50 protein-coding genes, 3 tRNA genes and 1 pseudogene (2 of these 54 only partly in view) are annotated in these 56,460 nt (G+C 73.7%); 20 read left to right on the forward strand and 34 right to left on the reverse strand.

Annotated features, from left to right (window positions below):
- The 13 genes from ACFZCF_RS03150 to ACFZCF_RS03210 all read right to left on the reverse strand — a co-directional run.
- A protein-coding gene (locus ACFZCF_RS03150; protein WP_391284254.1) for an AMP-binding protein crosses the window boundary here: on the reverse strand, positions 1-64 show its beginning. 1,634 nt of this gene lie to the left of the window's left edge; 64 of the gene's 1,698 nt are visible here — the first part of the coding sequence; the start codon lies at positions 62-64; the stop codon falls past the left edge of the window.
- 1 nt (position 65) lies between these two features.
- Positions 66-356 (reverse strand): phosphopantetheine-binding protein, encoded by a 291-nt coding sequence (locus ACFZCF_RS03155; RefSeq protein ID WP_388440525.1) that lies wholly within the window; start codon positions 354-356, stop codon positions 66-68.
- Positions 353-1,258 carry an alpha/beta fold hydrolase gene (locus ACFZCF_RS03160; protein WP_388440528.1) on the reverse strand — a complete coding sequence of 302 codons (906 nt, stop codon included), beginning with the start codon at positions 1,256-1,258 and terminating at the stop codon, positions 353-355. The genes ACFZCF_RS03155 and ACFZCF_RS03160 overlap by 4 nt, the downstream gene beginning before the upstream one ends.
- Positions 1,259-1,260: 2 nt before the next feature.
- Positions 1,261-2,367 (reverse strand): SDR family oxidoreductase, encoded by a 1,107-nt coding sequence (locus ACFZCF_RS03165; RefSeq protein WP_391284256.1) that lies wholly within the window; start codon positions 2,365-2,367, stop codon positions 1,261-1,263.
- Entirely contained in the window at positions 2,364-3,203 is an 840-nt protein-coding gene (locus ACFZCF_RS03170) for an aminoacyl--tRNA ligase-related protein (RefSeq protein ID WP_391284258.1), read from the reverse strand. The genes ACFZCF_RS03165 and ACFZCF_RS03170 overlap by 4 nt, the downstream gene beginning before the upstream one ends.
- Complete coding sequence (locus ACFZCF_RS03175) at positions 3,200-4,378, reverse strand: acyl-CoA dehydrogenase family protein (RefSeq protein ID WP_391284261.1); 1,179 nt, start codon at positions 4,376-4,378, stop codon at positions 3,200-3,202. Before ACFZCF_RS03175 ends, ACFZCF_RS03170 begins: the two co-directional genes overlap by 4 nt.
- On the reverse strand, positions 4,375-4,653 hold the full coding sequence (locus ACFZCF_RS03180; RefSeq protein ID WP_391284263.1) for a phosphopantetheine-binding protein: 279 nt from the start codon (positions 4,651-4,653) through the stop codon (positions 4,375-4,377). The genes ACFZCF_RS03175 and ACFZCF_RS03180 overlap by 4 nt, the downstream gene beginning before the upstream one ends.
- Before the next feature lie 10 nt (positions 4,654-4,663).
- The gene (locus tag ACFZCF_RS03185) at positions 4,664-5,593 is read right to left on the reverse strand and encodes a BtrH N-terminal domain-containing protein (RefSeq protein WP_391284265.1); all 930 of its coding nucleotides are present in this window, start codon (positions 5,591-5,593) and stop codon (positions 4,664-4,666) included.
- Positions 5,590-6,699: a DUF3419 family protein gene (locus tag ACFZCF_RS03190; protein ID WP_388440546.1), complete on the reverse strand. Its 1,110-nt coding sequence runs from the start codon at positions 6,697-6,699 to the stop codon at positions 5,590-5,592. Before ACFZCF_RS03190 ends, ACFZCF_RS03185 begins: the two co-directional genes overlap by 4 nt.
- A 145-nt stretch (positions 6,700-6,844) precedes the next feature.
- The gene (locus ACFZCF_RS03195) at positions 6,845-8,134 is read right to left on the reverse strand and encodes an ATP-grasp domain-containing protein (protein WP_391284267.1); all 1,290 of its coding nucleotides are present in this window, start codon (positions 8,132-8,134) and stop codon (positions 6,845-6,847) included.
- 10 nt (positions 8,135-8,144) lie between these two features.
- Complete coding sequence (locus ACFZCF_RS03200) at positions 8,145-9,443, reverse strand: MFS transporter (protein ID WP_388440553.1); 1,299 nt, start codon at positions 9,441-9,443, stop codon at positions 8,145-8,147.
- On the reverse strand, positions 9,421-10,713 hold the full coding sequence (locus ACFZCF_RS03205) for a hypothetical protein (RefSeq protein WP_391284270.1): 1,293 nt from the start codon (positions 10,711-10,713) through the stop codon (positions 9,421-9,423). Before ACFZCF_RS03205 ends, ACFZCF_RS03200 begins: the two co-directional genes overlap by 23 nt.
- Positions 10,710-11,504, reverse strand: coding sequence for a methyltransferase domain-containing protein (locus tag ACFZCF_RS03210; protein WP_391284272.1), 795 nt, complete (start codon positions 11,502-11,504; stop codon positions 10,710-10,712). The genes ACFZCF_RS03205 and ACFZCF_RS03210 overlap by 4 nt, the downstream gene beginning before the upstream one ends.
- A gap of 280 nt (positions 11,505-11,784) precedes the next feature.
- On the opposite strand from ACFZCF_RS03210, the gene ACFZCF_RS03215 reads away from it, so the two are divergent.
- Positions 11,785-12,570 (forward strand): SAM-dependent methyltransferase, encoded by a 786-nt coding sequence (locus ACFZCF_RS03215; protein ID WP_391284274.1) that lies wholly within the window; start codon positions 11,785-11,787, stop codon positions 12,568-12,570.
- A 165-nt stretch (positions 12,571-12,735) separates the two neighbouring features.
- On the opposite strand, the gene ACFZCF_RS03220 is transcribed toward ACFZCF_RS03215, so the two are convergent.
- The 3 genes from ACFZCF_RS03220 to ACFZCF_RS03230 form a co-directional block, all read right to left on the reverse strand.
- A tRNA-Ile gene (locus tag ACFZCF_RS03220) sits at positions 12,736-12,809 on the reverse strand.
- Between the two features lie 176 nt (positions 12,810-12,985).
- Positions 12,986-13,058, reverse strand: a tRNA-Asn gene (locus tag ACFZCF_RS03225).
- Between the two features lie 5 nt (positions 13,059-13,063).
- Positions 13,064-13,136 (reverse strand) — tRNA-Asn (locus ACFZCF_RS03230).
- A 146-nt stretch (positions 13,137-13,282) separates the two neighbouring features.
- On the opposite strand from ACFZCF_RS03230, the gene ACFZCF_RS03235 reads away from it, so the two are divergent.
- Genes ACFZCF_RS03235 through ACFZCF_RS03250 form a run of 4 tightly spaced genes read left to right on the forward strand, consistent with a single transcriptional unit; the run spans position 13,283 to position 18,785 of the window.
- Positions 13,283-13,597 (forward strand): YtxH domain-containing protein, encoded by a 315-nt coding sequence (locus ACFZCF_RS03235; RefSeq protein ID WP_388440575.1) that lies wholly within the window; start codon positions 13,283-13,285, stop codon positions 13,595-13,597.
- A 35-nt stretch (positions 13,598-13,632) separates the two neighbouring features.
- A complete protein-coding gene (locus ACFZCF_RS03240; protein ID WP_391284277.1) occupies positions 13,633-15,081 on the forward strand; it encodes an FGGY family carbohydrate kinase in 1,449 nt (482 codons plus the stop codon).
- Between the two features lie 42 nt (positions 15,082-15,123).
- Complete coding sequence (locus ACFZCF_RS03245; RefSeq protein WP_388440581.1) at positions 15,124-16,857, forward strand: ABC transporter ATP-binding protein; 1,734 nt, start codon at positions 15,124-15,126, stop codon at positions 16,855-16,857.
- Positions 16,857-18,785, forward strand: a complete 1,929-nt coding sequence (locus ACFZCF_RS03250; protein WP_388440584.1) for an ABC transporter ATP-binding protein — start codon at positions 16,857-16,859, stop codon at positions 18,783-18,785. Before ACFZCF_RS03245 ends, ACFZCF_RS03250 begins: the two co-directional genes overlap by 1 nt.
- Before the next feature lie 62 nt (positions 18,786-18,847).
- Here ACFZCF_RS03250 and ACFZCF_RS03255 read toward each other — a convergent pair.
- From ACFZCF_RS03255 to ACFZCF_RS03280, 6 genes and pseudogenes are all read right to left on the reverse strand, one after another.
- Positions 18,848-19,816: pseudogene (locus ACFZCF_RS03255) on the reverse strand (RNA polymerase sigma factor); the annotation flags it as partial.
- A gap of 161 nt (positions 19,817-19,977) precedes the next feature.
- On the reverse strand, positions 19,978-21,888 hold the full coding sequence (gene dnaG / locus ACFZCF_RS03260) for a DNA primase (protein WP_388440587.1): 1,911 nt from the start codon (positions 21,886-21,888) through the stop codon (positions 19,978-19,980).
- A 29-nt stretch (positions 21,889-21,917) separates the two neighbouring features.
- Complete coding sequence (locus tag ACFZCF_RS03265) at positions 21,918-23,177, reverse strand: NAD(P)/FAD-dependent oxidoreductase (RefSeq protein ID WP_388440590.1); 1,260 nt, start codon at positions 23,175-23,177, stop codon at positions 21,918-21,920.
- 128 nt (positions 23,178-23,305) lie between these two features.
- Positions 23,306-24,631: a deoxyguanosinetriphosphate triphosphohydrolase gene (locus ACFZCF_RS03270; protein WP_388440593.1), complete on the reverse strand. Its 1,326-nt coding sequence runs from the start codon at positions 24,629-24,631 to the stop codon at positions 23,306-23,308.
- A 35-nt stretch (positions 24,632-24,666) separates the two neighbouring features.
- Positions 24,667-25,473, reverse strand: a complete 807-nt coding sequence (locus ACFZCF_RS03275) for a CbiX/SirB N-terminal domain-containing protein (protein ID WP_391284282.1) — start codon at positions 25,471-25,473, stop codon at positions 24,667-24,669.
- 248 nt (positions 25,474-25,721) lie between these two features.
- Positions 25,722-26,498, reverse strand: a complete 777-nt coding sequence (locus ACFZCF_RS03280; RefSeq protein ID WP_391284284.1) for a hypothetical protein — start codon at positions 26,496-26,498, stop codon at positions 25,722-25,724.
- A gap of 81 nt (positions 26,499-26,579) precedes the next feature.
- Between ACFZCF_RS03280 and ACFZCF_RS03285 the strand changes: the two genes are divergently transcribed.
- The 3 genes from ACFZCF_RS03285 (at position 26,580) to ACFZCF_RS03295 (ending at position 30,162) form a co-directional block, all read left to right on the forward strand.
- The gene (locus ACFZCF_RS03285; protein WP_388441784.1) at positions 26,580-27,296 is read left to right on the forward strand and encodes an aquaporin; all 717 of its coding nucleotides are present in this window, start codon (positions 26,580-26,582) and stop codon (positions 27,294-27,296) included.
- A gap of 33 nt (positions 27,297-27,329) precedes the next feature.
- Positions 27,330-28,007, forward strand: coding sequence for a vancomycin high temperature exclusion protein (locus ACFZCF_RS03290; RefSeq protein WP_388440602.1), 678 nt, complete (start codon positions 27,330-27,332; stop codon positions 28,005-28,007).
- 73 nt (positions 28,008-28,080) lie between these two features.
- Positions 28,081-30,162, forward strand: a complete 2,082-nt coding sequence (locus tag ACFZCF_RS03295) for a molybdopterin oxidoreductase family protein (protein WP_388440605.1) — start codon at positions 28,081-28,083, stop codon at positions 30,160-30,162.
- On the opposite strand, the gene ACFZCF_RS03300 is transcribed toward ACFZCF_RS03295, so the two are convergent.
- Genes ACFZCF_RS03300 through ACFZCF_RS03320 form a run of 5 tightly spaced genes read right to left on the reverse strand, consistent with a single transcriptional unit; the run spans position 30,128 to position 35,111 of the window.
- Positions 30,128-30,553: a gamma-glutamylcyclotransferase gene (locus ACFZCF_RS03300; RefSeq protein ID WP_391284288.1), complete on the reverse strand. Its 426-nt coding sequence runs from the start codon at positions 30,551-30,553 to the stop codon at positions 30,128-30,130. The two genes, ACFZCF_RS03295 and ACFZCF_RS03300, sit on opposite strands and share 35 nt — an antisense overlap.
- A complete protein-coding gene (gene cutA / locus ACFZCF_RS03305) occupies positions 30,523-30,867 on the reverse strand; it encodes a divalent cation tolerance protein CutA (RefSeq protein ID WP_391284290.1) in 345 nt (114 codons plus the stop codon). Before cutA ends, ACFZCF_RS03300 begins: the two co-directional genes overlap by 31 nt.
- Before the next feature lie 21 nt (positions 30,868-30,888).
- Complete coding sequence (locus ACFZCF_RS03310; protein ID WP_391284292.1) at positions 30,889-32,751, reverse strand: ABC transporter transmembrane domain-containing protein; 1,863 nt, start codon at positions 32,749-32,751, stop codon at positions 30,889-30,891.
- The gene (locus ACFZCF_RS03315; RefSeq protein WP_391284774.1) at positions 32,748-34,484 is read right to left on the reverse strand and encodes an ABC transporter transmembrane domain-containing protein; all 1,737 of its coding nucleotides are present in this window, start codon (positions 34,482-34,484) and stop codon (positions 32,748-32,750) included. The genes ACFZCF_RS03310 and ACFZCF_RS03315 overlap by 4 nt, the downstream gene beginning before the upstream one ends.
- Before the next feature lie 12 nt (positions 34,485-34,496).
- On the reverse strand, positions 34,497-35,111 hold the full coding sequence (locus tag ACFZCF_RS03320; protein WP_388440617.1) for an NADPH-dependent FMN reductase: 615 nt from the start codon (positions 35,109-35,111) through the stop codon (positions 34,497-34,499).
- 90 nt (positions 35,112-35,201) lie between these two features.
- Here ACFZCF_RS03320 and ACFZCF_RS03325 point away from each other — a divergent pair, with 90 nt between their 5' ends.
- From ACFZCF_RS03325 to ACFZCF_RS03340, 4 genes are all read left to right on the forward strand, one after another.
- Entirely contained in the window at positions 35,202-36,014 is an 813-nt protein-coding gene (locus tag ACFZCF_RS03325; protein WP_391284295.1) for an aminotransferase class IV, read from the forward strand.
- 9 nt (positions 36,015-36,023) lie between these two features.
- A complete protein-coding gene (locus tag ACFZCF_RS03330) occupies positions 36,024-36,851 on the forward strand; it encodes a sporulation protein (protein ID WP_391284297.1) in 828 nt (275 codons plus the stop codon).
- A gap of 243 nt (positions 36,852-37,094) precedes the next feature.
- Positions 37,095-37,607, forward strand: a complete 513-nt coding sequence (locus ACFZCF_RS03335; protein ID WP_388440627.1) for a hypothetical protein — start codon at positions 37,095-37,097, stop codon at positions 37,605-37,607.
- 131 nt (positions 37,608-37,738) lie between these two features.
- Complete coding sequence (locus tag ACFZCF_RS03340; protein ID WP_388440629.1) at positions 37,739-38,359, forward strand: class F sortase; 621 nt, start codon at positions 37,739-37,741, stop codon at positions 38,357-38,359.
- Between the two features lie 9 nt (positions 38,360-38,368).
- Here ACFZCF_RS03340 and ACFZCF_RS03345 read toward each other — a convergent pair whose 3' ends face one another.
- On the reverse strand, positions 38,369-39,154 hold the full coding sequence (locus ACFZCF_RS03345; protein ID WP_391284300.1) for a TSUP family transporter: 786 nt from the start codon (positions 39,152-39,154) through the stop codon (positions 38,369-38,371).
- A 181-nt stretch (positions 39,155-39,335) separates the two neighbouring features.
- On the opposite strand from ACFZCF_RS03345, the gene ACFZCF_RS03350 reads away from it, so the two are divergent.
- From ACFZCF_RS03350 to ACFZCF_RS03375, 6 genes are all read left to right on the forward strand, one after another.
- The gene (locus ACFZCF_RS03350) at positions 39,336-40,526 is read left to right on the forward strand and encodes an FAD-dependent oxidoreductase (RefSeq protein WP_391284302.1); all 1,191 of its coding nucleotides are present in this window, start codon (positions 39,336-39,338) and stop codon (positions 40,524-40,526) included.
- Positions 40,523-43,054: a nitrite reductase large subunit NirB gene (gene nirB / locus ACFZCF_RS03355; RefSeq protein WP_388440638.1), complete on the forward strand. Its 2,532-nt coding sequence runs from the start codon at positions 40,523-40,525 to the stop codon at positions 43,052-43,054. Before ACFZCF_RS03350 ends, nirB begins: the two co-directional genes overlap by 4 nt.
- On the forward strand, positions 43,051-43,386 hold the full coding sequence (gene nirD, locus ACFZCF_RS03360) for a nitrite reductase small subunit NirD (RefSeq protein ID WP_388440641.1): 336 nt from the start codon (positions 43,051-43,053) through the stop codon (positions 43,384-43,386). The genes nirB and nirD overlap by 4 nt, the downstream gene beginning before the upstream one ends.
- Positions 43,387-43,444: 58 nt before the next feature.
- Positions 43,445-44,029: a TetR family transcriptional regulator gene (locus ACFZCF_RS03365; RefSeq protein WP_391284305.1), complete on the forward strand. Its 585-nt coding sequence runs from the start codon at positions 43,445-43,447 to the stop codon at positions 44,027-44,029.
- A 92-nt stretch (positions 44,030-44,121) separates the two neighbouring features.
- Positions 44,122-45,480: an MFS transporter gene (locus ACFZCF_RS03370; protein ID WP_391284307.1), complete on the forward strand. Its 1,359-nt coding sequence runs from the start codon at positions 44,122-44,124 to the stop codon at positions 45,478-45,480.
- 23 nt (positions 45,481-45,503) lie between these two features.
- A complete protein-coding gene (locus tag ACFZCF_RS03375) occupies positions 45,504-46,271 on the forward strand; it encodes an SDR family oxidoreductase (RefSeq protein ID WP_391284309.1) in 768 nt (255 codons plus the stop codon).
- Positions 46,272-46,288: 17 nt separating this feature from the next.
- Here ACFZCF_RS03375 and ACFZCF_RS03380 read toward each other — a convergent pair whose 3' ends face one another.
- Together ACFZCF_RS03380 and ACFZCF_RS03385 are read right to left on the reverse strand one after the other, a co-directional pair.
- The gene (locus tag ACFZCF_RS03380; protein WP_388440653.1) at positions 46,289-46,702 is read right to left on the reverse strand and encodes a VOC family protein; all 414 of its coding nucleotides are present in this window, start codon (positions 46,700-46,702) and stop codon (positions 46,289-46,291) included.
- Between the two features lie 132 nt (positions 46,703-46,834).
- The gene (locus ACFZCF_RS03385; protein WP_388440656.1) at positions 46,835-47,302 is read right to left on the reverse strand and encodes a group III truncated hemoglobin; all 468 of its coding nucleotides are present in this window, start codon (positions 47,300-47,302) and stop codon (positions 46,835-46,837) included.
- A 296-nt stretch (positions 47,303-47,598) separates the two neighbouring features.
- Here ACFZCF_RS03385 and ACFZCF_RS03390 point away from each other — a divergent pair, with 296 nt between their 5' ends.
- Positions 47,599-48,759, forward strand: a complete 1,161-nt coding sequence (locus ACFZCF_RS03390; protein ID WP_388440659.1) for a PhoX family protein — start codon at positions 47,599-47,601, stop codon at positions 48,757-48,759.
- Here the strand turns inward: ACFZCF_RS03390 and ACFZCF_RS03395 are convergent.
- The 4 genes from ACFZCF_RS03395 to ACFZCF_RS03410 form a co-directional block, all read right to left on the reverse strand.
- Positions 48,729-49,757 carry an ArsR/SmtB family transcription factor gene (locus ACFZCF_RS03395; RefSeq protein ID WP_388440662.1) on the reverse strand — a complete coding sequence of 343 codons (1,029 nt, stop codon included), beginning with the start codon at positions 49,755-49,757 and terminating at the stop codon, positions 48,729-48,731. The genes ACFZCF_RS03390 and ACFZCF_RS03395 overlap by 31 nt on opposite strands.
- A gap of 495 nt (positions 49,758-50,252) precedes the next feature.
- The gene (gene ppdK, locus ACFZCF_RS03400) at positions 50,253-52,964 is read right to left on the reverse strand and encodes a pyruvate, phosphate dikinase (RefSeq protein WP_388440665.1); all 2,712 of its coding nucleotides are present in this window, start codon (positions 52,962-52,964) and stop codon (positions 50,253-50,255) included.
- 358 nt (positions 52,965-53,322) lie between these two features.
- Positions 53,323-54,459 carry a tRNA dihydrouridine synthase DusB gene (gene dusB / locus ACFZCF_RS03405; protein ID WP_388440668.1) on the reverse strand — a complete coding sequence of 379 codons (1,137 nt, stop codon included), beginning with the start codon at positions 54,457-54,459 and terminating at the stop codon, positions 53,323-53,325.
- A gap of 91 nt (positions 54,460-54,550) precedes the next feature.
- Entirely contained in the window at positions 54,551-55,435 is an 885-nt protein-coding gene (locus ACFZCF_RS03410; protein WP_391284314.1) for a helix-turn-helix domain-containing protein, read from the reverse strand.
- Between the two features lie 100 nt (positions 55,436-55,535).
- On the opposite strand from ACFZCF_RS03410, the gene ACFZCF_RS03415 reads away from it, so the two are divergent.
- Positions 55,536-56,460, forward strand: the 5' portion of a protein-coding gene (locus ACFZCF_RS03415) for an MFS transporter (protein WP_388440674.1). The gene runs 518 nt beyond the window's last position; only the first 925 of its 1,443 coding nucleotides appear in the window; its start codon is at positions 55,536-55,538; the stop codon falls past the right edge of the window.

Consider the following 56,460-nt stretch of genomic DNA (forward strand, 5'->3'; position numbering starts at 1 on the left):
AGCGGGTCGGGGCGTAGTCCGTGAGGAACTTCGGCAGCGTGCGCTCGGAGGACGTCGAGGTCATGTCAGTCTCGATTCATGGGGGCCGGGGCGACGCCGGCGGCGCTGATGTGGGCGGCCATCGCGTCGAGGGAGCCGATGACCGACTCCTCCACGTCGTCGTCCCAGACATGGCCGAGCTCGTCCTCGATCGCGACGAGGAACTCGAGCAGCTTGACGGAGGTGAGACCGAGCCGGCGCAGCGAACCCGGCCCGGTGTCGGTGACGGGCCCCTCCAGCACGTCGGCGGCGACGTGCTCCAGGAGCGCCACGAGGCGTTCGAGGACGATCTCCTCGTCCGTGAGCCGGGTGTTCATCGGTTCTTCCCTCCGGTCGCGGGGGCGGTCCACGGGGCGGGGAACGTCCCCTCCTCCACCGAGGCGACGAAGCGCGCGACCGCGTCCTGGAACGCCTCGGGCTGCTCGAAGTACGGCAGGTGGCCGCACTCCCGGATGATCTCCACCGCAGCGTTCCGCATGATCTCCGCGGTGGCGTCGAGCGTGGACTCGGTGGTGGAGAAGTCGTCGTCGCCGGAGAGCAGCAGCGTGGGCGCCTCGATGCCGGTGAGCCGCTCCACCTGGTCGCCGGCGGCGAGCGCCTCGCGCAGGTTGGCGCGCAGCTGGGCCGCCGAGTTGATGGCGAGGAATCGTTCCCTCAGCGCGAGATAGGCGCCCGACCCGCCCTCGGCGATCGCCTTGTCGCCGAAGACCAGGGGGTAGATCAGGTCGAACAGGGCGCGCGGGCCGCCCGCGTCCAGCGCCGCCAGCCAGGACTTGGCGATGCGCCGGCGGCGCGAGGAGCCGCGGGGGCTGAACGGCGGGCCGACCAGGACCAGGCCGGCCACCCGCTCCGGGTGGGCGTTGGCGAAGTCCCGGCAGATCAGCGTGGAGATGGAGGTGCCGACGAGGTAGGTGCGCTCGATGCCGAGGTCGTCGAGGAGCGACTTCAGGTCCTCGGTGTGCTGCGCGAACTCCGCCGGCCGCCCCTCGGACGCGCCCTGGTTGCGCAGGTCGTAGGTGAGCAGCCGGTGGTCGCCGACGAGGTTCCCGGTGAAGTTCCGCCAGGCGGTGCTCACCACGTAGATCGTCGAGACCAGCGTGACGACCGGCCCCTCGGCGCCGCGCAGCTCGTAGTAGAGCTCGCTGCCGTCCTCGGTGCGGTGCAGCGCCTGCCGGCCGTCGTAGGCGAGGTCCCACGACTCGATGCCCTTGACGTGCATGGTCAGTCTCCTCTCAGCCCGCGGCGGTCCAGGTACCAGCCCATGAAGTCCGCGAGTCGCTCCGGGGGCAGGGGGTGGTCGAGGACGTCCTCGCCGACGAGCTTGTGGACGTTCGCCAGGTCGAAGTCCTTCGAGCCGTGGATGTACGAGCGGTAGAACTCCAGGCGTTCGTCGACGCGTTCGTCGATGAGCGTGAACTCCTCCGCGTCGGTCACGTACACGGGCTTGCGGATGGCGAGGAGCTCGCACAGCACGGAGAGCGACTCGCCGACGGTGGGCTGGCGGGAGTTGGCCAGGTGGTAGACGTGGGAGTCGCCGTCGGCGAGGCTCACGCCGACCGCCGCCGCCACGACTCGGTCCACCGGGATGAAGTTGATCCGCGCGTCGGCGGCGGCACGGATCCGCAGCGCCCGGAAGACCAGCATGTCGCCGAGGTGCCGGCGCACTTCGGCGCGCGCGGCGGACAGCCCGTTCACGAAGCCGTACATGCCGGTGAAGCTGGTCGCGGCGAGGGTGCGGCTGTGTCCGATGACGATGCTGGGGCGGAGGATCCGGGTGCGCTCGAAACCGGCGGCGAGCACCACCGCCTCCGCCTGGATCTTGCTGTGCTCGTACGCGTTGTTGCTGGCGGTGTCCGCCGGCACGGGCCGGGCGGGGATCCAGCCGGTCCGCTCACCCGCCACGTACGCGGTGCTCACGTAGTTGAAGCGGGGGGCCGCCAGGGCCCGGGCGAGGGCCACGACGTGCCGGGTGCCGTCGAGGTTGTCGCGCAGGATCTCGTCCTTGCGGCGCTCCTCGAAGTCCAGCGAGGCCGCGGCGTGCCAGACCTCGTCGACCCCGGGCAGCCCGGCGGGGTCCACGCCGCAGCGCTCCTCGGTCACGTCGCCGGCGACCGCCCGGCAGCGGGTGGCGAAGAGCGGGATCAGGTCCTGCTCGCCGTAGGCCTCGGCGGCCGCGGTCAGCGCGGCGTCGAGGCGCTGCCGTGCGGAGCGGCCGGGCCGTTCCCGCACGACGCACGTGAGGTCGGCGTCGGTCCGGCGTAAGAGCTCCAGGACCAGGGCGGCGCCGACGAAGCCGGTCGCGCCGGTCACCAGGTGGTGGGCGTTCATATCGCCTCCTCCGTGAGGGTCGGCCAGTTCGCCCGGTCGTCGCCGTGGGCGTGCAGGAGGGCGAGGACGACGCGCTCCAGGCCGAAGGCGGTGCACGCGCTGTGGGCCGTGCCCCGGTCCGCGTAGGTGATGCCGAAGCGGGCGCCGAGGTGGTCCTTGTGGTAGTTGGCCGAGGCGATGGCCGTGCCCTCGTCGTCGGCGGCGACCGGGGCGACGAACTCGTACTTCAGGGACTGCTCCAGCTGGCTGGCGCGCATGAACCGTCCGCCGGGGCCGAAGAACGGGTCGGTCGCCGACTGCACGGTGACCTTGAGGCCGAGCCGCGAGAACAGCGCCTCGCCGCGGGCGATCCACTCGTCCCGCCAGTCGAGGGTGGCGTCGGCGTCGCCGACCATGACGAACTCGCGCATCCGGAAGGAGCGGAAGCGCCCGAGTTCGGTGGTCGCCTCGTGCCGGTAGCAGTAGCCGGCCACGTCCGCGTGGGCCGCCTCGGCCAGCTCCCGGTCGGCGAAGGACGGGTAGACGCTGTAGCAGGCGGCGGGCGCGAGGGCCACGCCCGAGGCGGCGGGGCCCTCGGACCGGTCGGCGCCCTCCGCGAGCGCGTGCACGGTGCCGAGGAGGTGCGGGAAGGACTCGGCGTACTCCGCGCGTTCGAGCAGTTCCCGGGGGACGACCGGCGGATACCAGACGGGGCCCGCCGAGGGCACCGCGCCCGCCGTGTTCAGGGCCTGCTGGAGTCCGGCGACCGCCGCCTCGAAGCGCGGGGAGAGGCCGAGGGCGCCGGGCAGCCCGGTGGGGGCGGTCCAGCCTTGTCGCGTCCGTTCGTACGCGGTCATGCGTCGATCACGCTCCCTCCGAGGAGCAGGAGTTGGGAATTGGACTGGTCCAGACGGGAGTTGGCGATCATCAGCCGGGCCGAATGGAGGTCGCGCAGGTGGCGGGCGACCGAGTACGGCCCGGATTCGCTGTAGCCGGCCATGCCGCAGATCTCCAGGGCCTGCTCGACCACCCGCAGGCACCCGGTGGAGACGGCGGTCTTCAGGGCGTTGGCCCGTACCGTGATCGCGGTGGTGTCGGCGTCCGGTTCCGCGGTGAACCGGGTGTAGTCCGCGCCGAACTGCCGTACGGAGTCCTGCAGGACCCGCAGCGAGGCGTACGCCTGCCCGAGGCGCGGGTCGTCCACGACGGCGCCGGACCGCAGCTGGGCTCGGGCCCGGACGCGGGCGAAGGAGGCGGCGCGGCGCACCGCGTCGGCCGCGATGCCGGTCCACACCCCCGCCCACAGCAGGTGCGACAGCGGCACCATGCAGCGGGTCGCGATCTCGCCGAACGGCGCGGGCAGCACCTGGGCGGCGGGGACCCGGGCGGTCAGGAAGTGCGCGGGGCTGCAGGTGCCGCGCATGCCCAGGGTGTCCCACTCGCCGGTCCGGGTGAGCCGGGCCTGCCCGGCCCTGACCAGCACCAGCACCTGGTCGGTGGGCGCGGCGTCCGGGCCGGAGCGGGCCGTGACGAGGAAGGCGTCGGCGTACGCGCCGTAGGAGACGGTGGTGGCCTCCTTCTCCAGGAGCAGTTCGCCGCCGTCGGGGACCAGCGCGCAGCGGCTCTCGCGCAGGCTGCCGCCGACGCCGGCCTCGGAGGTGACGGAGGCGACGAGGAGCTGCGAGGCGGTCGCCTCCCGCAGGTAGGCGGCGAGCTCCGGCGAGGTGGCGGCGGCGCCCGTGAGGCAGGCGAGCTGGAGCTGGTGCATGGCCCAGACCATCGCGGTGGAGCCGCAGCCGCCGCCGAGGACGGCGGCGAGGGTGGCGAGTTCCTCGGGTGTCAGGCCGTGGCCGCCGTACTCCTTCGGGACGGCGGCGGACAGCAGCCGCTCCGCGCGGAGGGCGGCGACCGGCGCGGCGGGGAACGCGGCGTCGCGGTCGGTGGCGGGCGCGTGCTCGGCGAGGACCGCGCGGGCGCGTGACGCGGCCTCGCATGCCTCGGCGAAGGACAGCACGTGGTCGGCGGCCGTCACCGGGCGGCTCCCGACGGGGCGCCGGTGATGTCCAGGAGGACGTCGGCGAAGTGGCCGATCGAGCTGAACAGGGCGCGGCCCACGTGCTGTTCGGGGATCTCGACGCCGAGCGCGTCCTCCACGGAGAGCAGCACGCGGACCGAGTGGAGCGAGGTCAGGCCGATCGCGTAGAGGTCGGCGTCGCGGTCCAGCTCCCGGGCGGTCTCGCCCAGGTCGGAATGGGTGACGAGCGCCTCGCGGATGACGGCGTCGTACTGCCGTGCGGTGTCGTTCATCAGTTCCTCTTCACCGGGCCTGCGCGGTGAGGGCGGACGCGAGCGCGTCCACCGCCGCCGTCAGGCGTGCTTCTCTGTCGCCGAGGTCGGCCAGCATGCGCAGGAGCCGGGAGCGGCCCGTGGCGCCGCCGCCGCTCTCGCGGGACAGGGTGTGCAGCAGGTACCAGCGGCGGGAGAGCGAGGTGAAGCCCTCCGCCACCGCGGCCGCCTCCTCGACGGAGTGCGCGGGGTCCGCCAGATGCCGGAACAGCTGTCCCAGATAGAGCCGTTCGGCCGCGACGCCGCCGACGTCCAGCACCTCCGCCCCCTCCGCCGCCTCGGCCTCGCGGGCGGCGAGGTAGCCCTCGAAGGCCGCGCGGTCGGCGTCGCGGTGGACGCGGGCGTCCTCGCGTACCGCCGCGGCCAGCTCCGGGGCCGTGGCCCGGTGCCGGGGGCCGGAGGTGAGCAGCAGGGTGCGGTGGGAGCCGGCCGCCTCGGCGGAGCGCATGCGCCGCCACGCCTCGACGGGGTAGGCGGTGGGCTCGGGCCGGTTCATGGGGTCGCTGATCCAGACCCGGTCCCCTTCGTGGGCCAGCAGCAGCACGCAGTGCGCGATGTGCTCCCGGCCCTCGTACGGGGAGGGCAGGTGGAAGGCGTCCACGGCGGCCGCCACGGGGTGGCCGGCGGCCAGGGACGCACGTTCGGCGTCCTCGGCCGCGTCCCAGGAGTCGTAGGTGCGGTCGGCGAGGTCCATGCGGTGGACGGCCGCGGCGGCCGCGCTCCAGCGGCCGCTGCCGTCCAGGGCCGGACCACCGTCCCAGGAGAACCCCCAGGTGGTGCAGAGGGTCTCCGCCGCGTGTCCGAGCCCCTTCCAGGAGGCGAGGTTCGCGGCGGCCTGCTGGTAGCAGCTGCCGAAGGGCGCGGTGCCGGTGAGGGCGGGCGTCAGGCCGAGCAGGCTCACGCCCTCAGCTCCCAGAGCTGGTAATGCGGGTAGTAGCCGACGCGGTCGGCGTCCTTGGCCGCGGCCTCGGCCCCGGGGTCGCGGACCCAGCCGAGCTTCGCGGCGTGCGCGGTGAACGGGCGCTCCTTGAGGAAGGAGCGGACGAAGACGCGGGCGCCGGGGGCGGCGGTGCGGGTGAGCTGGTCGAAGGTCTGCTCGACGTAGTCGTTCTCGCACCAGTCGAGGACGTTGCTCAGGTTGTAGCCGCGGACCTCGCCGTCGGCCAGCCCGCCGAGGAATTCGAGGAGGTGCCCGGTCGCCCATTCGACGCGCGGGAGGGCCTCCTTGAGCCGGTCGTTCCGGTCGGCCCGGAGGTACGGCGGCAGGGCGCCGCCCGGCAGGTAGCCGCCGAAGCACCAGCGGTGCATGTAGTAGTTGCCGGTCGGGTCGTCCTCGACCAGGCGCCGCTCGATGACGGAGAGCAGGAACTCGGGGAAGGGCGAGCAGTCGAAGATGTCGTGGAAGCTCGCCGGGGTGAAGACGTCCTTCAGCGAGTCCTCGGCGAAGAAGAGCCGGAAGACCGGCAGCAGCTGGGCCGCGATGTCCTCGCGCTTCCACAGGCGCAGCCGCTCGGCGTGGTCGCGCTCGGTCATCAGGGAGCGCAGCACCCGGTCGGGCACCGCCTTGTGGATCTCGGCGCGGACCACGCCGACCAGCTGCTCGAAGGCGCCGATCTGGAGCAGGCCCTGCCGCAGGGCGAGTTCGCGGGCGGCGGGGTCCTCGATGGTGGTGCCGGCGGCGGCCAGCACCTCGTCGAGCAGCCGCGCGCGCTCCTCGGCGGGGGCGTCGTGGACGCCGAGGAGGCGCATCGCGGCGTCGTGCGGAAGGCCGCCGAGCGCGGCCGATTTGGCGCGACAGTAGGCGGTCTGGGCGGGGCTGATGTCGAGGCCGTAGACCTTGGCCGGGCCGTCGAGGGCGAGGTTGAGGACGTTGTCACCGCCGGAGGCGATGCTGAGGACGGTGTCGTCCGGGCCGGCCCGCAGCCAGGAGCGTATGGGCCCTTCGTCCTCCAGGACCTCGCTGTAGACGGGGGGAAGCGCCGTGATGCTGGCGAAGGTTCCGTGCAACGCTGAACTCTCCTTCTTTTCCAGTGTGTTGGAGCCGCCGGGAGCCACTTCAGCCGCCCGGTGGCCAGAATTCAACAGCTTGTTGATCAAGAGGGGGTATGGACAATCTCACAGCGCCGCCGTCCCACATCGTGGACGAGGCGTTTCAGTGGCCGGAGCGCTCCGGGTCGTTCTCGCCCGGCGTCAACGGCAGCCCCAGCATCCGCTCGAAGCGCCCGGTGATCTCCCCGACCGCCGCCGAGACCTCGGCGTGGTCGCGGCCGAGCAGCATCACGCGGCCGAGCGACGCGCCCGCCGCGACCTCGCTGCCCGGGCCCAGGCCGAACTGCGCGAAGGTGTCGTACCGGACGAGCGCGTCCCCGTACTCCCCCAGCCACGCCACGTCGAGCCGGTCGGGCAGCACGCCCGCGCGGCGGGCCAGCAGCCGGCGGCTCATCGCCACCCCCGTCATGTCCGGGACCGTGACCGGCGCGCCGCTCAGCAGCTCCAGGTAGGCCGTGTAGATGCTCCGGCCCGTGGCGTGCCGGTACAGAGCCGGCATCACGCCGCCCATGATGCGGGCGTTGGCCTCCACCAGGACCGGTCCGCGCTCCGTCCGGATCATCTCCAGGTGGAAGATCCCCCGGTCGAGACCGACCGCCCGGCACACCTCCCGCGCGTAGGCCACGCACTCCTCGCGCTCCCGCGCCGCCAGCAGCTCCGGGATGTGCGCGCCGAGCTCGATGACCTGGTCGTCGGCGGCCCGGGTGCGCCCGCTGACCGAGAAGGGGAAGAACTCCTCCCCGCGCACCCCGATCTCCACCGAGACCAGCGGACCGACCAGGAGCTCCTCGACGAGCACGCCGCGCGCGTACTGCTCGCGCCACAGCTCCGGTACGGCGTCGCGCCGGTGCAGCACCTGCTCGGCGGCGGCCCGCGCCTCCTCCTCGGTGTGCGCCACGAACGACAGCGCGCTGTCGGCGCCCGACGGCGGCTTGACCACGACCGGGTACCCGATGCCCCGGGCGGCGGCCAGGACCCCGGCGGTGGTGTCCGCCGTGGCGTAGCGCGCCGAGGGCAGCCCGGCGGCTTCCAGCGCCCGCCGGCACAGGTCCTTGCGGCGCGCCGTCAGCGCCGGACCGGACGCGGGCCCCGGCACCCCCACCTTCTCGCAGGCCAGCGCCACCGCCTCGACGGTCAGGTCGAAGTGGGTGGAGACGAAGTCGACCGGGTGCTCCGCGTGGCACTCGGCGACGACCTCCGCGACCGCCGAGGCATCGGTGGTGACCACGCCGTCCCTGAACCAGTCGGCCAGGCCGATCAGTTCGCGCTCGCGCTCGCCGAGCGGGTAGTAGGGGGTGTGCGACTGCACGTAGCCGACCCGGTGGCCGGCCTCCTTGGCGCAGCGCAGGGCCTCCAGGGCAGCCGCGTTCGAGTCCACGAAGAGGATGTGCATGGTGTCGTCCTTACGATCCTGAGGAAGCCGTGGGCGAGTCCGCCGGTGTCTCGGCGGCCGTTCCGGCGGCGAGCCGCGGGGCCCGCAGCAGCCCGGTGGCCAGGGCGAGTCCGCCGGTGCACAGGAACACCCAGGCCACGCCGAAGGCGTCGGCCAGCAGGCCCGCGACCAGCGAGCCGAGGGGCAGGACGCCCCAGATGACCCACCGGTAGGCGGCGTTGACCCGCCCGAACAGCTCGGTCGGGATGGAGGTCTGCCGGTAGGTCACGCTCATCACGTTGATCGCCATCAGCAGGGCGCCGGAGACGGTGAGCGCCACCGCCGCCACCGCGACGTGCGGGATCGCGAGCGCCATGTAGCAGAGGCCGACCAGCGGCGCGCAGACCCGCAGCACGCTCCCGCCGCCGAACCGCGTCAGCGCCTTCGCCGCGTACCGCCCGGCCGCCACGCCGCCCACCGCGGGGGCGGCGAGCAGCACGCCGTACGCCCAGGAGGGCAGCCCGAGGCGGCCCGGGGCGACGGCCCACAGCGGCAGGATGGTGATCGCGGCCGCGTAGGCGAGGTTCACGCAGGCCGTGACCCCCGCCAGGTGCAGCAGGTCACGGCGGCTCCGGAAGTGGCCGAGGCCCTCCCGCAGTTCGGCGAGCACGGACCTCGGCGAGCCGGCGCGGGGCGTGGCCGCCGGTTCGCCGGGCGTCCGCAGACCGCCGAGGACCAGCAGGGTCACCACGTAGAGGACCGTCGCCGTCCCGATGCCACCGCCCGCGCCGAGCGCGGCGACGACCCCGCCGAGGGCGGGCCCGAGGAACTGCGCCATCACCGTCTGCACGGACTGCAGGCTCGCGTTGGCGCGCGGCAGCGCGGCGCCGTCCACCAGGCGGGGCACCAGCGACTGCGCGGCGATGTCCACCACGGTGCCCGCCGCGCCCACCGCGAACGCGCCGAGCGCCAGCGCCCACACCGGGAGGTGACCGGTGAGGGCGGCCGCGGCGAGCAGCAGCACCAGCGGCATCCGCAGCCAGGACGCGGCGCGCAGCACCCGGTGCGGGTGGTACCGGTCGACCAGCACGCCGGCCGGCAGGGTGACGAGCAGCCACGGCATGCGCATCGCCACCCCGACCGCGCTGATCGCCAGCGCCGAGTGGGTCAGCTGCAGGGCGAGGAGCGGGACGGCGACCCGGTAGACGCCGTCCGCGAGGTCGGAGGAGAGCACCGCCGCCTGGAAGATCCGGAACCGGCGGCCGAGCCCGGGGGCCTCGGACGGGACGGCGCCCTTCCGGCCGCCGTCAGAGGTCGCGGAGGTCGTCATGCGTCTCCGTCAGCAGGGCGGTGTTGAGGAAGGCGCCGTGCCGGGCGTTCAGCACGGCGCCGCCGCCCGGCGTGCCGTGCCGGACGAGCACGGAGGACGGCCGCCCCCCGAAGACGTACGGGCCGATGACGTACGGGACCTCGGCCGTGCGGACCTCGCCGGAGGAGGCGTGGCGGAAGTCGATCGGCACCCGGTCCCCGGCCACGTACTCCTGGAGGATGTGCCCGCCGTCCCGGGCGGCGCGGTCGAGCGCCGCCCGCCACTCCGCGTCGTCCACGGCGGCGCCGAGGACGACCCCGCTGCCGCCGTAGCCGTCGGCCGGCTTCAGGACGAGCTCCGCGCGGCGCTCCCCGGCCCGGGCGGTCCGGTCGCCCGCGTCGCCGGTCCAGGGGACGTGCCGGTGGACGAACTCCCGGTCGGCGGCGGGGAGTCCGTCGGCGTCCTGCCAGAGCCAGGCCAGCGTCAGCTTGTGCGCGAGCAGCATGGCCGCCTCGGAGGTGAACATCCGGACCGTGTCCGCCCGCACCGCCCGCACCAGGGCTTCCATCCCGGCGCTCGGCGGCTGGCTGTGGCTGACGAACATCCGGAGCACGGCGTCCACGGGACGCCCGTCCACGAGCAGCCGGCCGCGCCCGTCGGTGGCGAGTCGGTCCAGGGGGTGCGTCACCGCGTCCAGGCCCTCCCGTCCGGCGCTCTCGCAGACCGGACGCATCCACGCCGTGAACGCGGCGAGGTCCTGGAGACCGGGCGTGGCCCCCGCGGAGAAGGCGGGCACGACCACCCGGGCGCCGTCGCCGAGCCCCAGGGTGGTGCGCACCGCGCGGGACCGGGTGTCCACGGCCGAGGGCGGCACCCGCAGCCCGGACGCGTCGCCGTACAGCGCGAGGAAGCGCTCGCCGAGGAGCGCGGCGTGGGACGCGCCGCCCAGGGCGCTGTCGATGTTCAGCTCGACGAACCGGGGCGTGCCGTCCCGGACGAGGATGTCGGGGCGCACGGCGGCCAGGAGGTGGTCGCCCAGCGGCTCCTCGTCCCGGAGCAGCGGCCACCGGTCGGCCGGGACGCCGAGGGCGCGGCGCAGCTCGCCGGCGGTGGCGGCGCGGCGGCGGCAGGCGTCGAGGACGAGGCGGCTCGCGCGGAGCGTGAGCTCGCCCAGCTCGCGGAAGCGGTCCGCGGAGAGGAACAACGGCCGTAAGGGGCGCCAGGTGCCGTCGGCGCCGGCTATGCCGTCGAAGAAGCGGTCGGGAGCGGGGGCGAGCCTGCGTAACGTCATGCGGCGGCCCGCGCGGAGAGGTGCGCCCACGTCTGGGTGAACCACAGCGCCCCGTCCCTGCGCAGCGGGCGCAGGCCGGTCGCGGGCCCGCCGTCGAGCTCCTCGGCCAGCTCCCGCTCGATGGCGCGGGCGGTGTCCTCGGGGGTCAGGGACTGCTCCAGCCACGGGGCGAGGGGCCGCTCCACGTCGAAGACGTCGGCGGGCCCGGCGGTGGCGCCGGCGGAGGTCAGCAGGCCGGTGATGTGCTCCGCGGTGAGGAGCGTGCCGTGCGAGGGGTCGCGCAGCCGCTCGAGGCGGTCGGCGTCACCGGGCAGCTCGGGGCGGGCCACCATGTCGGCGACGACGACGCGCCCGCCCGGCCGGCACACCCGCACCAGCTCGGCGGCGACCCGCTCGGGCGAGGCGACGTGGTGCAGCGAGAAGCGCGTGACGACCAGGGAGAAGGAGTCGTCGGGAAAGGGCAGCCGGGCCGCGTCGCCCTCCTGGAACACGACGTTGGCGATGCCCTCCGCGTCCGCCTGCGCCTTGCCCCGCGCGAGCATCTCCGGAGTGGTGTCGAGGGCGGTGACGTGGCGGACCCGGGGAGCCAGGGCGCGGGCCACGATGCCGGTGCCGCAGGCGGAGTCCAGGCAGACCGCGTCCGCGTCGGGTGCGACGAAGTCGACGAGGCGCCGCAGGTGCATCGTGAAGGCACCGTTGAGACGCGCGTCCTCGAACGTGCTCGCCTGTCGGGCGAACTCCCTGTGCACCAACTCGGTCCGCCCGGGGGCGCTTTCCTCTGACGGCTTCACGATCCTCTTCCTCAACGGTCCAGGTCCGACAGGCTATTGACATGTAATGGAAACAAGGTTCCGAAAAAGCTATCACCGATCATTCGCGTTTGGCTCGTGACATGATCAAGGAAAAGGCGTGTGCCGCCGCCCGGCGCGCCACCCGTCCGGACGCGCCGCCGCGACGGTCCGACGACGGGACGGCGACGGGGGGCGGCGGGGGGCGGCGGCAGGTGAACCCCTGGTGACAACGAGGCGCATCCGCAAGGGTGTTACGAAAACGCTGCGCTACGTTGGCGGCGTGACCGACATCGAATCGCGCATCGACACCTCCCGCCCGCACACCGCCCGGATCTGGAACTACTGGACCGGCGGGAAGGACAACTACCCCGTCGACCGGGAGGCCGGCGACCGGATCCGGGAGCTGCACCCCGGGATCGGCGACTACGCGAAGGCGGACCGGCTGTTCCTCGGCCGGGCGGTGCGGCACCTGGCCGAGCGCGAGGGCATCCGGCAGTTCCTCGACATCGGGACGGGACTCCCGAGCGCCGACAACACGCACGAGGTCGCCCAGCGCGTCGCCCCCGACGCGCGGGTCGTGTACGTGGACAACGACCCCCTCGTCCTCGCGCACGCCCGCGCCCTGCTGGTCGGCACGCCCGAGGGCCGCACCGACTACCTGGACGCCGACCTGCGGGACGTCGACACGATCCTGTCCGCCGCGGCGGGCACCCTCGACCTGTCGAAGCCGGTCGCGCTGATGCTGCTCGGAGTCGTCATCTTCGTCGAGGACGACGAGGAGTCGTACGCGGTCGTCCGCCGGCTCATGGACGCGCTCGCCCCCGGCAGCCACCTCGTCCTGTCCCACACGGTCACCCACCCCGACATGCCGGACGTCGACGCGGCGGTCGCCTTCTGGAACGAGCACGGCACCCCCAGGCTCACCCAGCGCACCCCCGCCGCCGTCACCCGCTACTTCGACGGCCTGGACCTCCTCGACCCCGGCGTCGTCCCCTGCTCCGCCTGGCGCCCCGAAACCCCGACCCCACCCGTAGCGATGTACGCGGGCGTCGGCCGCAAGGCGTAGGGGACCCGGGAGCACCGGAAGCCGGAACATTCGGCGCGATGTGCGGCGTGTCACACCCGGAAACGGCGGGAGCGCCGTGGGAGCATCGATGCGGCTCTACACGTTCCGCGCCCCGCGGGAGCGCCCGCTCAGGGGCGGTCCCGCGGGGCGGAACGGTTTCTCTTGTGGGGCGGGTGGGACTCGAACCCACGGCCGACGGATTATGAGTCCGCTGCTCTAACCGGCTGAGCTACCGCCCCCGGCGGCGAGGCGCGTACAAGTGTGCGCGCCGTCCTGCCGCAGCATAGCCGCTCATACGATCTCCTGCTCCGGGTGATCGGCACGATCGGTGCTGCTCGCCCATGAAGACCGCGGGCGGGGGCGGATGGTTCCCGGAAACGCGAAAGAGGACCCCTGAGGGTCCTCTTTCACTCTGCTCCCCCGACTGGACTCGAACCAGTAACCCTCCGGTTAACAGCCGAATGCTCTGCCAATTGAGCTACAGGGGATCGCGCTCCCCCGACTGGACTCGAACCAGTAACCTGCCGGTTAACAGCCGGCTGCTCTGCCAATTGAGCTACAGGGGATTGCTGCGGTTGCATCGAACGGTCCTGCCCGGGGTCTCCCGGGCGGCGGGCGCTCGCTGCGAGACATACATTAGCGCAAGCAGGGGGGTGCTCCGCCAATCGGTATCCCGGGACATCCCCAGGGCCCTCCAGGGAAGGATCGCAGCGTGCGGTACAAGCTGACGTTCGTCGCGGGTCTCGCGCTCGGTTTCGTGATCGGAACGCGCGCGGGACGCGAGCGGTACGAGCAGATGAAGAAGGCCGCCAAGGAGTTCTCGCGGAACCCCGCCGTGCGGAACGCGGCGGAGACCGCCGCCCAGACCGGCCGCCAGTACGCGGGGAAGGCCGCGCACGTCGTCGGCGACCGGGTGGGCGACCACCTGCCGCCCGCCGTCACCCACCGGGTGTCCGCGCTGCGCGGGCGCGCCCACGCCAACGGGCGGTTCGGCGAGGACGACGACTGGGGCACGAGCAACACCTGAGCCGGGACCGGCCCGCGTGATGCAGAATCGGTGCCATGGGGATAGTCGCCGGACTCGACAGCTCTTCGGACGCCACGCGCATCGTGGTCTGTGACACGGACACCGGGGCCGTACTGCGGCAGGGGCACGCCCCGCACCCGGTCGACGCCAAGGCCACCGACGTCGATCCGCAGGCCTGGCTGCTCTCGCTCGGGGAGGCCGCGACCGGCGGCCTCCTCGAAGGCGTGGAGGCCATCGGCGTCTGCGCCCAGGCCCACGGCGTCGTCCCGCTCGACGCGCGGGGCGGCCTGGCCCGCCCCGCGCTCGTCGGCAACGACAAGCGGGCCCAGGTCGCCGCCGCCGACCTCGTCGAGGCCCTCGGCGGGCGCGAGGCCTGGGGCGAGGCCGTCGGCGGCGTCCCCCAGTCGGGGCAGCCGGTCGCCAAGCTCCGCTGGCTGGCCCGGAACGAACCCGAGCACGCCGCCCGCATCGCCGCCGTCCTCCAGCCGCACGACTGGCTGGTCTGGCAGCTCCTCGGCCGCCCGGCCCGCCGCACCACCGACCGCGGCGCCGCCTCCGGCACCGGCTACTGGTCCGCCCGCACCGGCGCCTACCGCCCCGACCTCGTCGAGCTCGCCCTCGGTCACCAGGTCGCGCTCCCGGAGGTCCTCGGGCCCGCGGAGCCCGCCGGCACCACCCCCGAGGGGCTGCTGATCTCCGCCGGCACCGGCGAGACCATGGCCGCCGCCTTCGGGCTCGGGCTCGGCGTCGGCGACGCCGTCGTCTCCCTCGGCGCCTCCGGCTCCGTCATGGCCGTCCACCACGAGGCCTTCGACCGGCCGGGCGCCGCCGTCACCTCGTACGCCGACGCCACCGGCATGCACCTGCCCGTCGTCTCCGTCAGCAACGCCGTCCGCACCCTCCGCGGCACCGCCGAGATGCTCGGCGCCGAGTCGCTGGAGGAGCTCTCCGCGCTCGCCCTGAAGTCCACCCCCGGCTCCTCCGGGCTGGTGCTCCTGCCCTACCTGGAGGGCGAGCGGGTCCCGCACCTGCCGCACGCCGCCGGCACCCTCACCGGCCTGCGCCGCGAGGCGATGAAGCCCGAACACCTGGCCAGGGCCGCCTTCGAGGGCATGCTGTGCGGGCTCGCCGACGCCCTGGACGTGGTGCGCGGGCGGGGGGTCGAGGTCCGGCGGATCTTCCTGCTCGGCGCCGCGGCCGCGCTGCCCGCCGTCCAGGCCCTGGCGCCCGCGCTGTTCGGCGCCCAGGTCGTCGTCCCGCAGCCGGCCGACTACGCGGCGCTCGGCGCGGCCAAGCAGGCCGCCTGGGCGCTCGGCGTCGCCCGGGGCACGCTCGCGCCGTCCACTCCCCCGGCCTGGCAGGGCGCCGCCGCGCAGCTCCTGGAGCCGGGCGAGGAGCTGGCGGTCGGGCAGGCGGTGCGTCAGCAGTACGTGGCGACGCGGGAGCAGATCCACCCGGGGGCGTTCGGCGGCCGAGAGGCCTAAACCAGTCGTAACGCGCGGCGCCCCGGCGCGATAGTGGGAACCGTGCTCATAAGACTTCTCCGAACCCACCTGCGGCCCTACCGAAAACCCATCGCGCTGCTCGTCCTGCTCCAGTTCCTGGCGACCTGCGCGAGCCTCTACCTGCCCACCCTGAACGCCGACATCATCGACGAGGGCGTCGTCAACGGGGACACCGGCTACATCCTGCGGTTCGGCGCCCTGATGATCGGCGTCTCCGTCGTCCAGGTGCTGTGCAACATCGGGGCGGTGTACTACGGCGCGCGGACCGCCGCCGCGGTCGGCCGTGACGTGCGCGGCGCCGTGTACGACCGGGTGCAGTCCTTCTCGGCACGCGAGCTCGGGCAGTTCGGCGCGCCCTCGCTGATCACCCGCACGACCAACGACGTCCAGCAGGTCCAGATGCTGGTCCTGATGGCGTTCACCCTGATGGTCTCCGCGCCGATCATGTGCGTCGGCGGCATCGTGATGGCCCTCGGCCAGGACGTGCCGCTCTCCGGCGTGCTGCTCGCGGTGGTGCCGGTGCTCGGCGTCTCCGTCTCGCTCATCGTCCGGCGGATGCGACCGCTCTTCCGGACCATGCAGGAGCGGCTCGACACGGTGAACCGGGTGCTGCGCGAGCAGATCACCGGCAACCGCGTGATCCGCGCCTTCGTGAAGGACGGGTACGAGGAGGAGCGTTTCCGCGGCGCCAACGGCGACCTGACCGACGTGTCGATGTCGACGGGCCGGCTGATGGCGCTGATGTTCCCGACCGTGATGACGGTCGTGAACGTCTCCAGCGTCGCCGTGGTCTGGTTCGGCGCGCACCGCATCGACGGCGGCGGGATGGAGATCGGCGCGCTGACCGCCTTCCTCGCCTATCTGATGCAGATCGTGATGGCGGTCATGATGGCCACCTTCATGTTCATGATGGTGCCGCGCGCGGAGGTCTGCGCCGAGCGCATCGAGGAGGTCCTGGCGACCTCGTCGAGCGTGGTGCCGCCGACCGAACCGGTGACGACGCTGGAGCGGCGCGGGCACCTGGAGGTCAGGGCGGCGGACTTCCGCTACCCGGGCGCCGAGGAACCGGTGCTCCGGGAGGTGGAGCTGGTGGCCCGCCCCGGCGAGACCACCGCGATCATCGGTTCGACCGGCTCCGGCAAGTCGACGCTGCTCGGCCTGGTGCCGCGGCTCTTCGACGTGACCGGCGGCGAGGTCCTCGTCGACGGCGTGGACGTGCGGAGGCTGGACCCGGCGCTGATGGCGCGGACGGTCGGGCTCGTCCCGCAGAAGCCGTACCTCTTCTCGGGGACGGTGGCGTCGAACCTGCGGTACGGCAATCCCGACGCGACCGACGAGGAGCTGTGGCACGCCCTGGAGGTGGCCCAGGCCGCCGACTTCGTGCGGAAGCTCGAACGGGGCCTGGACGCGCCGGTGGCGCAGGGCGGCACCAATGTGTCGGGCGGTCAGCGGCAGCGGCTCGCGATCGCGCGGACCCTGGTGCAGCGGCCGGAGATCTACCTCTTCGACGACTCGTTCTCGGCGCTCGACTACGAGACGGACGCCCGGCTGCGGGCGGCCCTCGCGGACGAGACCTCGGACGCGACCGTGGTGATCGTCGCCCAGCGGGTGTCGACGATCCGGGACGCCGACCGGATCGTGGTCCTCGACGAGGGCCGGGTCGTCGGCACGGGCCGGCACCACGAGCTGATGGCGGCGAACGAGACGTACCGGGAGATCGTGCTCTCCCAGCTGACCGAGGCGGAGGCAGCCTGATGGCCGGTCCTGGTGGACGCATGATGGCCGGGGGCGCCCCGGGTGAGCGGTCGATGGACTTCAAGGGGTCGTCGAAGCGGCTGCTGGGGCAGCTCGCGCCGGAGCGGACCGCGCTCTGGGTGATGCTGGCCGCCGGCGTGCTGTCGGTGGCGGGCGCGGTCATCGGCCCCAAGATCCTCGGCCGGGCGACGGACCTGATCTTCGCGGGTGTGGTCGGCCGGGGCATTCCGGAGGGCGTGACCAAGGCGCAGGCGCTGGAGAGACTGCGCGCGGACGGCGACGGCGGCATGGCCGACATGCTGTCGGGGGTCGACTTCACGCCCGGGCGTGGCATCGACTTCGGCGCGGTCGGCGAGGTGCTGCTGCTCGCCCTCGCGGTGTACGTGGTGGCGGGCCTGCTGATGCTGGTCTCCACCCGGATGTCGATCAAGGTGATCAACCGGACCGTGTACCGGATGCGGGAGGACGTCCAGACGAAGCTGTCGCGGCTGCCGCTGTCGTACTTCGACCGGGCGAAGCGCGGCGAGGTGCTGTCCCGCGCGACCAACGACATCGACAACATCTCGCAGACGCTCCAGCAGTCGATGGGGCAGCTCATCAACTCGCTCCTGACGATCGTCGGCGTGCTGGCGATGATGTTCTGGATCTCGCCGCTGCTCGCCCTGGTCGCGCTGGTCACGGTGCCGCTGTCGGTGGTGGTGGCGACGAGGATCGGCAAGCGCTCGCAGCCGCACTTCGTGCAGCAGTGGAAGTCCACGGGCGCGCTGAACGCGCACGTGGAGGAGATGTACACCGGGCACAACCTGGTGAAGGTCTTCGGCCGGCAGGACGAGGCGGCGAAGGGCTTCCGGGAGCAGAACGAGGCGCTGTACGAGGCCGGGTTCAAGGCGCAGTTCAACAGCGGCATGATGCAGCCGGTGATGTTCTTCGTCTCGAACATCAACTACGTCCTGGTGGCCGTGGTCGGCGGTCTGCGGGTGGCGAGCGGCACGCTCTCCATCGGCGACGTGCAGGCCTTCATCCAGTACTCGCGCCAGTTCTCGATGCCGCTGACGCAGGTGGCGTCGATGGCGAACCTGGTGCAGTCGGGCGTCGCCTCGGCGGAGCGGATCTTCGAGCTGCTCGACGCGGAGGAGCAGGCGCCGGACGCGCCCGCCTCCGAGGAGGAGCGGGACTTCAAGGGCAAGGTGGCGCTGGAGCACGTCTCCTTCCGCTACGAGCCCGACAAGCCGCTCATCGAGGACCTGTCGCTCACCGTGGAGCCCGGCCAGACGGTCGCGATCGTCGGCCCGACGGGCGCCGGCAAGACGACGCTGGTCAACCTCCTCATGCGGTTCTACGAGGTGACGGGCGGCCGGATCACGCTGGACGGCACGGACATCGCGTCGATGTCCCGGGAGGAGCTGCGGGCCGGGATCGGCATGGTCCTCCAGGACACCTGGCTGTTCGGCGGGACGATCGCGGACAACATCGCGTACGGCGCCACCCGCGAGGTGACCCGGGCGGAGATCGAGGAGGCCGCGCGGGCGGCCCACGCCGACCGTTTCGTCCGCACCCTGCCGGAGGGCTACGACACGGTCGTCGACGACGAGGGCGCGGGCGTCAGCGCGGGCGAGAAGCAGCTGATCACCATCGCCCGGGCGTTCCTGTCGGACCCGGTGATCCTGGTCCTCGACGAGGCGACGAGCTCGGTGGACACCCGGACCGAGGTCCTGATCCAGAAGGCGATGGCCCGGCTTGCCCAGGGCCGTACCTCCTTCGTGATCGCGCACCGGCTCTCCACCATCCGGGACGCGGACGTGATTCTGGTGATGGAGAACGGCTCGATCGTGGAGCAGGGCACGCACGAGGAGCTGCTGACGGCGGGCGGCGCGTACGCCCGCCTGTACGCGGCGCAGTTCGCGGAGGCGGTCGCCGAGGTCGACTGACGGGGTGTCCGTCCACTCCGTGGAGGGCCCGCGCGCAGGCGGCGCGGGCCCTTCACGCGTCCTCAGTCGAGGTAGCCACGGAGCTGGTCGGCGTAGGCGTGGTCGCGGAGTCTGGAGAGGGTCTTGGACTCGATCTGGCGTATCCGTTCGCGGGTGACGCCGAAGAGCTGCCCGATCTCCTCCAGGGTGCGGGGGCGGCCGTCGTCGAGGCCGTAGCGGAGCTGGACGACCTTGCGCTCGCGCTCGCCGAGGGTGGACAGGACGTCCTCCAGGTGGCGGCGGAGCAGCAGGAAGGCGGCGGACTCGACGGGTGAGGCGGCGTCGCCGTCCTCGATGAGGTCGCCGAGGTCGACGTCCTCCTCCTCGCCGACGGGGGTGTGCAGGGAGACGGGTTCCTGGGCGAGCCGGAGGACCTCGACGACCCGCTCGGGGGTGAGGTCGAGGTGGGTGGCGACCTCCTCGGCGGTGGGCTCGGTGCCGCGTTCCTGGAGGAGGAGGCGCTGGACGCGGATGACCCGGTTGATGAGCTCCACGACGTGGACGGGGACGCGGATGGTGCGGGCCTGGTCGGCGAGGGCCCGGGACATGGCCTGGCGGATCCACCAGGTGGCGTAGGTGGAGAACTTGTAGCCGCGGGCGTAGTCGAACTTCTCGACGGCTCGGATGAGGCCGAGGTTGCCCTCCTGGACGAGGTCGAGCATGGTCAGGCCGCGGCCGACGTACCGCTTGGCGACGGAGACGACGAGGCGGAGGTTGGCCTCGATGAGCTTCCGCTTGGCGATCCGACCGAGGACGACGAGCCGGTCGAGGTCGTACGCGAGCTGCGAGTCCAGGTCGGGGGTGCGGGCCAGTTTCTCCTCGGCGAAGAGGCCGGCCTCGACGCGGCGGGCCAGTTCGACCTCCTCCTCCGCGGTGAGGAGGGGGATGCGGCCGATCTCGCGGAGGTACTGGCGGAAGAGGTCGGCGGAGGGGCCGTTGCCGCCGGGGTCGGCGGCGCGGCGCCGCTGGGCCGGGACCTCGGGGAGCGGGGGCAGTTCGTCCGGTTCGGTGGTCTGGAACTCGGTCTGCACGGCGGGCGACCTCCAGGAGGGGCGGAACGGCTCCGTCACCCGGCCCAGTGTGGGGTACGACACATCGCCGCCACGAGGGGCGTGCGGTGACTTTTTGCGTGCGGGCCGTGACCGAACGTGCCTCAGAGGGCGGCGGCGCCGTGGTTGCGGAGGGACTGGCCGTACTGGGTGAGGACCCACAGCTCGTTCTGGACGGCGGCGAGCTGTTCGGGGTCGCCGTGGGCGCCGAGCCGGGCGAGGGTCCCCTGGACGTCGCGGATGCGCCGGTCGACGGCCCGGAGCCGGACCTGGACCAGCTGGGCGCCCGCGTACACCTCGTCGATGGTCTTGGCGAAGACGGTCTCGACGGCGAGTTCGGTGACGAGGGCGCGGACGGTGTCGTTGGGCGCCGCCTCGCGGACGGCGTCGAGGTAGTCGGCGGGGGCGCCGTCGGCGCCGCCGGCGTCCTGGATGCACTGGCGGACGGCGGCGTAGGGCGGGGCGGTGAACTCGTCGGTGCCGTAGGCGTCGAAGGCCGGGGAGACGAGGGCCGGGTACTGGAGGGCGAGCTTGAGCAGCTCGCGCTCGGTGCGGTGGGCGGGGCTGCGCAGGTTGAGCGCGGGTCCGGCGGGGCCGCTGGGGGCCTGGACCTCGCCGTACGAGCGCTGCGGCTGCCGCCGTCCGTCGCCGCGCTGGGGGCCGCCGCCCTGGTCCTTGCCGCCGCCGCGCTGCCAGCGGGCGATCTGGGCGACCCGGCGGACGACGAACTGGGTGTCGAGGATGCCGACGAGGCCGGCGAGCTGGACGGCGACCTCGTGCTGCGAGGAGACGTTCTTGATCTTGGCGACGACGGGGGCGGCCTCGTCGAGGGCGGCGGCCCGGCCCGCCGGGGTGTCCAGGTCGTAGCGGTTCACGATCTGGCGGAGGGCGAACTCGAAGAGCGGGGTGCGGGGCTCGACGAGGTCGACGACGGCGTCGTCGCCCTTGGCGAGGCGCAGCTCGCAGGGGTCCATGCCGTCGGGGGCGATGGCGATGTACGTCTCGGCGGCGAACTTCTGGTCGTCCTCGAAGGCGCGCAGCGCGGCCTTCTGGCCGGCGGCGTCGCCGTCGAAGGTGAAGATGACGCGGGCCGAGCCGTTGTCCATGAGGAGCCGGCGGAGGATCTTGATGTGGTCGCCGCCGAAGGCGGTGCCGCAGGTGGCGATGGCGGTGGTGACACCGGCCAGGTGGCAGGCCATGACGTCGGTGTAGCCCTCGACGACGACGGCCCGGCTGGTCTTGGCGATCTCCTTCTTGGCGAGGTCGACGCCGTAGAGCACCTGGGACTTCTTGTAGACCGGGGTCTCGGGGGTGTTGAGGTACTTAGGGCCGTTGTCGTCCTCGCGCAGGCGGCGGGCGCCGAAGCCGACGATCTCGCCGCCGACGTCCCGGATGGGCCACATGAGGCGGCCGCGGAAGCGGTCGATGGGGCCCCGGCGGCCTTCCTGGGAGAGGCCGGAGACGATCAGTTCCTTGTCGGAGAAGCCCTTGCCGCGCAGGAAGCGGGTGAGGTGGTCCCAGCCGGCCGGGGAGTAGCCGACGCCGAAGTGCTCGGCGGCGGCCTGGTCGAAGCCGCGCTCGGCGAGGAACGTGCGGCCGATCTCGGCCTCGGGGGAGTCGAGTTGGGCGGCGTAGAACTCGGCGGCGATCTTGTGCGCCTCGATCAGGCGGATGCGCTCGCCGCGCTGGTGGCCGGGGTTGTAGCCGCCCTCCTCGTAGCGGAGGGTGATGCCCGCCTTGGCGGCGAGGCGCTCGACCGTCTCCGAGAAGGAGAGGTGGTCGATCTTCATCACGAAGGCGATGGTGTCGCCGCCCTCCTGGCAGCCGAAGCAGTGGAAGAGTCCCTTGCTGGGGCTGACCTGGAAGGAGGGCGACTTCTCGTCGTGGAAGGGGCAGAGTCCCTTGAGGTTTCCGCCGCCGGCGTTGCGGAGCTGGAGGTACTCGGACACCACGGAGTCGATCGGGACCGCGTCCCGGACCGCCTTCACGTCGTCATCGTTGATCCTGCCTGCCACGCGTAGAGTCTACGGCTCACCCGTACGTGTCAGAGCAGGCTCTCCAGGGGGACCGAGGGGTCGCAGAGGGCGTCCGGGTCCACGGTGGCGCGGGAGCGGATGAGCTTCTGGACCGTTTCTGTGACGTCCCACACGTTCACGTTCATCCCGGCGGTCACCCGGCCCTCGCGGAGCCAGAAGGCGATGAACTCGCGCTTGCCGGTGTCGCCGCGGACCACGACCTGGTCGTACGAGCCCGGGGGCGCCCAGCCGGAGTACTCCATGCCGAGGTCGTACTGGTCGGTGAAGAAGTACGGGATCCGGTCGTAGGAGACCTCCTGGCCGAGCATGGCGCGGGCGGCGGCGGGGCCTCCGTTGAGGGCGTTGGCCCAGTGCTCGACGCGGATGCGGTGGTGGAGCGAGGGGTGGTCGAAGGCGGCGACGTCTCCGGCGGCGTAGATGTCGGGGTCGGTGGTGCGCAGGGAGGAGTCGACGGCGATGCCGCCGCCGTCGGCGCGGTCGACGAGGGCGAGGCCGGCGTTCTCGGCGAGGGCGGCGCGGGGGGCGGCGCCGACGGCGACGAGGACGGCGTGGGCGGGGTGCTCCTCGCCGTCGTCGGTGCGGACGGCGAGGACCATGCCGTCCTGGCCGGTGATCTCGGTGATCCGGGCGCCGAAGTGGAAGCGGACCCCGTGCTCGGTGTGGAGGTCGGCGAAGAGCTGGCCGAGCTCGGGGCCGAGGACGCGGTGGAGCGCGGTCGGCTCGTACTCGACGACGGTGACCTCGGCGCCGTAGGTGCGGGCGGCGGCGGCGACCTCCAGGCCGATCCAGCCGGCGCCGGCGATGACGAGGTGGCCGTTGTCCCGGCCGAGGGCCTTCAGCTCGTCGCGGAGCCGCTCGGAGTGGGAGAGCCGGCGCAGGTGGTGGACGCCGGCGAGGTCGGTGCCGGGGATGTCGAGGCGGCGGGGCTCGGAGCCGGTGGCGAGGAGCAACTTGTCGTAGCGGATGACGGTGCCGTCGCCGAGGCGGACGGTGTGGGCGTCCCGGTCGACGGCGGTGACGGTCTGCCCGAGGTGGAGCTCGACGTCGTGGGCGGCGTACCAGGCGGGTTCGTGGACGAGGGCGGAGTCCCGGTCCTTCTTGCCGAGGAGGTAGCCCTTGGAGAGCGGGGGGCGTTCGTAGGGGTGGTCGCGTTCGTCGCCGATGAGGATCACCCGGCCGTTGAAGCCCTCGGCGCGGAGCGTCTCCGCCGCCTTGGCGCCGGCCAGGCCCCCGCCGACGATGACAAAGGTCTGATCTGCGTCGACCACGTTGATTCCTCCTCGTTGCGACCGATTCTCTACGCTACGCCCCCGGGCCCGGGCCCGGCCGCACCGCCTCGGGACGCGCATGCGAGGGTCCCGCACGGCGCCGGAAGGCGAAAGGGGGCGAAGACCCCCTACGTGCCGGGGGTTCGGAGCCGGGCGTGGAGGGCGCGGGCGGTGGCGTCGGTGAGCGAGGCGATCTGGTCGACGATCACCCGCTTGCGGGAACGGTCGTCGGACGCGGCGGCGAAGAGGGCGCGGAACTGCGGTTCGAGTCCGTCGGGGGCCCGGGCGACGAGCGCCTCGGCGAGTTCGGCGACGACGATCCGCTGGTCGGCGCGGAGCGCCTCCTGTTCGGCGCGCTGCATGACGTACCGGTCGGCGACGGCCTTGAGGACGGCGCACTCGTTGCGGGTGGCGCGGGGGACGACGAGTTCGGCGCCGTAGCGGGTGAGCCGGCCGGAGCCTCCCGCGGAGCCCGGGCGGGGCCCCCATGCCCGGCGGGTGGCGACCTCGGCGGCGAGGCAGAAGCGGCCGATGAGCTGGCTGGTGGCGTCCTTGAGGCGGGCCTGGGCGACGGCGGAGCCGTCGTAGCCGTGCGGCCACCACTCCTGGTCGAGGAGGCGGTCGAGGGCTTCGGCGAGTTCGGCGGGGTCGGTGTCCTCGGGGACGTAGCGGCCGATGGCGACGGCGAAGACGTCCGCGCGCTCGGGCTCGGCGTGGAGGAGGTTGGGGTCGATGTGGCCGGCGTGCAGGCCGTCCTCGAAGTCGTGGACGGAGTAGGCGACGTCGTCGGACCAGTCCATGACGTCGGCCTCGAAGCACTTGCGGTGTGCGGGGGCGCCGCGCCGGATCCACTCGAAGACGGGCAGGTCGTCCTCGTACACGCCGAACTTGGAGGAGCCGGGGTCGGTGGGGTGGCCGCCGCGCGGCCAGGGGTACTTGGTGGCGGCGTCGAGGGTGGCGCGGGTGAGGTTGAGGCCGACGGAGACGGGTTCGCCGTCGGGGCCGGGGATGAAGCGCTTGGGCTCGATGCGGGTGAGGAGGCGGAGCGACTGGGCGTTGCCCTCGAAGCCGCCGCAGTCCTTGGCGACGTCGTTGAGCGCCTGTTCGCCGTTGTGCCCGAAGGGCGGGTGGCCCATGTCGTGCGAGAGGCAGGCGGCTTCGACGAGGTCGGGGTCGCAGCCGAGGGCGGCGCCGAGCTCACGGCCGACCTGGGCGCACTCCAGGGAGTGGGTGAGCCGGGTGCGGGGGCTGGCGTCCCAGGCGTACCCGCGGGTGCCGGGGGTGACGACCTGGGTCTTCCCGGCGAGCCGGCGCAGGGCGGCGGAGTGCAGCACGCGCGCGCGGTCGCGCTGGAAGGCGGTGCGGCCGGGGCGCTTGTCGGGCTCGGCGGCCCAGCGCTCGGTGGCGGTCGGGTCGTACCCGGGGGTCTCGCTGGTGCCGTCGTAGCCTGCCATGCCTCGACGGTAACCGGCGGGGCCGACAAAAGGGTTCAGATGGCGGCGAGTTCCCGCGAGTGGGTGGCGGGGGCGGCGGGGCGGCCGGTGCGGGACAGGTCGTAGCGGTGCAGGACGAGCCGGGCGAGGGCCGGGTGGGCGCCGAGCGGGTCGGCGGCGATCCAGGGGGCGTGGGAGGCGGTGCGGGCGGCGAAGAGGCCGGGGGCGGTGAAGCAGGAGGCGACGGCGATCCGGTGGTGCCCGCGGGCGGTGAGCGCGGCCACGGCCTCGGGGACGGTGGGGGCGGCGGCGGAGGCGTACGCGGCGACGACGGGGGTGCCGCCGAGGCGGGCGCCGAGGGCGGCGGCGATCCGGCGGAGGGTGGCGGCGGAGCGGGGGTCGCGGGAGCCGGCGGAGGCGAGGACGACGCCGGTGGCGCGGGAGGCGGAGTCGGCGGGCGTCCAGCCGGCCTGGGCGAGCCGGTCGGCGAGGGCGTCGACGAGCAGCGGGTGGGCGCCGAGGGGGGCGGCGACGCGGGCCCGGAGGGCGGGGACGGCGGCGAGGGCGGCGGGCAGGTCGTGGGTGACGTGATGGCCGGGGGCGAGGAGGAGCGGGACGAGGACGGCGTCGCGCCCCTCGGCGGCGAGGGCCGCGAGGGTGTCGTCGAGGAGCGGCGCGTTCAGCTCGATGTGGGCGAGCCGCACGTCGAGCCCGGGGCGCAGCGCGCGGACCCGGTCGAGGAGCCGGGCGAGGGTGGCACGCGCGCGGGGGTCCCGGCTGCCGTGGCCTACGGCGACGAGGACGGGTGCGGGGACGGGGACGCGCCCGGGGACGGGGGCGGGGAGCTGTGCGATCGGCTGCATGGGCGGCGTACCTCCTGCTCGGTCTTCCCCGCCGGGGCGCCGTAGGGACGCACCCGGCGGAGCTGGAGGCCGAGCTGCCGCGCGACCCGCCCCAGCAGGGCGGCGGCGTCCGCGAACGTGCTGTCCGGCTCCGTCATGGACCGATCCTGGCCCCGGGACGTTGCCTGCCCGTTGCGTGCCGGTCACGGCTCTTTGCCGGGACCGCACGGCTGTGTTTCACCGGGCTCACGCGCGCGCGGGGCGGGTTGTCAGGCGGCGAGCCAGACGCGGAGGGGGCCGAGTTCGGTGAAGCCGGCGGCGAGGGCGGCGGCCAGGTCGTCGCCGGACTCGTACCCGACGACGGGGAGGGCGGGGTCGGCGGCGGCCAGGGCGGCGGCCCAGACGAGAGCCGGGTCGGTGCCGTCGGCGGCGAAGAGGTTGGAGACGCCGGTGGCGCCCGCGCCGGTGGAGAGGACGGCTCCGCCGAGGATCCGCCCGTCGGGTCCGGGGACGGCGAGGACGGTGACGGCCGGATCGTCCAGGAGGGCCGGGCGGAAGAGCGCCGCCTCGTCGGCGTCGCCGCCGCTCCAGGCGCGCGCCCAGGCGGCGAGGGCCCCGGGGGTGTCGGCGCGGGTCCAGGAGGGGCCGGGGGCGGCGGGCGGGCCCGCCGAGCGGCCGATCCAGGTGGCGTCGAAGAGCGGTCGGAAGCCCTCGGGGGCGAGGTCGAGGCGGGCGTAGGAGTCCTTGACGGAGGCGCCCGGCGCGGTCTGGTCGATGTCCGTCACGACGTCGGCGGTGGTCGCGTCCGGCGCCAGGGAGACGGCGTCGGGGTAGTAGAGCGGGGTGCGGCGGGGGCTGGTCCAGGCACGCGGGCCGGTGGTCGTGGCGAGGCCGTGGGCCCGGCACATGGTTCCGCACCACGCGGCGTTGTTCCGCACGGCGGCGGTCAGGAGGGCGTCGCCGGTCGGCAGGGCGTCGGCCGGCGGGGCGTCGGACGGCGGCTCTTCGGTCGACCGGTCTCGGGTCGTCGGCTCTTCGGTGATCACCGCCGGATCGTACGGAAGACCCGCCCCTCCCCTCCCCTCTTTTTTCGTTCCGAATCACGGAATATCTTTTCCATTATGAGAATGTCCCCCGTGTCGCTCCCCCGGCGCGTCACCGCCGAGTTCACCGGCACCGCCGCCCTGGTCGCCGTGATCGTCGGCTCCGGCATCCGCGCCGACTCCCTCAGCCAGGACATCGGGGTCCGGCTGCTCGCCAACGCCACCGCCTCCGCCCTCGGCCTCGGCCTGCTGATCGCGCTCCTCGGACCGCTCTCCGGCGCCCACTTCAACCCCGTCGTCACCCTCTCCGAGTGGTGGGGGCGGCGCCGCGAGCAGGAGGGCCGCGAGGTCCTCGCCTACGTCACCGCCCAGGTCACCGGCGCGGTCGCCGGTGCCCTGCTCGCCGAGGCGATGTTCGGCCGGGCGCCCGGCTCCTGGTCCACCGAGCCGCGCGCCGCGCTCCACCTGCTGCTCGGCGAGGCCGTCGCCACCGCCGGGCTCGTCCTCGTCGTCCAGGGGCTGCGGCACATCGGCCGCCCCCAGCTGGCCCCCGTCGCCGTCGCCGGGTACATCGGCGCCGCGATCTGGTTCACCTCCTCCGGCTCCTTCGCCAACCCGGCGGCCACCGTCGGCCGCTCCCTCACCGACTCCTTCACCGGCATCGCCCCCGCCTCGGTGCCCGCCTACGCCTGCGCCCAGCTCCTCGGGATGCTGCTCGGAATGGGACTCGCGCGTGTGCTGTACGGAACAGACCGGGCCCCCGCCGAACCGCGGAGGGCCCCCGCGCGTCGGTCCGGGTGACAGCCCGTCCCCTTCCCCCTGGAGGCACAGCCGATGCAGGTCCGGTTCCCCCGCACCGTCCGGGCCCGCCGCCGCACCGTCCAGGCCGTGATGGCCGCCGCCGTCCTGGCCCTCGCGCCCGCGACCTGGACGCACACCGCGGCCGCCGGAAAGCTGCGGACCACCGCCGACGTGCCCGCCGGGGACGTCGCCGTGGTCTTCGGCGCCGGCCTGTGGAACGGCCGCCCCACGCCGTACCTCGCCCACCGGCTCGACACCGCCGCCGAGCTCTACCGCACCGGCAAGGTGAAGGTCCTCCTCGTCACCGGCGACAACGGCCGGACCGCGTACGACGAGCCGAGCGCCATGCGCGCCTACCTGGCGGACCGGGGCGTCCCGGACGAGAACGTCGTCAGCGACCACGCGGGCTTCGACACCTGGGACAGCTGCGTCCGGGCCCGGAAGGTCTTCGGCGTCGACCGGGCCGTCCTCGTCACCCAGGACTTCCACGTCAAGCGGGCCGTCGCCCTCTGCGAGCGGGCCGGGGTCGCCTCGTACGGCGTCGGCGTCGCCGAACCGCACGACACCACCTGGTACTACGGCACCACCCGCGAGCTCTTCGCCTCCGGGAAGGCCGCCCTCGACGCCGCCGTCCGCCCCGACCCGCGCTTCCTCGGCCCCCGGGAGACCGGCGTGGCGGAGGCCCTCGCCTCACCCCCCGCGACCCCGTGACCTGAGCGGAGAGCACCGCGCCCGTAATACGGGACGCCGCCGCCCGTAACACGCCCGACGCACCCTTGACGGCATGTCCGACGCCACCGCGGTCCCCACCCACTGCCCCTACTGCGCCCTGCAGTGCGGCATGCGGCTCCGCCCGACCGGCACGGCGGAGCTGCCCGCCGAGGTGGTCGAGCGGACCGACTTCCCCGTCAACCGGGGCGCGCTGTGCGGCAAGGGCCGCACCGCCCCCTCCGTACTCTCCTCCCGGGTCAGGCTCACCGAGCCCCTGGTCCGCCGCCCTGACTCCGGGGCGCTCGAACCCGCCTCCTGGGAGGAGGCGCTCTCCGCCGTCGCCGAGGGGCTGAGCCGGACCCGCGCCGACCACGGCCCCGACGCCGTGGGGGTCTTCGGCGGCGGCGGACTCACCAACGAGAAGGCGTACACGCTCGGCAAGTTCGCCCGGCTGGTGCTCGCCACCTCGCAGATCGACTACAACGGCCGCTTCTGCATGTCCTCGGCGGCCGCCGCCCACCAGCGGGCCTTCGGCCTCGACCGCGGCCTGCCGTTCCCTCTGGAGGACATCCCGAGGACGGGCTGCGTGATCCTCGTCGGCTCCAACCTCGCCGAGACCATGCCGCCCGCCCTGCGCTACCTCACCGAGCTGAGGGAGAACGGCGGGAAGCTGATCGTCGTCGACCCGCGCCGCACCCGCACCGCCGAACAGGCCGACCTCCACCTCGCCCCCCGCCCCGGCACCGACCTCGCGCTCGCCCTCGGGCTGCTGCACCTGGTCGTCGCCGAGGGCCGCGTCGACGAGGAGTTCGTCGCCGGGCGCACCACCGGCTGGGAGGCCGCCCGGGCCGGCGCCATGGCCCACTGGCCCGAGCACGTCGAACGGATCACCGGCGTCCCCGTGCCCGCCCTGCGCGAGGCCGTCGCGCTGTTCTGCGACGCCCCCACCGGCATGGTGCTCACCGCCCGCGGCCCCGAGCAGCAGTCCAAGGGCACCGACACCGTCGGCGCCTGGATCAACCTCTGCCTCGCCACCGGCCGGGCCGGCCGGCCCCTCTCCGGCTACGGCTGCCTCACCGGCCAGGGCAACGGCCAGGGCGGCCGCGAGCACGGCCAGAAGGCCGACCAGCTGCCCGGCTACCGCAAGCTCGACGACCCCGCCGCCCGCGCCCACGTCGCCGGAGTGTGGGGCGTCGCCCCCGAGACCCTGCCGGGGCCGGGGCGCAGCGCCTACGAACTCCTCGACGCCCTCGGCGGCGACGTGAGGTCGCTGCTCCTCATGGGCTCCAACCCGGTGGTCTCCGCGCCGCGCGCCGCGCACGTCGAGGAGCGGCTGCGCTCGCTCGACTTCCTCGCCGTCGCCGACGTCGTCCTCTCCGAGACCGCCGCCCTCGCCGACGTCGTCCTGCCGGTGACCCAGTGGGCCGAGGAGACCGGCACGATGACCAACCTGGAGGGGCGGGTGCTGCTGCGCCGCCGCGCCCTCACCCCGCCGGAGGGGGTCCGCAGCGACCTGGAGGTGCTGCACGCGCTCGCCGGGCTGCTCGGGTGGGAGAAGGGCTTCCCCACCGACCCCGAGGAGGTCTTCGAGGAGCTGCGGCGGGCCTCCGCCGGCGGCCCGGCCGACTACGCGGGCATCAGCTACCGGCGGATCGAGGAGGAGCAGGGCGTCTTCTGGCCGTGTCCGGAGGAGGGCCACCGGGGCACGCCCCGCCTCTTCCTCGACCGGTTCGCGACCGCCGACGGGCGGGCCCGCTTCGTGCCGGTGACGCACCGGCCCGCCGCCGAGGAGACCGACGCGGACTACCCCGTGGTCCTCACCACCGGCCGGGTCGTCTCCCAGTACCAGTCCGGGGCGCAGACCCGGCGGGTGGCGGAGCTGAACGCCGCCGCGCCCGGCCCCTTCGTGGAGCTGCACCCGCGGCTCGCGGAGCGGCTCGGGATCGCGGAGGGCGAGCCGGTGACGGTGGTGTCGCGGCGCGGGCGGGCGGTGGCGCCGGCCCGGATCACCGGGGCGATCCGCCCGGACACCGTCTTCATGCCGTTCCACTGGTACGGGGAGGGCCGGGCGAACACGCTGGTGAACCCGGCGCTCGACCCGGTCTCCCGGATGCCCGAGTTCAAGGTGTGCGCGGTGCGTCTGGAGCGCGGCTGAACCAGTCACCGGAGGCGATGAGCGGGCCGACCGGGGTGCCGGGGGCGGCGAGGTAGACCCAGGCGCGGACGGCGGCGCCGTCGCCGGTGCGGACGGTGTCGAGGGCCGCGCGCTCGTACCCGGCCTCGTACTCCAACCGGTCGAGGGCGGCGAGGAGTTCCGCGTACGCGTCGGGGAGCGGGGTCACCAGGCTGCCGCGGACCGCGCCCTCGCCGGGGACGGCGTACGGGTAGCCGGGGCCGTCGTGGAGGAGAGCGCCCGGGAGGAGGGCGTCCTCCTCGGTGGCGGTGCGCCCGAGGAGGAGCCGGTCGTGGTGGCGCGCGCCGGGGCGGAGCGTGCCGTAGACGAAGAATGGCAGGGTCACGCGGTGCCGACCTCGGTTTCCAGCCATTCCAGGTAGGCGGCGGAGCCGTGGCGGACCGGGACGGCCAGGATCTCCGGGGTCTCGTAGTCGTGCGCGGCGAGGAGGTGGGCCTCCAGGGCGGCGTACCGGCCCTCGGTCGTCTTGTAGAGGACCTGCCATTCCTCGGCGGTCTCGACGGCCGACTTCCAGTGGTAGACGGAGGTCACGGGCCCGGTGACCTGGGCGCAGGCGGCGAGCCGGGCCTCGACGGCGCCGCGCGCGAGCGCCTCCGCCTTCTCCCGGCTGTCGGTGGTGGTGGTCACGGTGAGGGCGGTGGGCGCGCCCGGCTTCTGGTCGGTCACGCCCTCCACCGTACGGGCCCCTCACCCGGTCGCGAACTGCGCTTCGTACAGCCGGGCGTACGCGCCGCCGCGGGCGAGCAGCTCCTCGTGGCCGCCCTGCTCGGCGATGCCGCCGCCGTCCATGACCACGATGGTGTCCGCGTCCCGGATCGTGGAGAGCCGGTGGGCGACGACGAAGCTGGTGCGGCCGGCCCGCAGGGCGGCCATGGCGCGCTGGACGTGGAGTTCGGTGCGGGTGTCGACGGAGCTGGTGGCCTCGTCGAGGACGAGGATCGACGACTCGGAGAGGAAGGCGCGCGCCAGCGTGACCAGTTGGCGCTCGCCGGCGCTGAGGCCGCCGCCGTCCTCGTCGAGGACGGTGTCGTAGCCGTCCGGCAGGGTGCGGATGAAGCGGTCGGCGTGGACGGCCTCGGCGGCGGCGACGATCCGCTCGCGGGAGACCTCGCCGGGGACGCCGTAGGCGATGTTCTCGGCGAGGGTGCCGCCGAAGAGCCAGGTGTCCTGCAGGACCATGCCGATGCCGGAGCGGAGCTCCTCCCGGTCCATCCGGGCGGTGTCGACGCCGTCGAGGAGGATCCGGCCGCCGGTGGGCTCGTGGAACCGCAGCAGCAGGTTGACCAGGGTCGTCTTGCCGGCGCCCGTGGGGCCGACGAGCGCGACCGTGCGGCCGGGTTCGACGGTGAGGGAGAGGTCCTCGACGAGCGGCCGGTCCGGCTCGTAGCGGAAGGAGACGTGTTCGAGGACGACGCGGCCGCGGCGCTCGGCGGGCTTCTCGGGGTCGGCCGGGTCCGGGCGCTCCTCCTCGGCGTCGAGGAGGTCGAAGACCCGCTCGGCGGAGGCGACGCCGGACTGGAGCAGGCTCGCCATGGCGGCCACCTGGTTGACCGGGCCGTTGAACTCGTAGGAGTACTGGACGAAGGCCTGGACGTCGCCGACGGTGAGGGTGCCGCTCGCCACCTTCAGGCCGCCGAGGACGGCGATCAGGACGTAGCCGAGGTTCCCGGCGAGGGTGACGGCGGGCTGGACGAGGCCGGAGACGGCCTGGGCGCGGAGCCCGGCCCGGTACAGCTCCTCGCCGAGTTCGTCGAAGCGGCGGACGGCCTCGTCGCGGCGCCCGAAGGCGACGACCTCGGTGTGGCCGGTGATGGTCTCCTCCGCGTGGCCGCCGAGCCGCCCGGTGACCGCCCACTGCTTCACGAACTGCGGCTGGGCGCGGCGGGCGACCAGGGCGGCCAGGCCGAGGGAGACGGGCACGGTGCCGAGGGCGACGAGGGCGAGCCCCGGGGAGATCCAGAGCATCATCGCGAGCACCCCGAGGAGGGTGAGGACGGCCCTGATCATCTGGCTGAGCGCCTGCTGGAGGGTCTGGGTGACGTTGTCGACGTCGTTGGTGGCGCGGGAGAGGACCTCACCGCGGGGCTGCCCGTCGAGGTAGCCGAGCGGCAGCCGGGCCAGCTTGTGCTGGGCCCGTTCGCGCAGCCGGTGGCCGGCCCGCTGGACGACGTCGGTGACGAGCCGCTGCTGGACCCAGGTGAGCAGGGAGACGGCGGCGACGGTCACCGCGGCGAGGGCGAGCTGCCGGCCGAGGGCGGTGAAGTCGACGCCGCGCGGGCCGGCGGCGCCGGTGAGGACGAGGTCGGTGGCGCGGCCGAGGAGGAGCGGGACGAGGACGGTGAGGCCGACGGCGGCGGCGCCGGCGGCGAGCGCGCCGGCGAGCCGGGCCCGGTCGGGGGCGAGGGTGCGCAGCAGGCGGACGGCGGAGGCGCGGAAGCGGAGGGAGCGTTCCAGGGAGGGCGTGCCGGGCGCGCCGGGCCCGCTGCCCGGCTGGGGGGCGGGGCCGCGGCGGGCGGGGGCGGTGGGGCGGGGTGCGGTCGCGGTGGTCACGCGGCGGCCTCCTCGGTGGGCTGGGAGCGGACGATCTCCCGGTAGGTGGGGCTGGTCGCGAGGAGTTCCTCGTGGGTGCCGGTGCCGACGGCGCGGCCCCGGTCGAGGACGACGATCCGGTCGGCGTGGCGGATGGTGGAGACCCGCTGGGCGACGAGGACGACGGCGGCGTCGGCGGTCTCGCGGCGCAGGGCGGCGCGCAGCCGGGCGTCGGTGGCGTTGTCGAGGGCGGAGAAGGAGTCGTCGAAGAGGTAGAGGCGGGGGCGGGCGACGAGGACCCGGGCGATGGCGAGCCGCTGGCGCTGGCCGCCGGAGAGGTTGGCGCCGCCCTGGCTGACGGGCGCGTCGAGCCCCTGTTCCAGGGCGCGGACGAAGTCGGCGGCCTGGGCGGTCTCCAGGGCGTGCCACAGCTCCTCGTCGGTGGCGGCGGGCCTTCCGTACCGGAGGTTGGAGGCGATGGTGCCGGAGAAGAGGTACGGCTTCTGGGGGACGAGTCCGACGGTGGCGGCGGTGACCGCGGGGTCGAGGGCGCGGACGTCGGCGCCGTCGAGGAGGACCCGGCCGCCGGTGGCGTCGAGGAGCCGGGGCACCAGGCCGAGGAGGGTGGACTTGCCGCTGCCGGTGGCGCCGATGACCGCGGTGGTCTCGCCGGGAGCGGCGTGCAGGGTGACGCCGTCGAGGACGGGTTCCTCGGCGCCGGGGTAGCGGAAGGTGACGTCCTCCAGGGTGAGGCGTCCGGAGCCGGGGACGGCGGCGGTAGCGGCGGCGGGCGTCCGGGTGAGGGCGGGGGTGGTGGCGAGGACCTCGCGGACGCGGGCGGCGCCGGCCTCGGCCCGGGGCAGGTGCATGAGGAGGAAGAGCGCCATCATCACGGACATGGCGGTCTGGAGGAGGTAGCCGAGGAAGGCGACGAGGGTGCCGGCCTGGGCGGCGCCGGAGTCGATGCGGTGGGCGCCGGCCCAGACCAGGAGGATGGTGGTGGCCTCCCAGATCAGCAGGACCACGGGGTACATGACGGCCTGGAGGCGGCCGGCCCGGAGGCCGGTGCCGAGGAGGGCGGTGTTGGCGTCGGCGAAGCGGGCGCGCTCGTGGCCGTCGCGGACGAAGGCGCGGACGACGCGGACGCCGGTGATCTGCTCGCGCAGGACCCGGGTGACCCCGTCGAGCTGTTCCTGCATGCCCCGGAAGAGGGGCCGCGTGCGGAGCACGACGGTGCCGACGGCGAGGGTCATGACGGGGACGAAGAGCAGCAGGACGAGGGCGAGCGGCACGTCCTGGCGCAGGGCCATGGCGAGCCCGCCGACGCACAGCAGCGGGGCGGCGACCAGCATGGTGAGCGCGAGGACGGCGAAGGTCTGCACCTGCTGGACGTCGTTGGTGGCGCGGGTGATGAGCGAGGCGGTGCCGAAGCGGCCGCGTTCCAGGACGGAGAGGTCCTGGATCCGCCGGAAGACCTCGGAGCGCAGGTCGCGGGCGACGGAGAGGGCGATCCGGGCGGCGGTCCAGGTGACGGCGGCGGCCGCGGCGGCCTGGAGGAGGGTGACGGCGGCCATGACGACGCCGCCGGACAGGACGCGGCCGGTGTCGCCGCGCAGGACGCCCTCGTCGATGACGCCGGCGTTGAGCGCGGGCAGGGCGAGCGAGGCGAGGCTCTGGACCAGTTGGAGGAGGACGAGTAAGGCGAGCCGGGCGCGGTGCGGGCGCAGCCGCCCGGCGAGGAGGCGGAGCAGGATCATGACGGCTCCTCAGGCGGCGTAGGGGCGGACGGCCTTGGCGTCGCGCAGGGCGGTCCCCCACCAGGCGAGCTGGTCGAGCATGAGCTTGGCGCCGGCCTCGGGCCCGGCAGGATCCCTGAACCGGCCGTCCTCGTCGAACTGCCCGTGGGCGTTGGGCAGGACGACGCCGTCGCGGACGGTCACGGCGTGCATCTCGGCGTAGACCTGGCGGAGCTGTTCGACGGCCCGGATGCCGCCGGAGATGCCGCCGTAGGAGACGAAGCCGACGGGCTTGGCGCGCCACTGGGTGTAGTGGCGGTCGATGAGGTTCTTGAGGGAGGCGGGGAAGGAGTGGTTGTACTCGGGGGTGAGGACGACGAAGGCGTCGGCGTCCTCCAGGACGGGGGTGACGCGGGCGAGTTCGGCGCGGACGCCAGGGTCGGGGTCGTAGGAGAGGGAGGTGGGGAGGGTGACGTCGGCGAGGTCGAGGACGGTGAGGGTGAAGTCCTCGCGTTCGGCGACGCGGGAGCGGAACCAGTCGGCGATGACGGGGGCGAGGCGGCCTTCGCGGTCGCTGGCGACGACGAGGGCGAGGGTGAGGGGGGAGGCGGTCCGGGCGGCGGTGGTGGTGTTCGTGATGTCCATGCCGAGGATCGTGGTACCTCAAGTTTGGTTGAGGTCAAGCGCGGATGGCCGGGAATCCTCCGGGCTGCCTCCCGTGACTACGGTGGGGCCATGACGACTCCCTCCGTTCCGGCCCCCGCGCACATCGAGATCGACGGGGTCCCGGCCGCCGATCCCGACTCCCTCGCGGCGCTGATGAGCGGCTACGGCCACTTCACCGCGATGCAGGTGCGGGACGGCGGGGTGAAGGGCCTCGGCCTGCACCTCGACCGCCTCGACCGGGCCACCCGCGAGCTCTTCGGCGCGCCGCTGCCCGGGGAGCGGGTGCGGGAGCTCCTCGCGCGGGCCCTCGGGCGGTCGGGGCGGCGGGACGCGTCGGCCCGGGTGTACGTGTACGAGCGGGGGTCCGGCTTCCTGGCGGCGGTCGCCGTCCGGGAGGCCGCGCCCGACGGCCTCGGCGCGCCGCAGCGGCTGACCGCCGTCGACTACCTGCGCCCGGCGGCGCACCTCAAGCACCTGGGCGGCTTCGGGCAGGCGTACCACGGGGACGCGGCGCGGCGGGCCGGCTTCGACGGGGCGCTGCTGACGACACCGGCCGGCGAGGTGGCCGAGGGGGCGGTCGCCAACATCGCCTTCTGGGACGGCACTTCGCTGGTGTGGCCGACGGCGCCGCACCTCACCGGGATCACCATGGCGCTGCTCGCGCCCCGTCTGCCGTCGGTCCACCGCCCGGTCGTGCTCGACGAGTTGGCGGGGTTCCGGGCCGCCTTCACCGCCAACTCCCGGACGATCGCGCCCGTGACGGCGGTCGACGGGGTGACGTACCCGGTGGACGGGCCGCTGATGGCACGGGTCATGGAGGCCTACGCGGAGGTGCCGGACGAGAAGATCGTTTCCGGTGACGGGGACGGTTCCGCCGGTTAGCCTGCGGCCATGGTGTTCAAGAGACTGTTCGGCAGCGGCGGGATCCCGCTGGAGATCGACACGATCGTCCCCGACGAGCCGGTCCGCCCCGGCGGGAGACTGAAGGGCGAGGTCGTGGTCCGCGCCCCCGAGCGCGACCTGAAGATCGAGTCGATACGCATGCGGCTCGTCGCCAACGCGTCCCTCGCGCACAAGGGCGACGGCGACGGCACGGACGACGGCACGACCCTCTGCTACCCCAGCGCCAGCGGCTGGTTCGAGCTGAAGAAGGGCGAGGAGCGGCGCATCCCGTTCTCCGAGCGGCTGAAGTGGGAGACCCCGCCGAACGAGACGCGCGGCGAGCGGCTCGGCGTCTCGATCGGTGTCCGGACCGAGGTCGAGGCGGTCGGCGTCAAGGCGGCGACGGACCTGGACCCGGTGCGGGTGGAGACGCTGCCGCTCCACGAGGCGGTGCTCGACGCCTTCGCGGCCGAGGGGTACGCCTTCGAGAGCTCCCGGGTCTACGAGTCCGCGCTGCCCCGCGTCGAGTACCACCTCTACCTGTGGCAGGGTTTCCGGCTCGCCGACCGGCGGGGCGGGGAGGGCCGGGCGCCGCGGGTGGAGCTGGTCTTCCACACCAACGCCGTCGGCTCCGAGATCTTCCTGCGCCGGTTCCGGGAGGGCGGCGACCGCTACTGGAACAACAAGCCGAAGGCGCTGCGCTTCGTGGCCGCGCACCACGAGGCCGGAAGCCGCGACTTCGACGCCGACGCCCGCGCGTGGCTGGAGGCGCTCGCCCGGCTGAGGAACGACGAGAAGGGCGCGAAGGGCGCGAAGGACGCGAAGGACGACGACTGACGGGTCGGCCGGGGACGGTCGAAGACCCCCTCCGGGGCCCGCTCACCCGTTCGGCACGACACCTCGCCTGACGACTTGCTTCCAGCTCTGACCTGCGGAAACGTCATGATTCCAGTCGACGCGCCGTATCGGACGGAGCAATCCTGACGCGTCATCAGCAGGCGGGGGGAGCGCCGGGGCCGTTTGCTCGGTCGTACGGAAGACCGTACGACCGAACGACCGCGCGTCCCGGAGGACCCCATCATGCGCCCCACTGCCCGCCTGCTCACCGGAACCGCGCTGACGGTGGTCGCGCTCGGCGCGTTCGCCGCGCCGGCCGCGCACGCGAACAACGACGGACCCCAGACGCTGGAGATCTACCCCTCCACCGCCTCGCCCGGCACCACCGTCACCGTGAACACCCTGGCCTGCGGGAAGAACGGCCACGGCGTCGGAGACGCGAACTCGGTCGGCGCCGGGGAGTTCCAGCTCAGCCCGGGCACGCACAAGGAGGTCGTGGTGGGCCAGTTCACGCTGCCCCAGCACGCCAAGCCCGGTACCCACTGGATCGCCGTCGCCTGCGACAACGGCCGGACCGCCCGCGGCGAGCTGACCGTGAAGCACCGCGAGCCCAGCGGTCACGTGAAGACCGGTGTCGGCGGCAGCATCGGCCCCGACACCGCCCAGGTCACGGCGGGCGCGGCGGTGCTGGCCGCGGCTGCCGTCGGCGGTGTGTGGCTCATGCGGCGCCGGGCGAGCGGCGCCCAGGGCCACTGATCACACCGCCACGTCCCGCCCCCGCCCGGCTCCCGCACACGGCCGGCCGGGGGCGGGGCCTTCCCGCTCCCCCTCCGGTCCTTCCCTCTCCGCCCGATCCCGTGTCCCCCGTGTCCCCGTGAGGAACCGACGTGACCAACAGGAGCAAGGGCTGGGGCGTGGCGGTGGCCGCCTGCGTCGGCCTCTGGCTCGTCCAGAACGGCTCGCAGGACGTCACCCCGCCGGTCCCGTCCGCCGCCCAGGCCTTCGCCGCCGGCCCGAGCGTCCACACGGACGCCGCCGCCGACCCGCTCCCTTCGTCCCCGCCGGTGCGGCTGCGCATCCCGGAGACGGACGTGGACGCGCCGATGACCCGGCTCGGGCTCGCCGCGAACGGTTCCCTGGAGGTGCCGCCGGCCGAGGACCGCAACCTCGCCGGCTGGTACGGGGACGGCGTCACCCCCGGCGCCAAGGGCACCGCGATCGTCGCCGGCCACGTGGACAACGCCGGCGGCCCCGCCGTCTTCTACACGCTCGGCGCCCTGAAGAAGGGCCACCGGATCGAGATCGACCGGGAGGACGGGAAGACGGCCGTCTTCACCGTCGACGCCGTCGAGGTGTACGACAACGACGCCTTCCCCGACGAGAAGGTGTACGGCGCCACCGACCGCGCCGAGCTCCGCGTCATCACCTGCGGCGGCGGCTTCTCCGAGAAGGGCGGCGGCTACCAGGGCAACGTCGTCGCCTTCGGGCACCTCATCGGAGTGCGCTGAACCCGGGGCTCACGCCCACTGGTCCCAGCCCAGCTTCGCCGCCATCGACAGGACCACGACCAGCAGCACCCCGCGGACGAACCCCGAGCCCTTGCTGAGCGCCATCCGGGCGCCGACCGTCCCGCCGACCAGGTTGAAGGCCGCCATGAGCGCGGCCAGCTGCCAGTAGACGGTGCCCTGGTAGGCGAACATGGCGAGCGCGCCCGCGTTGGTGCAGACGTTGACGACCTTCGCGGTGGCGGAGGCCGTCACCAGGTCGAGGTGGAGCACGGCGGTCAGCGCGAGCACCAGGAAGGTGCCGGTGCCGGGCCCGAACAGCCCGTCGTAGAAGCCGATCCCGCCGCCGACGAGGACGATCGCGGTGACGACCCGGGCCCGGGCGAGCGGGGCCCGCGCCTCCCCCTCCGGGCGCGCCCCGAAGGCGGGCCTCAGGATGACGAAGGCCGCCACCCCGACCAGCACCACGATGATCAGCGGCCGCAGGACCTCCTCGTCGACGGCGGTCGTGAACAGCGCGCCCGCCGTCGAGCCCGCGATGGCCGCGAGCCCGACCCGTACCGCCGTCCACACCGGCACCTTCGTCCTGCGGGCGTAGGTGATCGCCGCGCCCGTCGTACCGACGATCGCGACCGCCTTGTTGGTGCCGGTGACGTAGGGGTACGTGGCGTTCGGCAACCCGATCAGCAGCGCCGGCAGGAGCAGCAGCCCTCCCCCGCCGACCACGGCGTCGATCCAGCCGGCGACGAGCGCGGCCAGGCACAGCAGGAGGAGGGTGGTGAGGGCGATGTCGGGCATGACCGTGACCCTAGGGACGAGATCGTTGGCCCGTCCATCGATCGTCCGATCGTTGAGCAAGCTCTGAGCCTGGGCGGCCGCGCGCCCTCACAGCCCGCCCGCCGCCCGTCGGAGATCAGCGTTCCGTGCGGGAAACAGCCGGGATGCCACCGGGAAACACCGCGCCCGCACCCTTCCGGACATGAGTACACGGATCGTGGTGGTCGGAGGCGGAACGGCGGGCCTCCGCCTCGCCCAGCGCCTGCCGGTCACCCTCCTCGGCGAGGAGCCGCACGCCCCGTACAACCGGGTGCTGCTCGCCGACGTCCTCGCCGGACGGTACGCCCCCGAGGTCGTCGCCCTGCCCGAGCCGCGCCGGCCGGTGCGCCGCGGGGTGCGGGTGGTGGGGATCGACCGGGCGGCCCGGACGGTGGAGTGCTCCGACGGCGAGCTCGTGCCGTACGACCGGTTGGTGCTCGCCACCGGCTCCAACCCGGTGCTGCCGCCGCTGCGCGGTCTGCGCGGCGCGGAGCTCCCGGAGGGCGTGCACTCCTTCCGCACGCTCGACGACTGCCTGGCGCTGCGGGCCGTCGTCCGGCCCGGGGTGCGCGCGGTCGTCATCGGCGGCGGCCTCCTCGGGGTGTCGGCCGCGCGGGCGCTCGCCGCGCTCGGCGCCGAGGTGGTGCTCACCCAACAGGGCGAGAACCTGATGGAACGGCACCTGGACCCGCACGCCTCCGTGCTGCTGCGGGAGCACCTGGACGGGCTCGGCGTCGAGACGCACACCGAGTGCCGGGTCAGCGGCCTGCGGCAGCGGGACGGGGCGGTGACGGCGGTCGAGCTGGCCGACGGCTTCGTCCTGGACGCGCAGGTCGTCGTCCTGGCCTGCGGGGTGCGCCCCCGGGTGGCGCTGGCCCGTGAGGCGGGGCTCGACGTCCGGAGCGGCGTCGTCGTCGACGACGAGCTGCGGACCTCGGACCCGTACATCCACGCGATCGGGGACTGCGCCGAGCACGACGGCCGGGTCTACGGCCTGGCCGGCCCGGCGCTCGAACAGGCCGACGTCCTCGCCGACGTGCTGTCCGGCACCACCGGGCCGCGCTACACCGGCACCCGGGCCCTCACGCGGCTCACCCTCGGCGGTGCGCAGCCACTGGACCTCGCCGCCTTCGGCGAGGCCACCCCGCGGCCGGGGGACGACGTCGTCCAGCTGGCCGACGCGACCAAGGGCGCCTACCGCAAGGTCGTCGTCCGCGACAACCGGCTCGTCGGGGGCGTCCTCCTCGGCGATCTGGCCGCGGTCGGCGCGCTCGCCCGCGCCTGGGAGGGCGACGAGGCCCTCCCGGAGGCCCCCCTGCTTCACCTGCTCACCCACGACGGAGGCTCCTCATGACCACCCCCACCATCGTCCTGGTCGGCCACGGAATGGTCGGCCAGCGGTTCCTGGAGGCGCTCGCCGACCGGGGCGTCACCGAGCGGGCCCGGATCGTGGTCCTCTGCGAGGAGCCCCGCCCGGCGTACGACCGCGTCCAGCTGACCTCGTACTTCTCCGGGAAGACGCCCGACGACCTGTCGATGGTCGAGGACGGCTTCATGGAGCGGCACGGCATCGAGCTGTACACCGACGAGCCCGTCGTGGCCATCGACCGCGCGGCGCGCACGGTCACCGCCCGGTCGGGGCGGACCGTCGCCTACGACCACCTGGTGCTCGCCACCGGCTCGTACCCCTTCGTCCCGCCGGTGCCCGGCAAGGACGCCACCGGCTGCTTCGTGTACCGGACGATCGAGGACCTCCTCGCCATCGAGGAGTACGCGAAGACGGCGACGACGGGCGCCGTGGTCGGCGGCGGCCTGCTGGGGCTGGAGGCGGCCGGGGCGCTGAAGGGCCTCGGGCTCGACACCCACATCGTGGAGTTCGCGCCGCGCCTGATGCCGGTCCAGGTCGACGAGGGCGGCGGCGCGGCGCTGCTGCGGACGATCGAGCAGATGGGGCTGACCGTGCACACCGGCACGGGCACCCAGGAGGTCGTGACCGCCGACGGGTCCGTGACCGGCATGAGGCTGTCGGACGGCGCCGAACTCGCGGTCGACATGGTGGTGTTCTCGGCGGGCGTGCGCCCCCGGGACCAGCTGGCGCGCGAGTGCGGGCTCGACGTGGGCGAGCGCGGCGGCATCGCGGTCGACGCGCACTGCCGCACCTCCGACCCCGCGGTCTTCGCGATCGGCGAGTGCGCGCTCGCCGCGGACGGGCGGGTCTACGGCCTGGTCGCGCCGGGGTACGAGATGGCGCAGACGGTGGCCGGGGTGCTCGCCGAGGAGGAGCCCGGTGACGGCTTCACCGGCGCCGACCTGTCGACGAAGCTGAAGCTGCTCGGCGTGGACGTCGCCTCCTTCGGCGACGCGCACGGCACCACCGAGGGCTGCCTCGACGTCGTGTACGCGGACTCCCGCTCCGGCGTCTACAAGAAGCTGGTGGTGGACGGCGAGGGCCGGCTCCTCGGCGGCGTCCTCGTCGGCGACGCAGAGTCGTACGGCCTGCTGCGTCCGCTGACCGGCACCAGGCCGCCGGTCTCCCCCGAGCAGCTGGTGCTCCCGGCGGGCGCCGGGGCGCCGGTGGCGCTCGGCCCGTCGGCGCTGCCGGACGACGCCGTCATCTGCTCCTGCCACAACGTGACCAAGCACGCCATCAGCCAGTGCGCCTCGCTGTCCGAGGTGAAGAAGTGCACCAAGGCCGGCACGGGCTGCGGCAGTTGCGTGAAGGTCATCGAGAAGCTGCTGCCGAAGGCGGCGGACAAGGGCCTCTGCGGCTGCTTCCCGTACACCCGCAGCGAGCTCTACGAGATCGCCCGCACCCTGCGCGTGACGTCCTTCGCCGCGCTGCTCGACTCGCACGGCCGGGACGGCGCGAAGGGCGGCGAGGGCTGCGAGGTCTGCAAGCCGACCGTCGGCTCGATCCTGGCCTCGCTGGCGCCGGCCATCGGCCTGGGCGGCTACATCCTCGACGGCGAGCAGGCCGCGCTCCAGGACACCAACGACCACCACCTCGCCAACCTCCAGCGCAACGGCTCCTACTCGGTGGTCCCCCGCATCCCCGGCGGCGAGATCACCCCCGAGAAGCTGATCGTGATCGGCGAGGTGGCCCGCGACTACGGCCTCTACACGAAGATCACCGGCGGTCAGCGGATCGACCTCTTCGGCGCCCGCGTCGACCAGCTCCCGGCGATCTGGACCCGCCTGGTGGACGCCGGCTTCGAGTCCGGGCACGCCTACGGCAAGGCGCTGCGCACCGTGAAGTCCTGCGTGGGGCAGACCTGGTGCCGCTACGGCGTCCAGGACTCGGTGAAGATGGCGATCCAGCTGGAGCTGCGCTACAGGGGCCTGCGCGCCCCGCACAAGCTGAAGTCGGCGGTCTCCGGCTGCGCCCGCGAGTGCGCCGAGGCGCAGTCGAAGGACTTCGGCGTGATCGCCACGGCGAACGGCTGGAACCTGTACGTCGGCGGCAACGGCGGCGCGACCCCGCGCCACGCCGACCTGCTCGCCCAGGACCTGTCGGACGCCGAACTGATCCGGCTCATCGACCGGTTCCTGATGTTCTACATCCGGACGGCGGACCGCCTGGAGCGGACGTCGGTGTGGCTGGAGCGCCTGGAGGGCGGCCTCGACCACCTCCGCGACGTGATCGTGAAGGACTCGCTGGGCCTCTGCGACGAGCTGGAGGCCCTGATGGCCGCGCACGTCGCCGACTACCAGGACGAGTGGGCACAGACCCTGGACGACCCGGAGCGACTGCGGCGCTTCGTCTCCTTCGTGAACGCGCCGGAGACCCCCGACCCGACGGTCCGGTTCGTGCCGGAGCGCGACCAGATCAAGCCGGACCTCACGATCCTGACCATCGGCACCCTGGAAGGAGCCTCCCGATGACCACGGCGACCCTCGAACTCTCCCCGGCCCCCGACTCCTGGATGGCGGTCTGCGAGGAGGCCCGGCTGACCCCGGGCCGCGGCCTGGCGGCGCTGCTGCCCGACGGCCGGCAGGCGGCGGTCTTCCGGGACCGGGCGGGGCGGGCGTACGCGATCGACAACCGCGATCCGTTCACCGGGGCGCAGGTGCTGTCCCGGGGGCTGCTCGGGACGGCGGACGGGCGGCCGTTCGTGGCCTCGCCGCTGCTGAAGCAGCGCTTCGATCTGGAGACGGGTCGGTGCCTGGACGACGACGAGGTGGCGGTGGCGGTCTACCCGGTCCGGCTCACCTGACAAGCCCCTCTCCCGGGGGAACTTGACCGGTCGTTCCGGAAAGTCGTACGGTCCTCGCGTGGCCAGGACCAAGGAATTCGATCCCGAGGCCGCGCTCCAGGCGGCGCTCGACCTGTTCTGGGCGCGCGGCTACGAGGCGACGTCGATGGCGGACCTCGTGGAGCACCTCGGGATCGGCCGGGCCAGCCTCTACGCGACCTTCGGCAGCAAGCACGAGCTGTACCTGAGGGCGATGGACCGCTATCTGGAGACCCGCGACCCCGGGCTCGTCGAGGAGCTGTCCGCGCCGGGCCCGGCACTACCGGCCGTGCGGGCGCTCGTCCGCCGCTTCGCCGCCGAGGCGACGGCGGAGGAACTGCGCCTGACCGGGTGTTTCGTCACCAACTCGGCGGCGGAGCTGGCCCCGCGCGATCCGGCGGTGGCCCGCCGGGTCGAGCTCAGCTGGGAGCAGATCGAGACCCTGCTGTACGCGGCGCTCACCCGGGCCCGCGCGCAGGGGGAACTGCCGGAGGGCCGCGATCCGCGCACCCTCTCCCGGATGCTCCTGGTCCTGCTCCAGGGCATCCGGGTGGTCGGCAAGGCGTCGACGGACCCGGCCAGGGTCCGGGACGCGGCGGAGGAGGCCCTGCGGCTGCTCGACTGAGCGGTCGGAGAAACGGGCGGCGCCCTTGCGGGGGCGCCTTTTTCGGGGCTCATTCTGGAATGTACGGTCAAGTACAGATGCAGGGGGACGGCATGACGACGTACGAGGGCACCGCGGCACCGGTCACGCCCACAGGGGACGGCCGAGCCGCCCGCCGGGGGTTCGCCCTGCTCGGGACCGTGCAGGCGACGCTCATCTTCACGCTCGCCTCGCTCGCCGTGCCGCTCCCCCGGATCGCCGCCGAATTCGGCCTGGACCAAGGGAGCCTGATCCTCCTCAGCGCCGCCTACGGCCTGACCTTCGCCGGGCTCCTGCTGCTCGGCGGGCGGCTCGCGGACCGGTACGGCGCCCGCCGGGCGCTCACCGCCGGACTCCTCCTCTTCGCCGCCGCCTCCGCGCTCGCCCCGCTCGCCACCGGATACGCCGCCCTGCTCGGCGCCCGCTTCGCACAGGGCGCCGGAGCCGCGCTCGTCGCCCCGGCCGCGATGGGCGCCCTGCGCGCCCTGTACCCCGAACCCGCCGCCTACGGACGGGCGATGGGCACCTGGGGCGGCCTCTCCGTGCTCGGCGCCACCGCCGGGAACCTCCTCTCCGGCGCCCTCACCGCGGCCGCCTCCTGGCGCGCCTCCTTCGTCGCGCCGGTCGCCGTCGCGCTCGCCGCCCTGCTCCTCGCGCCCCGGCTGCTGCCCGCCACCCCGCCCGGCGCGGACCGCGCCCTCGACCTGCGGGGCGCCCTGCTCGCCACCGCCGGGATCGTGCTCGCCAGCACCGGCCTGGTGCTGACCGACGCCCACCCGTGGGGCTCCGCGCCCGTCCTCGTACCGCTGCTCGGCGGACTCGTCCTGCTCGCCGGCTTCGCCCGCGCCGAGCGCCGGGCCGCCGACCCGCTGCTCCCGCCGGACTTCCTGCGCGACCGGCGGCGGCTCCTCGGGCTCGCCGCGATCGCGCTCACCGCCGCCGGCACCGCCACCGTCTTCGTCCTGCTCTCGCTCGACCTCCAGCGGCAGCGCGGCTACTCGGCCGCGCTCACCTCGGCCGCCTTCGTGCCCTTCGCCGCCGCGCTGCTCGGCGCCGGCCGGCTCGCGGGGCCGCTGCTCGGCCGGTACGGACCCGGTCGGGTCACCGCCGCCGGACTCGGCACGGCGGGCGCCGGGCTCGCGCTGCTCGCGACCGGCGCCGAACTCCCGTACGCCTACGGGCTGCTGCCCGGCCTGCTCCTGCTGCCCGCCGGCGGGGCGCTCTCCTTCGCGGGCGCCGCCGTCCTCGCCACCGAACGGGTCCCGGCCGAGCGAGCCGGGCTCGCCGGCGGCGTCCTCAACACCGCGATGGAGCTCGGGCCGACCGTGCTCTTCGCGGCCCTGCTCACCCTCGGCGGCTCCGCCGCGCCGCTGGCCGCGGCGGCGGCGCTCTTCGCCGCCCTCGCCCTCCTCACCCTCCGTCTCGCCAAGTGATCACCGATTCCAGGGGAGTTCCCATGTCCGTCTCCGCCCGCTTCACCGGCCGCTCCGTCCTCGTCACCGGCGCCGGCTCCGGCCTCGGCCGGGAGATCGCCCGCGCCTTCGCCGCCGAGGGCGCGAAGGTGGTGGCCGCCGGGCGCACCGCCGCGGCCCTCGACGCGACCGTGGCCCTCATCGAGGCCGAGGGCGGCACCGCCACCGCCGTCACCGCCGACGTCACGGACCCCGGGTCCTCCCGCGCACTGGTGCGGAGCACGGTCGAGGCGTACGGCGGGCTCGACGTCGCCGTCAACAACGCCGGGATCTTCCGGGGCGGCCACAGCGCCGCCGACTTCCCCCTCGACGACTGGCAGGCCCTGCTCGACACCAACGTCACCGGGGTCCTGAACGCCCTCCAGGCCGAGGTGGCCCACATGCGGGCGCACGGCGGCGGCGCGATCGTGAACATCTCGTCCAACCTGGGCGCGCACGTCCGGATCCCGGGCGTCTTCGGCTACCAGGTCTCCAAGGCGGCCGTCTCGGCGCTCACCCGCGCCGCGGCCCGCGACCACATCGCCGACGGGGTGCGGATCAACGCGGTCAGCCCCGGCGCCGCGGAGTCCACGATGTCGCTGCTGCCCGGCGAGACGGAGGCCGAGCGCGAGGTCCGGATGAAGGAGCAGTCGCCGCTCGGCAGGATCTCCTCCGCCGCCGAGGTCGCGGCGGCCGTCCTCTACCTCGCGTCGGACGCGGCGGGCTCCGTCGTCGGCACGGACCTGGTGGTCGACGGCGGCGTCTCCGCCTGAGCCCCCGGGACGTCCGCTCAGCCCTGCGCGGCGGCCGGGTCCATCCAGAAGACCTCCCAGTGGTGGCCGTCCGGGTCGGCGAAGGAACGGCCGTACATGAAGCCCATGTCCATGGCCTCCTTCGCCGGGCGGCCGCCCACCTCCAGGGCCCGGTCGGCCAGTTCGTCGGCCTTCTCCCGGCTCTCGGCGTTCAGGGTCAGCAGCACCTGGGTGGTGGCGGAGGCGTCGGCGATCGCCTTGCCCGGGGCGGTGAAGCCGGCGAACTTCTCCTCGGTGAGGAGCATGACGAAGATGGTGTCGCTGATCACCACGCAGGCGGCGGTCTCGTCGCTGAACCGCGGGTTGATCGCGTAGCCGAGCTTCTCGTAGAAGGCCTTGCTGACGTCGAGGTCCTTCACGGGCAGGTTCACGAAGATCATCTGCGGGGCCATGTTCTGCTCTCTCCTCCGTGGTGCGGTTCCGGCGCGCGGTCCCGTCCTGCGGTCCCGTCGTGCGCGGTGCTGTCAGGAGTGGAGACGGGCCGGGCGGCCGGGACTCATCGCTCCCCGGAGAAGTCTTTGCGCTCAGGCGGCCGAGCGCAGGGTGAGCGCGGCCAGCGGGACGAAACCGCCGGTCCCGCCGGAGGCCGCCTCGGCCTCCGCGCCGGGGCCGCCGAGCCGCCTCAGCATCGAGACGGCGATCCGCTCCCCCGTCGCCTTGGCGCGGTCCGCGAGCGGCCCCCGGTGGAGCCCGTCGACGGTGGCGTGCCAGAGCTGCACCCAGCGCCCGAAGTGGGCGGGGGTGAGGGGGCGGGCGGAGTGCAGCGCCGCGTGCGGGGCGAAGGCGTCCCGCGCGTACGCGGCCGTACGGAACAGGGCCCGCTCCCAGAAGTCGGCGATGCGCGGGAGGTGCGCCTCCAGGTCGGTGCCGGCGACCTCGGTGAAGAAGGGCCCGATGAGGGGATCGGCGAAGGCGGCCTCGTAGAAACGGCGCAGCAGCGCGTCGAGGTCGTCGCGGCCGCCGATGTCGGGGAGCTCCCGGATGTCGCGCATGCGTCCAGTCTGCCCGTCCCGGCCCCGCTTCCCCAGTGCCGAAGGTCCCGCCCACCGCCCGCGCCCCCCCCTGAACCCCTCCGCCGCCGGAGCCCCACCGCCCGAGCCCCCTCCGGGCCCGGACGACCTTGGCGCGAATCCGGCGCTTTCCCCTCCCGTCGACTCCCCCGCCCCGCACGCGCCCCTTCCGCGTCACCGGTTGTTGATGCACAGTCAATTCCGCCCTCCTAGATTCCCCTCGCGCGACCCCGCCGCTGACGTGCGGCGGGCGGTCACCACACCCCTGGAGAGAAGACGTGGAGCGACGCAGTTTCCTGCGCGGAGCGGTCATCGGCACGTCGGCGGCGGCCTTCGGCGGCACCCTGATGGCGGGCGCCGCCTACGCCGCCCCCGCCCAGCCCGGCGCCGGCCCCTACGGCGCCCTCGGCGCGGCGGACGCGAACGGCATCATGCTGCCGGCCGGGTTCACCAGCCGGGTCGTCGCCCGCTCGGGACAGACCGTCCCCGGCACCTCGTACACCTGGCACAACGCCCCCGACGGCGGCGCCTGCTACGCCGACGGCACCGGCTGGATCTACGTCTCCAACTCGGAGATCAACCCGAGCGGCGGCGCGAGCGCCGTGAAGTTCGACTCGGCCGGCACGATCACCGGCGCCTACCGCATCCTGTCGAACACCCGGCAGAACTGCGCGGGCGGCAAGACCCCGTGGAACACCTGGCTCTCCTGCGAGGAGGTCAGCCTCGGCTACGTCTACGAGACCGACCCGTACGGCGTGAACGCGGCCGTCCGCCGGGACGCCATGGGCCGCTTCAAGCACGAGGCCGCCGCCGCCGACCCGGTCCGCAAGGTCGTCTACCTGACCGAGGACGAGACGGACGGCTGCTTCTACCGGTTCGTCCCGAACACCTGGGGGAACCTCTCCTCCGGCACCCTCCAGGTCCTCAAGGCCGGCACGGCCACCTCCGGCTCCTTCACCTGGCAGAACGTGCCGGACCCGGACGGCTCCCCGACCACCACCCGCACCCAGGTCTCCGGCGCGAAGAAGTTCAGCGGCGGCGAGGGCTGCCACTACGCCAACGACACCGTCTGGTTCACCACCAAGGGCGACAACCGCCTCTGGCAGCTGAACCTCCTGAACAACACCTACGAACTCGCCTACGACGACTCGCTGGTCCCGAACGGCGCCGCCCCGCTCACCGGCGTCGACAACGTCACCGGCTCCTCCTCCGGCGACCTGTTCATCGCCGAGGACGGCGGCAACATGGAGATCTGCCTGATCACCCCGGACGACACGGTCGCGCCGTTCCTGCGGATCACCGGCCAGTCCGGCTCCGAGATCTGCGGCCCCGCCTTCTCGCCCGACGGTCGGCGGCTGTACTTCTCCAGCCAGCGCGGCACCACCGGCAGCTCCTCGGGCGGCATCACCTACGAGGTGACCGGCCCGTTCCGCGCGTAACAGCGCTCGTCCCGACGCCGCTGGGCCTCGCCTCCTCCCAGGAGCGCGGCGCCCAGCGGCGTCAGCGTGTGCAGCACCGCGTTCCCGTGCCGCAGGGTCGCGATCAGCCCGGCCTCCCGCAGCACGCCCGTGTGCTGGCTGGCCGAGGCCAGCGAGACCCCGGCCCTGCGGGCCAGCTCGCTGGTCGTCCCGCCGTCCCCGATGGCCTGGAGGACCTCCGCGCGGGTCTGCCCCACCAGCTTCGCCAGCGAGGAGACGCGCGGCGGCCGGACCGTCGGCGCCTCCCCATGGGTCACCGGGTAGACCAGCACCGGCGGCAGCGCGGGGTCCCGCAGCATCACCGGCGTGCCCCGGCAGAAGTACGAGGGCTGGAGGAGCAGCCCCCGCCCGTTCAGGTGCACGTCCCGGTCGACCGGGTACGTCGCCTCCAGGACCGGCGCCCGCCAGCTCAGCATCGGCGGCAGCGAGCCGAGGAGCTCCTCCGCGCCGCCGTCCAGGACGGCCCTGCCCCGGCGCGCCCGGTCCGCCTCCACCCGGGCCCGGATGTGCGCCCAGTACGGCTCCACGGCCGCCCGGTGGTAGCTGCGCAGCGCCCCCAGGAGCCGGTCGAAGGGCTCCGTGCCGCCGTCGGCGAGGGCCCGCAAGGAGTGCGGCACGGTGCGGCCGCCCGAGCGGTCGGCGGCCAGCAGGGAGAGCTCCGAGCGGAGCCGGCCGGGAGGCGTCCCGCGGACCGCCCCGAGGCCGTCGTCGAGGCCGTGGAGGCCCTCCGCCGGGGTGAGGAAGTCGGGGAAATAACCCCGGCTCGGAACGAGGGCGGCGAGCAGTCGGGTCTCCCCGCCGAGCCGCGCCCTGGTTTCCGTGCGCCATCCGCCGAACACCACCGGGCCGCGCCGGTCCCTTAAACGGTGAAAGCTGAGAATCGTTTCCCACAGGACGTCAGGACGGGCGGCGATCCGCACCCCCGCCAGATCGTCCGCAGTGAAATGAATACGAAGCATGAAGTCCCCACCTGTGCACTCGCAACCACCCCGCGATCGAGTATGCACTCCATCACAGCACGTTACCAGGGTGTTTCAGCCACAGATGAAAAGCATCGCGGCGAACACAGCACAACGGAAATGCTGTGCGGGTCGGGCAGGAAACCTTCAGGACCGAGGTGACGTGGTGAAGACCGTGGGGGGCTTTGCCCGTCCGGCGGCGGTCGGCGAGGGTTGCGGCTCACCTGCCCGACACAGTGAAAAGGGAGCGGCCCCCGGGTGGGGATCCGGGGGCCGCGACCGAAACGCCCGCAAACACAGACGTTCAATTTCCAATAATTCAATGCGGGCGTAATTACGCATGAATCTGACGTGAAAACGACGGGACGGACACCTCCGCACAAGGTGTCCGTCCCGTTTTTTCGGTTCCGGGGCCGCCGTCCGCCGGTGAGGGTTCGGAAGGGATGGCCGACGGCGGCCCCGGGGGCTCGGGGGGCCTGCGGGCCCCTCGCGGGGTCAGCGGCTGTCGCTGCCCTTCGCCTCGGCGGCCGCGCGGCCGGCCTCCAGGCGCGCCACCGGGATCCGGAACGGCGAGCAGGAGACGTAGTCGAGGCCGACCTCGTGGAAGAAGTGCACCGACTCCGGGTCGCCGCCGTGCTCGCCGCAGACGCCGAGCTTGATGTCGGGGCGGGTGGCCCGGCCGGCCTGGACCGCGGAGCGCACCAGGGCGCCGACGCCGTCCTTGTCGATGGTCTCGAAGGGGCTGACGCCGAAGATGCCCTTCTCCAGGTACGCGGTGAAGAAGCTGGCCTCCACGTCGTCGCGGGAGAAGCCCCAGACCGTCTGGGTGAGGTCGTTGGTGCCGAAGGAGAAGAACTCGGCGGCCTCGGCGATCTGGCCGGCGGTGACGGCCGCCCGGGGCAGCTCGATCATGGTGCCGAGCGCCAGCTTCAGCTCCACGCCGGTCTCCGCCACGACCTCGGCGATGACCCTCTCGGCGTCCTCGCGGACGATCTCCAGCTCCTGGACGGTGCCGACGAGCGGGATCATGATCTCGACGCGCGGGTCGCCCTTGGCGTCGATCCGCTGGGCCGCCGCCTCGGCGATCGCCCGCACCTGCATGGTGAACAGACCGGGGATGACCAGGCCGAGGCGGACGCCGCGCAGACCCAGCATCGGGTTCTGCTCGTGCAGCCGGTGCACGGCCTGGAGCAGGCGCAGCTCGTTCTCGTGCGGCTCCTTGCGGGACTCGGCGAGGGCGACGCGCACCGACAGCTCGGTGATGTCGGGCAGGAACTCGTGGAGCGGCGGGTCGAGCAGGCGGACCGTGACCGGCAGCCCGTCCATCGCCTCGAAGAGCTCGACGAAGTCGGACTTCTGGAGCGGCAGCAGGGCCTTGAGGGCGTCGTCGCGCTCGGCGTCGGTGTCGGCCAGGATCAGGCGCTCGACGTACTGGCGGCGCTCGCCGAGGAACATGTGCTCGGTGCGGCACAGGCCGATGCCCTGGGCGCCGAAGCGGCGGGCGCGGGAGGCGTCCTCGGCGTTGTCGGCGTTGGCGCGGACGCGCAGCCGGCGGACGCGGTCGGCGTAGGCCATGATCCGGTGGACGGCCTGGACCAGCTCGTCGGCGTCGTCGGCGCCGGCGTGCATGCGGCCCTCGAAGTACTCGACCACCGGGGACGGTACGACGGGTACCTCGCCGAGGTAGACCTTGCCGGTGGAGCCGTCGATGGAGACGACGTCGCCCTCCTCGATGACCGCGCCGGAGGCGGTGGTCATGCGGCGGCGCTTGGTGTCGACCTCCAGCTCCTCGGCGCCGCAGACACAGGTCTTGCCCATGCCGCGGGCGACGACGGCGGCGTGCGAGGTCTTGCCGCCGCGGGAGGTCAGGATGCCCTCGGCGGCGATCATGCCGTCCAGGTCGTCCGGGTTGGTCTCGCGGCGGATCAGGATGACCTTCTCGCCGGAGCGGGACCACTTGACGGCCGTGTACGAGTCGAAGACGGCCTTGCCGACCGCGGCGCCCGGGGAGGCGGCGATGCCGCGGCCGATCTGCTCCACCTTGGCGTGCTCGTCGAACTTCGGGAACATCAGCTGGGCGAGCTGGGCGCCGGTGACGCGCTGGAGCGCCTCGGCCTCGTCGATGAGGCCCTGGTCCACGAGCTGGGTCGCGATGCGGAAGGCGGCACCGGCGGTGCGCTTGCCGACGCGGGTCTGGAGCATCCAGAGCTGGCCGCGCTCGATGGTGAACTCGATGTCGCAGAGATCCTTGTAGTGGGTCTCCAGGGTCTCCATGATCTGCATGAGCTGGTCGTACGACTTCTTGTCGATCGACTCCAGCTCCGCGAGCGGCACGGTGTTCCGGATGCCGGCGACGACGTCCTCGCCCTGCGCGTTCTGCAGGTAGTCGCCGTAGACGCCCTGGTGGCCGGAGGCGGGGTCGCGGGTGAAGGCGACGCCGGTGCCGGAGTCCGGGCCGAGGTTGCCGAAGACCATGGAGCAGACGTTGACGGCGGTGCCGAGGTCGCCGGGGATGCGCTCCTGGCGGCGGTACAGCTTCGCGCGGTCGGTGTTCCACGAGTTGAAGACGGCCTCGATGGCGAGGTCCATCTGCTCGCGCGGGTCCTGCGGGAAGTCGCGGCCGGTCTCGGCCTTCACGATCTCCTTGAACTGCTCGACGACCTTCTTCAGGTCGGCGGCGTCCAGGTCGGTGTCGCTGGCGACCTTCTTCGCGGCCTTGACCTCGTCGAGGGCGTCCTCGAAGAGCTCGCCGTCGACGCCGAGGACGGTCTTGCCGAACATCTGGATGAGGCGGCGGTACGAGTCCCACGCGAAGCGCTCGTTGTCGGCCTGGCGGGCGAGGCCGGTGACGGACTCGTCGGAGAGGCCGATGTTGAGGACCGTGTCCATCATGCCCGGCATGGAGAACTTGGCGCCCGAGCGGACCGAGACCAGCAGCGGGTCGTCGGCCTGGCCGAGCTTCTTGCCCATCTTCCGCTCGAGGGCGTCGAGGTGGGCCGTGACCTCGTCGCGCAGGGCGACGGGCTCCGAGCCGGACTCGAGGTAGACCTTGCACGCCTCGGTGGTGATCGTGAAGCCGGGGGGCACCGGGAGACCGAGGTTGGTCATCTCGGCGAGGTTGGCCCCCTTGCCACCGAGCAGGTCCTTCAGGTCCCTGTTGCCCTCGGTGAAGTCGTACACGAACTTCTGATCATTGTTTTCCGACACGGGTCCCGACTCCTCGACGACTCGGTTGGCTGCCCTGACGGCGAGGAACATACCCAGATCGAAGGCTTCTGGGGAGGTACGCCTACCGGTCACACGGCCGTAACCACCCGTCCGCCCCCACTTCGAAAGTTACCCAGGCGAAGCTTCCGCATTCACGCCCCGAAGCCCGCTTGACCCGATCCGGGGACAACACGCTCAGATGAGCGGCTTCAGTGCGCACTTGCGTTCAACTCTTGAACATAAAAGGGGTGGCACCCAGTGCCACCCCTTCAAGGCGTACACCCCTCGGTGGTTCGCTCATCTGAGCAGTACCCCCCTCAAGGGTGGCGAGGATCACTCGCCCGGTCGCCCGGAAATCTCAGCCCCCGGACGTGTCGAGCTCCGCGTCCTCGCTCACCCCGGCGCAGTCGTAGGGGTCCTTCAACCAGCCGTCCGGCAGGACGACCCGGTTGTTTCCGGACGTACGACCCCGGGGGCCGTCCGCCCCGGCCGGCCACGGCTGGTCCAGGTCCAGCTCGCTCAATTGAGCGCGCAGCTCGTCCAGGGACGAGGTGATCGCGAGGCGCTTGCGCATCTCGGAGCCGACCGAGAAGCCCTTGAGGTACCAGGCCACGTGCTTGCGGAAGTCGATGACTCCGCGCGACTCGTCGCCGATCCACTCCCCGAGCAGCGTCGCGTGGCGCACCATCACGTCCGCGACCTCCCGCAGCCCCGGCGTCCGGTACCCCCCGGTGCCCTCCAGACCCGCCACCAGGTCCGCGAAGAGCCAGGGCCGGCCGAGGCAGCCTCGGCCCACGACCACGCCGTCGCAGCCGGTCTCGCGCATCATCCGCACCGCGTCGTCCGCCGACCAGATGTCGCCGTTGCCGAGGACCGGGATCTCCGGCACGTGCTCCTTGAGTCGTGCGATGGCGTCCCAGTCGGCCGTGCCGCCGTAGTGCTGCGCCGCCGTCCGCCCGTGCAGGGCGATGGCCGTCACGCCCTCCTCGACCGCGATCCGGCCCGCGTCGAGGTAGGTGATGTGGTCGTCGTCGATGCCCTTGCGCATCTTCATGGTGACCGGCAGGTCACCGGCGTTCGTCACGGCCTCGTGCAGGATCGCGCGCAGCAGCGGGCGCTTGTACGGCAGCGCGGAGCCGCCGCCCTTGCGGGTCACCTTGGGCACCGGGCAGCCGAAGTTCAGGTCGATGTGGTCGGCGAGGTCCTCGTCGACGATCATCCGCACCGCCTTGCCGACGGTGACCGGATCCACTCCGTACAGCTGGATGGACCGGGGCTTCTCGGTCTCGTCGAAGCGGATGAGCTGCATCGTCTTCTCGTTGCGCTCCACCAGCGCCCGCGTCGTGATCATCTCGCTCACGAAGAGGCCCTTGCCGCCGGAGAACTCGCGGCAGAGGGTGCGGAAGGGGGCGTTGGTGATGCCGGCCATGGGCGCGAGCACCACCGGGGGCTGCACGAGGTGCGGGCCGATGGAGAGAGGGGAGAACGCGGTCATGGCCCCATTGTCCCGTACCGCCGGGAACGGCCGTCGGGCGTACGCCGCCACCCCCTCCGCCCCGGCCCTCCCCGGCCGTCCCTCCCGCGCCTCAGGCGGCGGCCCGCGCGGCCCGCTCCTCCCGGTCCTCCCGCGACACGAGCTCCAGGAGCCGGGCGCAGCCGGCCCGGGTCTCCTCGTCCAGCGGCACGTACGTGACGAGGACGGGGCCGGGGCCGGGCTGGAGCCACAGGTTGGTGTGCTCGAAGCTCAGCGGCCCGACGAGCGCGTTCCTGACGACCTTGGTCATGCTCCCGGAGGAGACGACGTCGTGCCGGGCCCAGACCTCGCGGAACTCGGGCGAGGCCGCTTCGAGCCGCTGGACCAGCCGCTTCCAGGCGGGTTCGACCAGGCAGCCGGCCATCCGGGCGCGCAGCGTGCCGGCGAGCCGGGCGATCAGGTCGGGGTCGGTGACGGCGGCCCGGAACTCCGGGTCGGTGCAGGCGAGCCAGAGCGTGTTGCGGTCCTCGGGAGGCAGCGCGTCGAGGTCGCGGAAGAGCCGCCCGAAGACGCGGTTGTGGGCGAGGATGTCGAAGCGGCTGTTCTGGACGGCGGCGGGCACGGGCTCCAGCTGGTCGAGCATCGCCCGCACGGCGGGCGTGACGGCCGGGCTGGGCAGGCCGGGCCGGGGGTCGGGCTGTCCGGCGAGGGCGAAGAGGTGGGCGCGCTCGGTCGGGTCGAGGAGGAGGGCCCCGGCGAGGGCGTCGAGGACCTGCGGGGAGACCTGGATGTCCCGGGCCTGCTCGATCCACGTGTACCAGGTGACGCCGACGGCGGAGAGCTGGGCGACCTCCTCGCGGCGCAGGCCGGGGGTGCGGCGCCGGCGGCCCCGGACCAGGCCGACCTCTTCGGGGGTGACGCGCTCGCGCCGGCTGCGCAGGAAGGCGGCCAGTTCCCGCCGCCGGGCCTCGGGACCGGTCGTCACGACGATGCTCATGATCCCAGCCTGCCCGCCCGCGGAGTCCGGTGCCAGGCAGTCCCGGTACCAGGATGAGAAGACTCTGGTACCAGGCAGGCGGGGCGCCGAAGGTCGAGACGTGACCACGACGACCCACCCCTCCCGCACCCGTCCCCCCGTCCCCGTCCCGGGCGCCCCGGCGCCGGCCCTCGGCTCCCTGGGGCTGTCCACCGTCCTCCTGGGGGCCGCGCTGCCCCTGGTCGACTTCTTCATCGTCAACGTCGCGCTGCCGTCCATCGGCGGCGACCTCGGCGCGGACGAGTCGCTCCTCGAACTGGTCGTGGCCGGATACGGCCTGGCGTACGCGGTCCTGCTGGTTCTCGGCGGCCGGCTCGGCGACCTCTTCGGCCGACGGCGGCTCTTCCTCGCGGGCCTGGTGGCCTTCGGCGCGACGTCCCTGCTCTGCGGGCTCGCCCCGACTGCCTGGGCGCTGGTCGCGGCCCGGGTGGCACAGGGTGCCACGGCTGCGCTGCTGCTCCCGCAGGTGCTCGCCACCCTTCACTCCTCGACGACAGGCGCCCGCCGGGCCCGGGCGATCGGCCTGTACGGGGCGACCACCGGGCTCGCGTTCGTCACCGGCCAGATCCTGGGCGGGCTGCTGGTCGCCGCGGACGTGGCGGGGCTCGGCTGGCGGGCGGTCTTCCTGGTGAACGTGCCGGCGGTGCTGCTCGTCCTGCCGCTGGCGCTCCGCACGGTCCCGGAGACCCGGGCGGCGGCCCCGGCGCCCCTGGACGTCCGGGGCACGGTCCTGCTGGCCCTGACCCTGGTGTCGCTGCTCGCCCCGCTGACGGAGGGCAGGGCGGCGGGATGGCCGCTGTGGACGTGGGGCGCGCTCGCCGCCTTCCCGCTGCTCGCGGCGGCGTTCTGGCGCACGGAGCGGCGCGCGGAGCTCCGGGGCGGCACGCCGCTGGTCCCGCCGTCCCTCCTCCGCCTGACCCCGCTCCGCCGGGGCCTCGTCCTCGTCCTGCCCCTCTCGGGCGGCTTCGGCGGCTTCATCCTGGTGA

Origin of the sequence: Streptomyces sp. NPDC007945 (assembly GCF_042958885.1) — a bacterium.
In the GTDB taxonomy this organism is placed as follows: Bacteria; Actinomycetota; Actinomycetes; order Streptomycetales; family Streptomycetaceae; genus Streptomyces.

Bases quoted from the DNA above. Each gene is read 5' to 3' on its own strand.
- ACFZCF_RS03155 (WP_388440525.1), bottom strand. From the start codon at position 356: ATGAACACCCGGCTCACGGACGAGGAGATCGTCCTCGAACGCCTCGTG.
- ACFZCF_RS03160 (WP_388440528.1), bottom strand. From the start codon at position 1,258: ATGCACGTCAAGGGCATCGAGTCGTGGGACCTCGCCTACGACGGCCGG.
- ACFZCF_RS03165 (WP_391284256.1), bottom strand. From the start codon at position 2,367: ATGAACGCCCACCACCTGGTGACCGGCGCGACCGGCTTCGTCGGCGCC.
- ACFZCF_RS03170 (WP_391284258.1), bottom strand. From the start codon at position 3,203: ATGACCGCGTACGAACGGACGCGACAAGGCTGGACCGCCCCCACCGGG.
- ACFZCF_RS03180 (WP_391284263.1), bottom strand. From the start codon at position 4,653: ATGAACGACACCGCACGGCAGTACGACGCCGTCATCCGCGAGGCGCTC.
- ACFZCF_RS03195 (WP_391284267.1), bottom strand. From the start codon at position 8,134: ATGCACATCCTCTTCGTGGACTCGAACGCGGCTGCCCTGGAGGCCCTG.
- ACFZCF_RS03200 (WP_388440553.1), bottom strand. From the start codon at position 9,443: ATGACGACCTCCGCGACCTCTGACGGCGGCCGGAAGGGCGCCGTCCCG.
- ACFZCF_RS03205 (WP_391284270.1), bottom strand. From the start codon at position 10,713: ATGACGTTACGCAGGCTCGCCCCCGCTCCCGACCGCTTCTTCGACGGC.
- ACFZCF_RS03240 (WP_391284277.1), top strand. From the start codon at position 13,633: ATGGGGATAGTCGCCGGACTCGACAGCTCTTCGGACGCCACGCGCATC.
- ACFZCF_RS03250 (WP_388440584.1), top strand. From the start codon at position 16,857: ATGGCCGGTCCTGGTGGACGCATGATGGCCGGGGGCGCCCCGGGTGAG.
- ACFZCF_RS03270 (WP_388440593.1), bottom strand. From the start codon at position 24,631: ATGGCAGGCTACGACGGCACCAGCGAGACCCCCGGGTACGACCCGACC.
- ACFZCF_RS03275 (WP_391284282.1), bottom strand. From the start codon at position 25,473: ATGCAGCCGATCGCACAGCTCCCCGCCCCCGTCCCCGGGCGCGTCCCC.
- ACFZCF_RS03285 (WP_388441784.1), top strand. From the start codon at position 26,580: ATGTCCCCCGTGTCGCTCCCCCGGCGCGTCACCGCCGAGTTCACCGGC.
- ACFZCF_RS03290 (WP_388440602.1), top strand. From the start codon at position 27,330: ATGCAGGTCCGGTTCCCCCGCACCGTCCGGGCCCGCCGCCGCACCGTC.
- ACFZCF_RS03295 (WP_388440605.1), top strand. From the start codon at position 28,081: ATGTCCGACGCCACCGCGGTCCCCACCCACTGCCCCTACTGCGCCCTG.
- ACFZCF_RS03300 (WP_391284288.1), bottom strand. From the start codon at position 30,553: ATGGCTGGAAACCGAGGTCGGCACCGCGTGACCCTGCCATTCTTCGTC.
- ACFZCF_RS03320 (WP_388440617.1), bottom strand. From the start codon at position 35,111: ATGGACATCACGAACACCACCACCGCCGCCCGGACCGCCTCCCCCCTC.
- ACFZCF_RS03325 (WP_391284295.1), top strand. From the start codon at position 35,202: ATGACGACTCCCTCCGTTCCGGCCCCCGCGCACATCGAGATCGACGGG.
- ACFZCF_RS03330 (WP_391284297.1), top strand. From the start codon at position 36,024: ATGGTGTTCAAGAGACTGTTCGGCAGCGGCGGGATCCCGCTGGAGATC.
- ACFZCF_RS03335 (WP_388440627.1), top strand. From the start codon at position 37,095: ATGCGCCCCACTGCCCGCCTGCTCACCGGAACCGCGCTGACGGTGGTC.
- ACFZCF_RS03345 (WP_391284300.1), bottom strand. From the start codon at position 39,154: ATGCCCGACATCGCCCTCACCACCCTCCTCCTGCTGTGCCTGGCCGCG.
- ACFZCF_RS03350 (WP_391284302.1), top strand. From the start codon at position 39,336: ATGAGTACACGGATCGTGGTGGTCGGAGGCGGAACGGCGGGCCTCCGC.
- nirB (WP_388440638.1), top strand. From the start codon at position 40,523: ATGACCACCCCCACCATCGTCCTGGTCGGCCACGGAATGGTCGGCCAG.
- nirD (WP_388440641.1), top strand. From the start codon at position 43,051: ATGACCACGGCGACCCTCGAACTCTCCCCGGCCCCCGACTCCTGGATG.
- ACFZCF_RS03370 (WP_391284307.1), top strand. From the start codon at position 44,122: ATGACGACGTACGAGGGCACCGCGGCACCGGTCACGCCCACAGGGGAC.
- ACFZCF_RS03375 (WP_391284309.1), top strand. From the start codon at position 45,504: ATGTCCGTCTCCGCCCGCTTCACCGGCCGCTCCGTCCTCGTCACCGGC.
- ACFZCF_RS03380 (WP_388440653.1), bottom strand. From the start codon at position 46,702: ATGGCCCCGCAGATGATCTTCGTGAACCTGCCCGTGAAGGACCTCGAC.
- ACFZCF_RS03385 (WP_388440656.1), bottom strand. From the start codon at position 47,302: ATGCGCGACATCCGGGAGCTCCCCGACATCGGCGGCCGCGACGACCTC.
- ACFZCF_RS03395 (WP_388440662.1), bottom strand. From the start codon at position 49,757: ATGCTTCGTATTCATTTCACTGCGGACGATCTGGCGGGGGTGCGGATC.
- dusB (WP_388440668.1), bottom strand. From the start codon at position 54,459: ATGACCGCGTTCTCCCCTCTCTCCATCGGCCCGCACCTCGTGCAGCCC.
- ACFZCF_RS03410 (WP_391284314.1), bottom strand. From the start codon at position 55,435: ATGAGCATCGTCGTGACGACCGGTCCCGAGGCCCGGCGGCGGGAACTG.